This is a genomic window from Flavobacterium sp. W21_SRS_FM3 (genome assembly GCF_052113625.1).
In the GTDB taxonomy this organism is placed as follows: Bacteria; Bacteroidota; Bacteroidia; order Flavobacteriales; family Flavobacteriaceae; genus Flavobacterium.
The window spans coordinates 1-57,671 of the sequence record NZ_JBGQOD010000011.1 but is presented as its reverse complement, the minus strand read 5'-3'; the positions used below and the strand labels follow the sequence as shown (position 1 = coordinate 57,671).

Genomic DNA, 57,671 nt, shown 5'->3' with positions numbered 1-57,671 from the left:
TGAAAAAACTGCTAATTAGTCCGTTTACATGTTTAGAGAAATAGTCGGTTTTCTTAACTAGTGGATAATACTCTCTAGAATTACCAAATTCATTATAAGCCACAAAATCTTTATCAATCATACGTTTTAATAAAGTGGCTATAGTGGTCGTTTTGGGTTTTGGTTCAGGATAAGCTTCTAGTAAATCTTTCATAAATGCCTTTTCTAGTTGCCACAAATGTTCCATTAGTTGTTCTTCGGCGTTAGTGAGTTGTTGCATTATATTTTTATTTAAAGATTGTTTAGTGATTGGTTTCTGAGATTAAATCTCCGTTTTTATATGTTCGCGTTGCTGTTAAATTTCCTTTGTTATCATAATAGTTCCAGTTGCCACTGTAGAACCAGTGGGCATATTTTGTACTAGTGTCTAAAACCGTTTTTCCTCTGGACTGTATTTTTCCATTTTTGTGATAAAACTGGGTATAACAAGTATTGCCTTTGTGCTTTTCTCTTTTAATTATTTTACCGTCTAGATAATACCGCCACTTTTTTACAGGATCATCATTTTTATATTTCCCCATTGATTTATAATGTGCGCTGTCTAAGTAATAGTGTTCTATCCAAAGACCTTCTTTTTTTTTGTTTATTTTTTGGTTGATTTTACAGGAAAACAAACTCAAAATTAGACAACCTAAAATGACATTTAATTTTTTCATGTATATATGCTCTACAAAAAAGTATATTGTTCTACAAATGTAGAGTAATATTTTGTATAAACAAGTTTTTAGTGTAAAATATTTGGTTGTTAAGTAGTTGCGTTAAGGATTGTAGCGGAAATCCTTATTTGTTTTTTGCAAATAAGATTGAAGTGTAAAGCCTGACCCGCTTTTTCGGCGGGTAACGCCAAAAAAAAAATCCGCTCATTTCTGAACGGATTGTGTATGAAGTGGATTCTTATTTTTTGCTTAATTCAACAAAATATTTGTAGAACAACGGAATGGTTTCGATTCCTTTTAAATAATTAAAAATCCCAAAATGTTCGTTTGGCGAGTGAATAGCATCGCTGTCTAAGCCAAATCCCATCAAAATGGTTTTGCTTTTTAATTCTTTTTCGAACAAAGCAACTATTGGAATACTTCCACCAGAGCGCACTGGTATGGCAGGCACTCCAAAAGTTTCAGTATACGCCATGTTTGCCGCTTGATAACCAATGCTGTCAATAGGCGTCACATAACCCTGACCCCCATGGTGAGGTTTCACTTTTACTGTAACTCCTGCAGGAGCAAGGCTTAAGAAATGTTTTGTAAACAATTCAGTTATTTCTTCCCATTCTTGGTTAGGAACTAAACGCATGGAGATTTTAGCAAACGCCTGACTAGCAATAACCGTTTTAGCCCCTTCGCCTGTATAACCTCCCCAGATTCCATTTACATCAAGTGTAGGTCGGATGGAGTTTCTTTCATTAGTTACATACCCTTTCTCGCCATAAACATCGTTTAGTTTTAAGGCATTTTTATATTTTTCTAAGCTAAATGGCGCTTTGGCCATTTCGGCTCTTTCTTCAAGAGATAATTCTTCTACTTTATCATAGAATCCTGGGATAGTGATGTGATTGTTTTCGTCATGAAGCGATGCAATCATCTTTGCTAATATGTTGATAGGATTGGCAACAGCTCCTCCATAAAGTCCAGAATGTAAATCGCGATTAGGACCAGTGACCTCAACTTCAACATAGCTTAGACCACGTAATCCTGTAGTGATAGATGGTTGCTGGTTAGAAATCATTCCTGTATCAGAGATAAGGATAACATCGTTTTTAAGCTTTTCGGTGTTGTTCTCCACAAAAGTTTTTAGATTGACACTTCCCACTTCTTCTTCTCCCTCAATCATAAACTTGACATTACAAGGAAGGTTGTTGTTCTTGATCATGTACTCAAATGCTTTCACATGCATGTACATTTGGCCTTTGTCATCACAAGCACCACGTGCAAAAATGGCTCCTTCAGGATGAATATCTGTTTTTTTGATTACAGGTTCAAATGGAGGAGAAGTCCATAGTTCAATTGGATCAGCTGGTTGCACATCATAATGTCCGTAAACAAGTACAGTGGGCAATTCAGGATCAATTATTTTTTCACCATAAACGATTGGGTAACCATCTGTTTCACAAATTTCCACCAAATCGCAACCTGCGTTTTCTAGGCTCAGTTTTACTGCTTCTGAAGTATCTATAACATCTTGAGAGTAAGCAGTATCAGCACTTACCGAAGGAATTTTTAATAATTCAATTAATTCGTTGATGAAACGATCTTTGTTTTCTTGAACGTATGACTTGATATTTTCCATTTATTAACTAATTTTTTATAGTTTCAAAAGTACAAAAAATAGAATAAAAATTTTTTTAAAAAAATGCTTTGAAAGTTCAAACTTATGTCTATATTTGCACCCACAATTACGCGGATATGGTGAAATTGGTAGACATGCCAGACTTAGGATCTGGTGCCGCAAGGCGTGTAGGTTCGAGTCCTATTATCCGCACTTTAAAGCCCAAAATATTGAATAGCAATATTTTGGGTTTTTTGTTTCTGATTTTGTCGAAATATTGTCGATACTTTTTTAGATATTAATTTTTGGATATATCTTTTAGTTCACGATATTATTAGTTTGTTTTTTGATACTATTAAGGGCTTCTCCCTTTCTATAGTAATATCTTTTACCTAGGTACATAACTGGCAAGCCTTACTTTTTTAGTCCTTCTCAATATCGTAGGCCTATTAAATTAGAGTAATTCACATGTTTCATCTGTTGATAATATAGTATTACAATTATTTTGTGAAGAAACATTTAGCTTTTCTGCTGCTTTTTCAATACTATTCAGTTTCTCCAAGATAATTTCAAAAGCATTTTCTATTTTTTATATGTAAGTTAAAAACGATTAAGATCAATTGCTAGAATGTAACACTAAAAAAGTTATTAATAGATTTTCATAGTTTATATAATGCTTTTAAAAAAAAACTTAGAAGTACGCATATTTCATATGCATATAGTTTGTTGATGGTGAATGGCAATAAGCAATTATTTTTATTGTTTTTTCTCTATATAACGGAGATCTAATGCTTCTAGAATTTTAATCATCATAATTCCTGCCCCAAGGTCTTCTTGCCAAATAATTATTACAACTATGACATTCCCTGCCTATCTGCCAAGTCAGTGAAAATTCATGAACTCCCTGAGTATTCTCTATTTTTGAAGTACTTACGTCATACGAATAACCAAAAGTGAAGTTATATATTTTAATGGAACCAATCAGATTTACTGAAGTCAGAAGATGGCTGTCAGCACTTTTCATCATAGGATTTGTTGCAGCAATTACGCCTATAATAAATGGATTAAAATGGACTATACTACCAAAATCCAATCGATTGTATTGGCCTTGTTTCATGAAATTTGATGTGAGCACTAATTTGGAATTATCCGGTAAGAACGAAAAACCAGGGCCACTGTCCAGGTTGAATGAATAGCCACTTTGAAGAGTGAAATTCATATCTAATGGCAGTTTTCCTTGGGAGTCAAATGCAATATTGGGTGTGTTAAGATGCTTCATTGAGGCACCGAGCCAAAAATCATCGGTATAAAGTAAAAATCCCGAAGAAATATCAAAGAAATCTATTTTGTTCTGCAGGCGTAAAAGAGTTGGATCTAAACTACCACCGCCAATGCTGCCATCGTTAGTATTGATTTGGTCTTCAAACAAAAGGCTTTTGAAATTAAAATTTTTAGTTCCATAACCTCCTTCTAATCCTAAAATCATTCTTAAACCGGAATAAAAATTATCAAGGTCAAGATTTAGGGAAAATACACCATTGATTTGAGTGTAATTATAATCTGTAAAAACCTCATGCTGGTTTAGGACTGTCAGCCCTATTCCAATATTTTGAAGATTGGAATCATTTGGTCGAGAATCTTCTGATAAATTCCCAATTGAGCCGTTGATAAATGCATAATCAGTATCTAATCTTCTGGCACCATCAGGCCATTGCGTTCTATGCAGAATTCCTGTGTTTAAAGTATTTACGGTACCTGTAAACGCACCATTTTGTGTTTCAGGAACAAAGTAGTACTGCGTAAAAACAGGGTCTTGAGCCTTAACTTCAACAATGGATAGGGAAGCTAACAGTATGTATATAACAAATTTTAATTTCATTCTCTTTGGATGCTTATTTTAGTAAAACAAAAGGGTGATTTTCATTGACAATGGTTCCATAAAAGGTTTCTGCGATCACTTTACAATAATAATTACCATTTTCCGCATTTTGGCCTTTTATTTTACCATCCCAGCCCGTCAATGTATCACCAGTTTCTGAATAGATCATTGAACCCCATGTGTCATAAATATCTAGACGGACATTTTTTAAAGCCTTAGTCACAGGTCGGAATGTATCATTGAAAGTATCGTTATTGGGTGTAAAAGCAGTTGGAACAAATAATACATATCCTTTTTCAACAATAAAACTGATTTTTTGTACATAGATGCATCCAAATGGATAAGTAACTGTTTGTGTAACTGTATACTCTTTTGGATTTATAAAGGTATGTACTGGGTTAAGATCTGTTGAAAAGCTACCGTCACCAAAATCCCAAACGATACTCATATAATCTCCCGTAGCAGTATTCGTAAACTGTATTGGATCCATTATAGAATAATTGCCATATGATACATAAGAATATGATGTTGCATTAAATGATGGCGATCCAAGAGACTGTAATTTGACATTGAAGGAGTAATTAGCTGTACAGCCTATTGCATCAGTTACATATAATATTGCTGTTCCGTTTTGGCTAGTATTCATTATTTCATTATTTGGACCACTGACTGTTCCATTTGACCAAGACAATTGGTAGGGTGGAACCCCACCGGAAACTTTGGCTACAAAGTTTTGTTTAACATATTTGGTTTCACAATTAAATTCTGTTTTGGTTGCCACTCCTATAACGATAGGTGGCGGTCGGTTGATGCTGTATTGCGCCTGTTTTGAACAGCCTCTGCTATCAGTTACTGTAACCAGATAATTTCCTGCAGGAATATTGCTTAAATCTTCAGTTGTTGATCCATTTGACCAAGAATAGGTAAAAGGTGGTGTACCTCCGGCAACGAGAAGGTTTATGGCGCCACTATTAGCATTGTCACAATCAAAGGCGTTGGTAGTATTAGCAGTTAAAATTAAAGGTTGAGGTTCCAAAATAATAAAAGTTCTTTTGATTGTACAAGGCTTACTATCAACAATCGTTACCGTGTAAGACCCTGGTCCTAAATTATTCCTGACATTTCCAGCTACTGCATTATCATCCCAAACTAATTTTACAGGAGCAATTCCCCCAATAATATTTAGATTGATACTACCATCATGAGACCCAAAACAAGAAATATTTTTAACCACAGGATTGATTGTAAATATGGGTGCTTCAGGGATATTTACATTCAATGTTTTTACACAATTATTGGAATCTGTAACGGTAATTAGATAATCCCCAGCCGATAGATTATCCTGAAACGTGCCGCCACCTAGATTACTCCATGCAATATTATAAGGAGTAACACCACCACTTATAGCAAGAGTTATAGAAGCATCATTAGAGTCATAACAGATTATTGGGGTGGTTTTGGCTGCCAAAACAATGGCAGTTGGTTGGGTAAGTGTAACACTTAATGCTTTAGAACAACCCGAATTATCGGTAACCACTACATTATAAGTTCCAGCAGTAATAGCAGTGAGATTTTTATTGGAACTTGTAAATCCGTTTAGTCCAGTCCAAGCAAAGTTATATCCCGAAAGTGCAGGTGTTCCACCAACGACAGCAATGTCTATTGCTCCTGTAGCTTCTCCAAAGCAGAATATGTTAGTTTGACTGGTAAGGCTAACCGCTAACATAGGTGGTTCTGTTATGGTAAATGTCGCAGTTTTTGGGTTGCAATTATTAGTATCTGTTACGGTAAGCACGTATATCCCTGGACTTAAATCAGATAAGTCATCGGTTGTAGCATAAGGAATTCCGTCTTTCGTCCACGTATAATAGTAGTCTAATATTCCACCAGTGACTGTGATTTTAATTTCACCATTGCCATCATTAAAGCATGTAATGTCTTTCTTTAAATCAGTAGTTATAATAATATCGTCGGGTTGCGTAATATTTACTGTTTGAACTTTGCTACAATTATTAGCGTCGGTAACCGTCAAATGATAAGTTCCTGCATTTAATCCTGTTGCATTCAAAGAAGTTTGTACCGGAATTGTATCCCAAGAGTATGTTAACATCCCCGTTCCTCCACTTACTAAAACTGAAACTGCACCTGTATTATTTCCATAACAATTTACATTGGTTTGAGAGGCAATTGAAATTACAATACCATTTGGCTCTGTGATAGTGGCTTGAGTGCTTGTAGTACAACCCTTAGCATCTGTAATTGTGGCTGTATACGTGCCGATTGCCAGATTGACTGCAATAGCCGATGTTTGAACTGGTGTTGTATTCCAAGAATAGCTATAAGGTGCTGTCCCTCCAGTAGCAGTTACAGTAGCAGAACCGGTGCTGTTTCCTGAACAGAAGACATCTGTTTGAGCGGATATAGTTGCGGACATTCCTGCTGGTTCTGTTATTGTTACGGGGCTTGAATCTACACATCCATGAGCATCTGTAACCGTTACATTGTAAGTTCCTGCTGTTAATCCTGTAGCTGTTACCGAGGTTTGAACTGGAATTGTATTCCAAGAAAAAGTGTAAGGTGCAGTCCCTCCAGTAGCTGAAACGGTAGCATTTCCGTTACTTGCTCCAAAACAACTTACGTTAGTTGAATGGGATATTGTGGAAGCCAATTCGGTTAAAGGCTGAGTAATAAGTACTGACTTCACTTTTGAACAACCATTGGCATCTGTTACAGTTACATTATAAGTCCCGGCTATTAATCCCGTTGCTGTTGCATTTGTTTGCATTGGAATAGTGTCCCATGAATAGGTTAAAATCCCTGTGCCTCCCGTGGCGGATACCGTTGCAGAACCCGTATTATTACCAAAACAGAGCACATTGGTTTGTGATGAAATGGAAGCAGTAATCTCGTTGGGTTCCGTTATTATAGCTAGTTTTTGGATCGAGCAATTATTGGCATCTGTAATAGTAACTGTATAATTACCAGCTGTCAAACCTGTTGCTGTTGCTGTGGTTTGAATTGGATTTGTATTCCAGGAATAGGTGAGAGTCCCTATTCCTCCAGTAGCAGTTACTGTTGCTGTACCCGCTGCACTTCCAGCACAACTGATATTTGAAGGATATGATATGGAAGCTGTAATACCGCCGGGTTGTGTGATTTCTATTCCTAGAATTGACTTAGTACTTCCATTTGCATCGGTAACTTTAATGTCATAAATGCCTGCTGCCAAACTTGTGAAAGTATAATTTGTAGCCGTTGCGTTAGTAATGCTGCTGATTGTTCCACCTCCTTGCAAAGTCAATAAATAATCATATGGTCCAATAGATTGTTGCGTAATATCAACTTTAATGGCTCCAGTCAAATAACTAAAACATAATACATCGATTTGTGCAGCAGTATCTTCTTGAATAAGTAAAGGTAGTGGTGATGTCAAGTTAAAATTTAATACCACAGGATTACAAAGTCCGTCGTTAATAGTTAACGAATATGCGCCCGCTGGAACATTTGAAATGTCTTGGCTTGATGCCGAATAACTGCCTGGTCCTGTCCATAAATAAGTATATGAACCCGAGCCTCCAGTTACTGTTACATTAATCGCTCCATCATTGGCACCAACAGTGCTCACATTAAAACCATTAAAATTAGACAGAATACTGGATGTAATTATAGCAGGATTTACCGTTATTTTATACTCTAAAGTTGGTCCCGAACAAGAAACCCCGTTGTTTTCTAAAGTTGCTGTTGCAGTGTAAATTACAGTTAGTGGCGTTGTTGTTACATTTACCAAAGTCTGTGTTGGGATAGTTGCTATTCCCGAAGCTGTTGCTCCAGTAATTCCAGCAGGAATAGTTGCTGTCCAATTAAAAGATACATTTCCAGTAGTAAGACTTGATAAATTTATAGACGAACTATCACTTCCAGAGCAAAGTGTTTGATTTGGTCCAGAAATTTGAACTTTTGGAGAAGGATTAACTGTTACTACTGCCGTAAATGAGGGCCCTGTGCAGGTTCCAGATTTTGGAGTTACGTTGTATGTAGCCGTTTGAACATCATTTGTAGGATTAATTAACGTGCCTTTAATCGTTGTTTGATTTGCCAGTGCTACACCTCCCGTAATTCCTCCCGTAACAACAGGAGCCGACCATGAATAGGTGGTTCCAACTGGGACAGTATTTCCGCTGTCATCTAAAGGGACTATTGAAAAAGTAGAATTGGAACAGATGGTTTGCGCTTGTGTGGTTGTAATACTTGGATTAATACTCACAGTAAATGTTTCTGTTTTCTGACAACTATTAGAATTTGTATATGTAATTGTTGTAGTTCCACTGGTTAATCCAGTAACTAAACCTGTAGCGTTTATTGTAGCAATGGCAGGGTTAGAAGATAACCAAGGTAAAGTTAATGATGCTGTTCCGGAGCCATTTAACTGTGAGGTAAAACCAATACATGTTTTTAAATTTCCTCCTATTGTGGGTTGAGGGTTTATTGTTACTGTAATGGGTTTAATTATAGAACAGCCGTTTGAATTCGTTGCTTTAATATAGTAAGTCCCTGATGTTGTTATCGCAGTTGCTGTTGACATTGAAATTGTTGCTGATGCATTTGTCCAATAATTATAATTTAATCCACCATCGGAACCTGATGTGATGGCTGCTGCAGTAATGTCTACGGTAGCAGGAGAACAAATCGATAACGGATTTGTAACAATTAAAGTAGGGGATTCATTTACAGAAAAAAAGAAATCAACTGTACAACCATTACTGTTTTTATAGGTTATTGTAGTTGTTCCCACTGCTATACTTGACACTTGCCCTGCATTATTAACTGTAGCTATAGCAGGAGTTGACGATGCCCATGGGGAACTAGTGTTAGCAGTTCCTGATCCTGATAATTGTGTCATAGTGCCCAAACATCCTTTGGATGGTCCTGATATTGTAGGAAGGTTATTTACTGTAAATGTTATATTTACTGTACAACCATCCGAGTTTGTATAGCTAATTGTAGCTGTACCAGCCGTAAGTGCGTTTACCAATCCTGTACTATTAACAGATGCGATAGTTGGATTTGAGGACACCCATGGCGAACTTGAAGCCGAAGTTCCAGATCCTATTAATTGCGAAGTGGAATTGGTACAGACAGATATATTACCTGTAATCGTTGGCAAAGCATTAACATTAAAAGTGGAAGTGACCGAACAATTACTAGAGTTCTTATAAGTAATTGTTACTGTGCCTACAGCTTTTGCTGTCACCAGTCCTGTATTACTAACTGTTGCAATAGTTATATTTGACGAAGTCCATGGTAGACTAGATGCAGGTATTCCATTACCCGTTAATTGGGAAGTAGTATTGATACATGCTGACGTATTGCCTAAAATTGAAGGTAAAGCATTAACAGTAAAAGTTTCGGTTTTTGAGCAACCATTAGAATTTGTATAAGTTATAACAGTTGTACCTAATGCTATTGGAGAAATTAAACCTGTACTACTTATTGTTGCTACACTAGGATCAGATGAAATCCACGGATTACCTGAGGCTGGTGTTGTTGTACTTGATAATTGAGAGCTTACACCGATGCATGTAGACAATGTTCCTCCTATAACAGGTAAAGCATTTACAACTACTGTTACTGGTTTAATTATAATACAACCGTTCGAATTCGCTGCTTTTATGTAGTAAATACCTGAAACTGTAACTGCAGCTGGTGTTGACATCGGTGTAGTTGCTGATGCGTCTGTCCAATAACTATAAGTTAGCCCGCTGTCCGATCCTAATGTAATGGTTGGTGCTGTTATGTCTACGGTTACAGGAGTACAAACTGCTGAGGGATTTGCAACATTTAAATTTGGAGATTCATTGAATGCAAAAGTAAAAGTAGCTTGACCTAAGCTTGCGCAATTTCCATTAACAACTACTGTAATATCATATTTTTTAAATGCAGTAAAGTTTATTTTAGGGAACTGACTGTTAGCCGTTGTCCCGCCAGTATAACTGTAATCTCCCGCAGTGACTCCACTACCGGAAATGGACCATAAAAAACTTGTAGGGGCAAAAGGTGCGACACTATAATTTGGCTTTGTGCCAACTTGACTAAAATCAATTGTGTAATTTGGTGGTGCCTGACATATTGATAATGTGTTAGGAGTAAAACTTACCGTAGGACTTCCTGAAACTTCAATAATTTTAGAAATTGACTCAACAGTTCCGCAAGAATTTGTTACAAATAATTTTACAGTATAAGTGCCCGGGTTTGTAAATACTATTTTAGGGTCTTGTGAAGTAGCACTAGATGGATTTACAAATTGATATCCAGTTGAAGGCGAGACAGTCCATAAAAAGGTGGGATCCTGGCAAGGCTGTGTTAGTACATTTGACGTATTTGTAAATTGGATTTGTGTATTTGGACAAATCGGTGTTTCTGGTGTGTTTGTAAAAGTAGCTGTTGATGCAACTTCTATTTTTACGGTTTTAGTAACTTCAGAAATTGTTTTACATAAATCCTTGTTAACAGATGTTAATTTTATTTCCCAACATCCATTTTCTGTAATAAATGAAGCTGGTATTCTTAAACTCGGTAATTTTGGATTCGAATTATCAATCCAACTCAAATCAGTAACTTTTGAAGGAGCAGCCATACTAGGTTTTTTATAATACCATGTAAAAGTTGCTGCATCAAGACAATTTCCAGCAGTCCCATATGACCCCAAAACAGTTGTATTGACAGCATTAATATCTTGATTGAAACACTGCTTAGTAACTAATGTAAAATTAGCTTTAGGAGCTAAACTCACGTTTACTTTTTTTTCGACACCATTACCATTCTTAAAATATGTTGAACAATAATTTGGATTAGCACCACCATTGTAAACGCCTTTATTTAAAAGCGTTTCTTTTATTATAAAATTACTATCTGATTTAGCACAGGATACTGTCGTATATGTATGAGTTATAGTTGGATTTGCCATTAATTCTGCTTGCGTTAGTTCTAATACTGGTGAACTGTCGCCAAAATCAACTCTATATTTTGAACCATTGTAATTCCTACCAATACCCTGACTTGTTATATCAACTGTAAATGACACGCCCGTACCAACACAAACAACCTCACTTGTTGAGTTACCTAAACTAGTTCCATTTCCATGAAACAATAGTACTACACTATATACTGATTTAGTGTTTTTTTCAATTTCGAAAACATACGTCCCAATAGCTAAATTGTCAGGAATAGTTATAATTCCAGAATTATTGTCATAGGAAATCGATGTTTGTGCATTTGTTAATACATCTATTAAGGTTATTTTATAATTATCTGTTTTTAAATAATTACAGAGTTCAATATCATATAGGGTACTCATGTCTCTTGAAATAGCACCAACACTTTGAGTCAATGAACCAAAAAAAGTTTGTGAACTTCCACAGGAGGAGATGCAATTAAAAAAAGTACTATCATTATCTAAAGAAGTTTTAACGGAAGGAATTCCGATAGCACTACCTACACTTACTGTAAAAATTGCCGTTTCTTCTGTGGCATATGTTTCTGGTGTAGTCCCTAAACCAGTTGTAGCTCTTACCCTTAATTTGTATGTTCCTGCAGCAAGTCCAGTAGGCAGTGTACCGTTAATTACAGGAGCATAAAACTCATTTAAAGTGTTTAAAGTTATAGGCGTTGTAAATGCTCCTCCAACATTAGACAATTCCAGAATAAATTGATTATTCAACTGAAATATTCCTGTTGGGTTTATTATAACTGAAACTCCTGAACCAGCAGTGTAATTTGCTGAATTGTTAAATCGAATTAAGTTAATTGTTTGGGAATTTGCACTAAATATTGCAGTAAAAAGGAAGATAGATAAAAATAAAATCTTGTAAATATATTTCATATTTGTGCATTAATTCAACCAACGTCAAGTATGATTTTTATGAGGGAAGAAAGTAGTTTGGCCAAAGATACCGTAATGATTTTTCATTCGTTTACGGTTTACCGTAAAAGCAGTTGTATGCAGAATGAAATAATATGATTATTCTGAAAATGAAGGCTGTAGGAAGATAGCCATGTAAAGAGAAGTCTTGTCAAATTATATAAACCAGTTATAGAATGATGTATCTATTTAGGTCTATAGTATAATTGTAAGTTTTCCTCTATCGAAAATTGAGCAATAGGTAGCCTGCAACTGCTCCAAATAGCACTATGAAAGCGCTATTGATTTTTGGGATTCTAAAAGTTGCTATTGTGCTGCTAATTAGGATTAATGCCGTTCTCCAGTCAACGATCGAATCACTACCCATACGGTAACAAATTGCAACAATAATAGCTATAGAAGCGACATTAACGGCATCTAAGAAAATAGCAATTGCTGGAGAAGTTCGCATTTTTCTAACCAGCGGATTCAGTATAGCAACAAATAGAAATGAGGGGATGAAAATGGCAATTGTCGCTATGATTGCTCCAGATAAACCATTAATTTGATATCCTATAAAGGTAACGGATGAAAATACAGGGCCAGGAGTAAATTGCCCTATTGCTATAGCATCTACTAATGTTGCTCTCGACATAATGCCCGTAGAAACTAACTCTGTGTCTAGAAGGGCAAATAAGACATAACCACTTCCATACAATACAGCGCCTATTTTTAAGAATATTAGAAAGAGATTCCAGTTTGTTGCTGTAACGACTGTAGTTTTTGCTATTTGAAGGATCGACAATGGGACCAGGCTCAAACTTTGTTTTTTAGATATTTTGGAGGATAACAGCGCAATAAGCCCTGCTCCAAAAAGTATGTATATTTCATTGACTTGAAGAACGGTTAAAACCAATGCTAAAAAACCCAGTAATGCTAAATAGGTAGACTTTATCGATTTCTTAGCCAAAGGATATACAGCGGCCAGAATTATGGCAATAATGGCAGGTTTAATTCCGTATAGAAAGGCTTGTGCTTGTAGTTGCTGTCCGTACACCTTATAATAGTACGCCAAAACTCCAGTAATAAGTATTGAAGGCATAATGAAACAGAGTCCAGCAACTAGTAGTCCTTTTAGTCCGCCTTTTTCATGACCAATATGGATAGCTAACTCAGTGCTATTGGGACCAGGGATTAAACTAGTAGCTCCAATGAGGTCTAGGAAATGTTGTTCAGTCAACCAAGCTCTTTTAATCACTACTTCCTGCCGCATCATAGCGATGTGTGCCGCTGGTCCTCCAAAACCGATGATACCTAGTTTTAAAAATAATTTGGCAATTTCTTTTAAAGAGACTTTATTATTCATTGAACTATATTTCCATTTTAAATCAATGGCTAAAATAAATATAAAACAGGATTGTGTTGCTTTTTGTCTATTAAAATTGAACTCATTTAGCTCTTGTGCAAATGTTCGTTATAGATACGAATAAAAACAGCTTCTTACTGAGAAGCTGTTTTCAAATTTATAAATTTGAAATGAATTTTGCAATTTCAATAATACTTCGTTCTTCTTTGAGTGAGTAATCATTCTTCTTGACAAAAGCTGCAATTTCTTCTTTATTTGAAGGGAATAGTGCGAGCAACTCCTTCTTGTTCTTTGGCATTGCAATAGCGATTTCATTATTGACACTTATATAATATTCTGCATCCTTTTTAATATATCTTGAAGCTGTTGGTGAAGCATAAGAATTAACTGCAGCTTTACCTTTTTGTAAAATGGTTTTATCTCTTCTATATAAAGTGACATCATTATTGCTAAATAATTCCACTAAGTATCCATTAACAACAAGGTCACCTGAGCTTTTATAATCTAGTAGTTTTATTTTTTCATTATAATGAAGGATAGTTATGGTATTGTATGGTGTCTTTTTAACTAAAGAAAAAAGTTCCCCTTTTTCATTTTTGACCTCTATCATATCAGTAAAGGCATTGTAACGAATCAACAGTTGCTGTGGTACACCTGAAACTTCAGCTGCTCTAAATTCATTGACAAAATATACAGAGCCTTCTGTTTTTAATAACTCATTATTACTTAAAACATTATTTCTATATAATGCGCCAGTATTGTTTGGATTTAGTTTATCTAAAACTTGTTGAGCATTTGCATTGTATGTCATTGAAGTCAATAACAAAGTATAAATTAGTAATTTTTTCATAATTTTAATTATTTAGGTTCATTAATCCACGTATCGATTTTCTTTTCTAGTAAAGCTAACGGCATTACTCCAGATTCCAAGATTTTTTCATGAAATTTTTTGATGTCAAAGTTACTTCCCATTTTGGATTGTGCTCTTTTGCGAAGTTCCATGATTTTAAGTTGGCCAATTTTATAGGACAAAGCTTGGCCTGGAATAGCCATATAGCGTTCTATTTCAGTAGTGATGCTTGCTTCACTTTCGGCCTCATTTTCTAAAGAATATTTGATGGCCTGTTCTCTAGTCCATCCTTTACTATGTAATCCTGTATCTACCACTAATCTAACCGCTCTATGCATTTCGTTTCCTAACATTCCAAAATACTGATAAGGATCTTGATACAGCCCTAATTCTTTTCCTAGACTCTCCGTGTACAAAGCCCAACCCTCACCATAAGCACCAAACCAATTGAATTTTCTAAAATCTGGCAGACTTTCATTTTCTTGTTGTAGTGAAATTTGGAAGTGGTGTCCGGGAATAGCTTCGTGTAAAAACAAATCTTCATCACCGTACATGTTGTATTCTTTTACATCTGGAATAGGAACATAAAAAATACCGGGACGAGTTCCATCAGCTGTTCCCTGGCTGTATTCCGCGCTGGCGGTTTTTTCTCTAAACGCTTCTGTTCTTCTAATTTCAAATTTTGTTTTAGGTTGTAAGGAGAATAACTTATCTACATTTGGTTTTATAACACTGTAAATTCTATTGAAATTAGCGATCACTTCTTCTGGCTTTTTGAATGGCTTCAGCTCAGGTTTGTTTCTCACATAACCAAAAAATTCTATAAGAGTTCCTTTAAAACCCACTTGATTTTTTACTTTTTCCATTTCGGCATTGATGCGCGCTACTTCTTTAAGTCCTAGTTCGTGAATTTCTTCTGGAGTCATTTCAGTAGTTGTCCATTGCCGTACATAAGCTGCATATAATTCTTTTCCAAATGACAAACTCCCTATTCCACTTGTTGCTCTAGAAGCAGGTAAATATTCGTTTTTTAGGAAATCAGCCATTTTTCTATATTGTGGTATCAGCTTGTCATTGATTGTAGCAGTATATTTTGCTTTTAAATCACTTTTAATAGCATCCGAAAAATCTGCTGGCATTATTTTGATTGCCGAATAAAATAGATTGTCTTCAATATTTGGCGTTGCCATTTCTGCAAACTGCGGAATCACTTTTTCTGTTAAAGATTTTGGTAAAACAGCTCCTTTGCTTATACCTTTTCTCATATAAACCATAGCCGAATCAATCCAAACACTGTATAAGTCTAATCTTTTTAAGAAATTGGTATAATCCTTTTCTGTCTTAAACGGTTGACCACTTGTTCCTCCAGCGTACTGCCCCATGGTTAAGTGTGTTCCCCAAAATTGGTGAATAGGCATCAGGTTAGTTGGTTGATCTAATAGTTTTTTCCCAACACTAACTTCCCATTTTATAATCTCATAACTGTTCTTTTCTTCTGCTGATAAATCTTGCTCATCAACGGAGTCTAATGTTGATTCGTACTTATTAAAAAAAGCCAATTGCGATTTTCTAAAACCATCGGTCATCTCAAACTGCAGTTGGTCATTGTACTGATTTTGTCCACTTTGTGTAGCGCTTAATGGATCGAGGGCATTTTTATCATCAAAATAATTTTTAGTAATCTGAGAGAAATCTATTTTCTTGTCAGCTGATTTGCAGTTCATCAGGAGAACGGCTACTATTATTGTACTAAAAACTACAGTCGATTTTTTCATTTTGCTTTACTTAAGATTACGTAAAGCTAAAATAAAATTTGATACAGAAGTACTATTTTAACCATGATAAACTCTAGAGGCAACAATCTTTTCTTCTCTAATATCTAAAACCTCAGCCACTAGTATATCACTTTGGTTGTCCACAGTTCGTAAGTATTCCATGAATACTCGGTCGCTATTAGCGGTTAGGGATGTCAGTTTGTATTGTAAACTAGGAATTGTTTCAAAAGCAGTTTCCCACCATTGGCGCAAAGCCTCTTTTCCTGTTACATAACCATCAGTATCTGGTTTTGCGGTTTTTAATTTGGGGCTGTAATGTACGGCATCATTATCGTACAGCGCTAGTAATTTTTCTAGTTCTTTGTTGTTAAAGCTTTCGATCCATTTAAAAGCGATTGATTGTAATTTTTCTGGTGTCATGGTTTTGAATTAGGGGTAAAAAAAAATCCTATTCACGAATGAAAAGGATTTTTTACTCTCTTTTATTTTTAAAGTCGTTTTATACGTTCTTTAAATTGATAATTTCCTGCTCTGTAAGTAATCTCCAGTTTCCTCTTGGTAAGTTTTTCTTAGTCAAACCTGCAAAAGATACACGGTCAATTCTCAATACATCATAGCTAAAATGCTCAAATATAGAACGAACAACCTTCACATTAGCTGATCTTAATTTCAACCCTATTTCGCTCTTAGCTTCTCCTTCAATATAACTAATGTCTTCAACATAAACGCGGTGTCCGTCAAGAACAAGTCCTTTGTTGATTTTTTCTAAATCTTCAAATTTCAAGTTTTTATCTAGTGAAACGTGGTATATCTTTGATGATTTGTTTGTAGGTAAAGTAAATTTACGAATCATGTCAGTATCATTAGTAAACAACAATAATCCAGTCGTATTTTTATCCATTCTTCCTACAGCACCAATTTTGGCTGTAGTCGAACCTTTTACTAATTCTAAAACATTACGAAATTCCTGACCTTCGTCAAATGCAGTCGTAAAGTTCTTCGGCTTGTTTAATAAAATGTAGACTTTTTTTTCTGGTGTCAAAGTTGCACCGTCAAAGTTTACAACATCTCCTGGTTTTACCATATAACCCATTTCGGTTACTGGAATACCGTTTACTTTTACGGTCCCTGATTGAATATAGATATCTGCATCACGACGCGAGCAAGCACCAGAATTTGCAATATATTTATTCAAACGAATTTCGTCTTTAACCTTAGGTCTCTTTGGCGCTTGATTAGGTTTCTTCTCTACTTTATCAGTAGCAACATCGGCAACTTTAGTATTTACCTTCACTTTTTTTGGCCCTTGAGCGCGCTTCTGCATGGCAGGTTTTGGCTTATTTGAATGTGGTCGTGAGCTATTTGCTCTCCCGCCACCACTCTTATTATTGCCTTCCTTGTTATTCATAATAATCAATAATTTGCGCAAAGATACTATTTATATAATTGGCAATCAATAACTACTAATTAAAATGCTAAAACGTTAACCTATAGTGATATTATGTATGTGAAGTTGGTTTTTTTAAGGAGCTATTTCCTGCTTTCCACTTTATCTTTTACTTTTTAAAGAAAAAAGTAAAAGGATACCGTTACAATCAGGGCTATCCATGCGATAAAAATAGTAATTTTAAAGAGTGATATTTTAAATCAGTAGCAGTAGTTTTTTACCGTTCCACAATACTGTTGGGTTAATTAAAACAATACAAAAAACACCCGCAACAATCAGGAATTTTAAAACATTGTGCAGTAGTAGATACTGTTCCTTTTTATTTGATTTCCATAAATACAGTAAAAAGAAAATTAGAATAATAAAGCAGCAATAAAAGTAGATGTCCATATAACCTACATCATAGATGTCTACTAAGACATACACTGGAAAAAGGGTAAAAAGGGTTAGTGCTGTTATAATCTTTTTAGAGACATTTTCGCCAAAACGAATTGGGATTGTTTGATAACCATTAGCCAAATCCCCTTTGAGATTTTCTAAATCCTTAATCATTTCCCTGATCAGTAACAATAAGAATAAGAAACAAGCATGTGCAAAAATCACCGCAAAATGCCCTTTATAATTTTCAATTTCTTCAAAACTAATGTTATTGTAGTAATGTAGGAGTATTGCAAAAAACGGCACTACCGCCATGATAGCTGCGGTCAAATTACCTACAACGGGATATTTCTTAATTTTATGAGAGTAGAACCAGATTAAAAATATATAGGCTGAAAAAAACAGAAAAGCTTGCCAAGAAGCAAAAAGTGCTAATAAGGCTGCTAAAAAATTTAAAGTAAAATATACTTTAAGCTTTGTTGATTGACTTACTAATCGATCTAACATGGATTTATTAGGTCGGTTTATTAAATCCTTTTGGCTATCATAAAAATTATTAATGATATAACCAGAGGCAATGGTAATGGCAGAAGCAAAGACAAGCAAGAACAGATTTAAATCGAGTAAAATAGTAATTGCTCTTTTCTCAGGTGCAAGAATAAATATTGCCGAAAGGTATTGTGCTAGTATTATGATAGGAATATTATACCCTCGTACTACTGAGAATAAACTAACTACTTTCATGAATAAAAGCTTATGCTTTCTGCTTAATGCCATACTTTTCTAAAATAAGAAAGCTTAAAATCACAAAGAATCTTAAGCTTTAAATATATGTTTTATGTTCTTTTAAAATTGGTAAACAACTTCTAACTTATAATCTTTTAACGATGCTTTAGCGCGTTCTAAATCTTCAGTAAAACCTAAGATGTAACCACCGCCTCCCGATCCGCATAATTTTAAATAGTAGTCGTTAGTGTCAATTCCTTTTTGCCAAATAGCATGAAATTGTTCTGGAATCATGGGTTTAAAATGACTTAAAACCACTGTGGATAATTTTTTAGTATTGGTAAACAATGATTTCATATCGCCACCTAGGAAATTTTCAACACAAGCATCTGTATATTTTACAAATTGATTTTTTAACATGGTACGGAATCCTTTGTCTTTCAAGTTTTCCATGAATATATTTACCATTGGTGCTGTTTCACCTACAATTCCTGAATCCAATAAGAAAACAGCTCCTTTGCCATCAAAACTTTGATTTGGGATTCCCGTTGCTTCAATATTGTCTTTTGAATTAATAAGAATCGGTATACTCAAATAACTATTTAAAGGATCTAATCCAGAACTTTTTCCGTGGAAAAAACTTTCCATTTGTGAAAAAATAGTCTTTAATTCTAATAACTTCTCTCTCGTTAAATTTTCAAGAACAGTAATTTTGTTCTGAGCGTATTTATCATAAATAGCAGCAACTAATGCGCCACTACTTCCTACTCCATATCCCTGAGGAATACTTGAGTCAAAATACATACCTGTTTCAATATCTTGTTTTAATGTAGCTAAGTCAAATGAAACTAGATCGGGTTGATCTGTTTGTAAAGTATCAAGGTAGCTCGCAAAACGATTCAAACTAGCATTAGAAGCAATGGCTTCTGCTGAAGGGTTCTCGTCTCTTTTTAAAGCGCCGTTATAAAAATTATAAGGGATTGATAAACCTTTAGAGTCACGTATAATTCCGTATTCTCCAAAGAGTAATATTTTTGAGTAAAATAAAGGTCCTTTCATAATCAATTGAGAATTATCAATTTGGGGTTGGTAATTATATCGTGTTCTTTTTATAAATCTACTTGATCTCCGCGATTCTCTTCGAGAATTTTAAGGTCAATTTTTTCCTGCTGCTCTGTTGATAATTTGTTCCAAACAGCATTTTCTTTTATTTCGAAAATGTTTTTTATTGATTCAATTATCGTTTCGTCATTAGTGGCTAACAACAATTTTATAATTTCTAGTTTTTCTGATTGAATATCCATTATTTCAACACTTTAAAAAAATAAAGATAAACAAAAAAACGGACTAATTCAATAAAGCCCCATTTCCAATTTGGTCACAAATGTACTGCCCATTTTGACAATAGCCAACTAATTCGTCCTTAATAAATTGCAAAACTTTTTCGCTAACGTTTTCGGGATATAGAACATGCACATTTGCACCTGCATCAAGGGTGAAGCAAACGGGAATTTTAGTTTCATTTCTAAATTTCCAAATGGCATTAATAATCTGTAATGTGTTCGGTTTCATTAGTATAAAATACGGCATCGAAGTCATCATCATCGCGTGTAAAGTTAAGGCTTCACTTTCTACAACCTTTATAAATTCATTTACATCACCATTTTCAAAAATGGATATTAATTGATCTAAGTTTTCATGAGCTTGTTCAAAACGCCTTTGAGCATACGGATGGTTATGCATCAGGTCATGACCTACCGTGCTGGAGACTTGTTTTTCGCCTTTATCTACTAATAAAATAGTGTCTTGATAATTCTTGAAATTAGCGTGAATAGCATTTGGAAATTCTATTCCAAATAAGTCAGAACTACCTTTTATATTTTTTTGTTTTCCCCAAACAACTACTTGTCCTTTTACACTACGACAAGCACTTCCTGAACCTAATCTTGCCAAGAAAGACGCTTTTTGATAAAAATAGTCGTCTGTCATTGTTGGGTTTAATGCTTTTTCTAAACTCATGAAGTTCATCGCAAGCGCTGCCATTCCAGATGCTGATGAAGCAATTCCTGAACTATGCGGAAAAGTATTTTGTGTATCTATCGTAAAGTGATATCTTTTTAAAAACGGAAGATAGGCTTCAATTCTTTCCAAGAATTTTTGAATTTTCGGTTTGAAGTCTTCTTTTGGTTGGCCTTCAAAAAGCAAATCAAAAGAAAAATCATCTGAATCAGTGTTGAGCGAAGTCGAAAGATTTTTTTTGGCGAAAACCAATTTTGTAATTGTTTTACAATTATTCAACGTAAAACTCACCGATGGATTGGCAGGGATTTGATTCTCTTTTTTTCCCCAGTATTTTACTAGGGCTATATTACTAGGTGCGCTCCACTGGTATTCACCACTTTCTATATCTTGAGAATAAGTTGTAGGGATAAAATCGTTTGCTGTTAACATGAATTGTAAAATTTTGGCAAAGATACTTTTTTTGGCGCACACATCAATTGGTTTATTTATTGAAATACTCTCCGTTTTTGATTAATTTTGAGTCCTCAAACAAAATAAAATATGAATAAGATTACTAAAATATTAGCAGTTGTTGTTACATGTCTTGCTATAGGTTATTTCTCTGGTATCGTAACAAAAGCAGCGATTACCACATGGTATCCTACACTAGAAAAACCTAGTTTTAATCCACCGAATTGGATTTTTGCTCCAGTTTGGAGTATGCTGTATATCATGATGGGGATTGCTGCAGGACTGGTATGGGATCGTATTGAGTTTGAAAAAGAATTAGTAAAGAAGGCATTGATCGTTTTTGCGATTCAGTTAGGATTAAACGCCCTTTGGTCCTACTTATTTTTTGGTTTACATAATCCTATGTTAGCGGGGATCGAGATTGTACTTTTATGGTTGATGATATTTGAAACTTATACCCAGTTTTCTAAAATTAATAAAATCGCAAGTTATTTATTGTTGCCTTATTTGGCTTGGGTGAGTTTTGCGATGGTTTTGAATGGTAGTATTTGGTGGTTGAATAGATAAGCGAGGCTAAAGATAAAATCAATATTTTCAAAAAGCTTTGTATTGAGTATTATAGCTGAGGATTAAAGGATTCCGTTACTATTAAACTTTATTTATAGGGTGTAGAGAAATGTTTTTGTTTTTCTACACCCTATAGTTTTTTAAAGGCATTATTTTTTTCGAATAAAAAATCCATTACACTTAAAATATTTTGTGTTTCAGCAATTTTTTTTGAACGAGGATCAGCATCACAAAATTCCAGAAACAAATCTATTTCGTCTACTTTTAAGTTTAGTGTTTTTAGAAAATACCTTTCATCACAACTTGATTTTACAAAGTCTATAAATGGCATTGTTGATTCTGCTTTTTTTGAAGGTTTCTTATCTTTTATAAATAAACTTCCAATCATTTTTCCGATTCTCATAAAATCCATTCCGTTCTCAATTCCGCCCATATAAACACCACCTACTTTAAGAGCATTGGCCGCATTTTCTATGGCATATGTATCCAGTTTACTTTGCTCGTATTTCGCATCTGAACTTAATTTGATAGAAGGCATATTTGTTATAACCACTTCGCTTAACTCTTCGGCTTTTAATATTAGCTCAACTATTAATTCGTTATTTGTAAATAATTTTGAATTGAGTATCAGTTTTTTTACTTGGTGCTCTTTTGATATAAATACAAGAATATCATTGTTTTTTGCAACAATTTCAAAGTCGCCATTTTCTTTAGAAACTGTAATCATTTTTGTTGTCGCGTTGATGATCTCTACATTTTGGACAGCGTAATTATTGTAGATTGTTTTACCTTTTACGGTTTGGGAGAAACTAAATTGGTAAGCGAAAAAGAGAAATGCACTGAGTAGTTTTACTTTCATACTGGTCTAATTAGTTGAAAGTAAAGTTATTATAATAGTCTTAAGGAAAACTTACAAAAGCGGTAAATTCTTGTTAATTATATCTCTAATGGTGATTATGAAATAGCATTGGCTACTATAAACCCACTTGTCCAAGCGTTCTGAAAATTAAATCCACCAGTGATTGCGTCAATATTTACAATTTCTCCTGCAAAGTATAGATTTTCATGCAGTTTACTTTCCATGGTTTTAAAATTAATTTCTTTCAAATCTATTCCTCCTGCCGTTACAAACTCTTCTTTAAAAGTGCTTTTTCCATTGACTTGGAACGTGCCATTTGTCAATTGATTGGATAAGTTTTGCAACTGTAATTTAGATAAATCAGCCCATTTGGTTTCCGTTTCAATTCCTGAAGCTAGTACTAAACTTTCCCATAAACGGTTAGGAAAATCAAAAGGCGATTTTTTAGAAACTGCTTTTTTAGCATGTTCTTGCTTCAAATCTTTTAGTTTTTTCTCCGCGTCAGTTGTGTCAACATCATTTAGCCAATTCACAAAAATGGTAAATTGATAGTTTTTATCATGTAGTATTCGCGCACCCCAAGCCGATAGTTTTAAAACTGCAGGACCACTCATGCCCCAGTGTGTAATCAATAAAGGTCCTGTAGACTCTAGTTTAGTATCTTTTACTTTTACAGTGGCTAATGTTGCCACACCCGGTAATTCTTTAATTCTTGTGTCTTTGATATTAAAGGTGAATAGGGAAGGGACCGGATTTACAATGGCGTGACCATAGGTTTGTAACATTTCCCAAATCTTGGGATTGCTACCAGTTGCTAATATTAATTTTTCGGCTATGTAGTTCTCGTTTTGTGTTTCTATTTTCCAAGCATTTTCTTTTTTAAAAATAGATTGTACACTTTGTCCTGTCAAGATTTTTATTCCTAATTTTTGTGTTGCTTGCAGGAAACAGTCAATTATAGATTGTGAGGAGTTAGATACTGGAAACATTCTTCCATCGTCTTCAATTTTTAATTCTACTCCGTGTTTTTCAAACCATTCAATAGTATCTCCAGAACAAAATTGATGGAAAGGGCCGCGCAATTCTTTCTCTCCACGAGGATAAAACTTGACTAATTCGTTAGGTTCAAAACACGCATGCGTAACGTTGCATCTTCCGCCACCAGAAATCCGTACTTTTTGAAGTACATCGGCACCACGTTCTAAAATGGCAACTTTTAGTTTTGGGTTTTTTTCTACAACATTAATGGCTGTAAAAAATCCAGCTGCTCCACCGCCTACTATTATAATATCAAAATCTTGATTCATTGCTTGTATTGTTTTGCTTATGCAAAATTATATTCTATCGGGAAAATCAGAGATAATTCCGTTTACGTTATAGGTTTTTATTTTTTTAATGTCTTCAATTTCATTCACCGTCCAAGGAAATACTTGAAATCCTTCTTGCTGCATTTTGCTAACATTTCCTTTGCTAACTAAATGATAATAAGGATGAATAGATTTTGCCTGAATAAATTTGGCGAAAGCCAAAGCCAAGTCAACATCTGTTTCAGTCAGAACACCAATGGGAATTTTTGAATTTGATAAAGCCACTTGTTGCAAAGCATTCCAATCGAAACTTGAAACTACAAACTGATTGTAATTCCATTTTTTTTCTGAAACAAATTTTTCAATTAAATCCACTACTTTATCAGCCGTTTCAAAGCTTTTTAACTCTATATTGATATCACATTTATGATCAATTAAGTTTAAAACTTCGGTCAAAGTTGGTATATGATGTTCTTTGTTAATGAGAAATCGTTTTAGTTCTGGAAGCGAAAATTCACTAACCAATCCCTTGGCGTTGGTAGTTCTATCTACCGTTTCATCATGAATAACCATTATTTCTCCATCAGCACTTAAGTGAACGTCCAACTCAATTCGGTCAACATGTAGATCGATGGCTTTCTTGAATCCTATGAGGGTATTCTCTGGTTCATGACCTCTCGCTCCTCGATGACCAATTTTTAACATGGAATTGATTTTTTACAAAGGTAGTTAAAATAAAAAAGCACAAACCGAATGTGGTTTGTGCTTTTCGTACTTTATTTACAACCTTATTTTTCTAATAATACGATATCAAATGCAGTATCAAGGCTTACTTTGCCATTTACCACTGTAGTTTCTTTTCCAGAATACGCATCTTTTAATTTTGTGCCGTCAGCAAAAATAGGTGCCACTGAAAGTTCTTTTTTCCCTATTGGCAAATCCAGTGCCACAACCACTTGGTCTGTATAATCTCCTTTAGAAAAAATTCGAGAAAAAGTATACGGTTGTGCTGTTATTTCTTGATGGATTCCTGCGCCAATTGACGGGTGGTTTTTTCTAAATTGCCCTAGTTTTTGCCAGTGCAAAAGCGCTTTTTGAGTGTCAGGATTGGATTCAATGTCTTCCCAGTTCATCAGTGAACGTAAAGTTGCGTCCCCTTCAGTTCCTTCTACTACAAGAGAGCGTGCTGATTCATCACCATAATAAACTTGTGCAAGACCAGGTGAAAGTAATAGCTTTGTAGCAGTCTCTTTATTTTTGGTTCTGGCAGCATCAAAAGGGCCACCATCATCATGAGAAGATAAATAGTTTAAAACGCTATGACCTTTTAATTCATTATTTAAAATTTTAGAATACTTAGAGAAGATAAATTCATAGTCCTTTTGAGCATCCCATTTGAATTCAAAATTGATCATATTGCTAAAGCCATTATCGTAATAATTGACTTTTTTATCTCCAAAATCAAAATACTTACCAGCACTAATGTTATAATTGTACACTTCGGCTATGGTATAAAAAGGGTTGTTGTCTAATACCTTTGTTGGATTGTTTTTCTTCCATGTGGCAAAAGCGTAGTCGCATTGTGTTTTAAAATCCGCCCAAACACTTTCATTTGTGTGTTTAACCGTATCTGCTCTATAGCCGTCGATTCCGTAATCTATAATATAGTCGGTCAACCATTTAATGATATAGTTTTTTGGCGTTCTAGCATAACCCGTTCTTTTAAAAAAGGCATCAAGAGAAGCCACTTCTTTTTCGTAGCGCCCTTCAGCTTTCCATTTTTCGATTAAAAAAGCAGGAAGAGTAACTTCTTGATTACTTTCTGTTTTTACGTCTGGAAGGTTTTTTACTAATGTACAAGCCGTTGTTGTCTCATACGTTTGGTAGTCACATTGTGGTTCTGTTCTAACCCAGTCAGAAGGCCAAACAGAGTCTTCAGCAGTAACTGGTCCTGTGTGGTTAATCACACCGTCAAGGATGATTCTTATTCCGTGAGCATGTGCTTTTTGAACTAATTTAGCCAAATCTTCTTTTGTTCCAAAGTTAGGATCTAAAGCCGTCCAATCTCTGGCCCAATACCCGTGAAAACCATAGCTGTAACCAGTTCCTTCATCAACACCATCGTGAATTTGCTCTACAATAGGCGTGAACCATATGGCATTAATTCCTAATTTATCAAAGTATCCTTCATCTATTTTTTTTGAAATTCCTTTGATATCTCCACCTTTAAAACCACGCAGTTTTCCGGTAGTTTTATTTCTATTATAGTTGAAATCATTAGACGTATCACCGTTGTTGAAGCGGTCAGTCATTAAAAAATAAACACTAGCTGCTTCCCATACAAAGGGTGTGTTAGTTGTTTTATTAGTTGCAGTGTTTGATTTGGTACTGGAGCAACTAACAAAAATGCTTAGTGTAGCAAGTAGCAAAAGGAGGGTGTATTTTTTCATATTATTAGAATTGAATTTTTATTTTTTTAGAAGTGCTCTTTTCCCATGTTACAGGCAGCGTAAGCTGATTTTCTTTTTCGTTCCAAGTAAAAGGAACTGATTTTCCGTTGACTTTTATTTTCTTTGGTTGCTTACTGCTGTTGTGAATGTGCAACTGAATCGTTCTATCTATTGCAGTATATTCTGTTCCAATTGTAGCACTAAACCTGATAATTAAACAGTTTTTTTTATTTTTTCCGTCGAAATTTAGGATTTCATATTGGCCTTTCTCAAAAGCATTAGGATTCACACCATCGTCTTGATACATTTTACCGTTGCTATATTTCACAGCGTTATCTAAGTAATAATGCAAGTTTATTTTCTCGCTGCTATAATCTCTTGTAGTTTGTACTAATTCGGCCATAGGGATAAAGACCCCTCCTCGTACAAAAAACGGAATATGATTCTCAACTAATGCAATACTTGCTGTACTACCCGCTTTGTATTCTTTATTGTTGTAAAAGTCAAACCAGTTATTGCTCTTTGGGAAATAGATTGTTTTTTCAGCAAGACCAGCTTTTGTAATTGGTGTAACTAGGAAATCATTTCCCCACAAATAAGTTTCATTTACCTTTTGAATAGCGGTGTCTTGTGGTTCTTCAAAAAGTAATGGACGCATCAAGGGTGTTCCTTTTTGGTTGTTTTCAAAAGCGAGAGTGTAATTGTACGGAAGCATTTGATAACGTAGTTCAATTGCTTTTTTAGCAAGCTCTTTGGTTTTTTCATCTCTAAAGATGGGTTCTGAAGGAACATCTTCTTGAGCATGAGGACGAAATATGGGTTGGAATACCCCGTATTGCAACCAGCGGCTGTATAACTCATTATCTAAGTTGGCTCCGGCAAAACCTCCTAAGTCAGAGTGCATATAAGCCATTCCTTGCATCCCCATTTGCAATGCAATTTCAGTTTGCGCTTGTAAACCGCCCCAAGATCTGCTCACATCTCCTGACCACGGAATCATACCAAAACGTTGCGAGCCAGAGTAACCAGCGCGCATAAGTATGAATGGTCTTTGACTAGGAAAATCTTTTTTGTAACCTTCTTGAACTAATTTAGCCCAATTGTGACCATAAATATTATGAACTTCATCTGCCTTACCTGCAGCGGTAATTGCTTGCGAAGGGAAAACTTCAGGCTCGCCTAGATCTCCCCACAAACCGCCAACACCTTTGTTGATTAAGTCTTTATAAATGTTCCAGAACCACTGTTTGCCTTCTGGTTTAAAGATGTCGATGATTCCCGTATTTCCAAAATAAAAGTCATAAGTAAATGGTTTTCCAGAGGCATCAGTTGCTAAGATTTTTTTAGCAACAGCTTCTTGCGATTTGCTGGAAGTAGTAAGAATAAAAGGTTCTGTAATTAAAATGGTTTTAACTCCTTCTTTATCCAGATTTGAAATCATAGTACCTGGATCTGGAAAATTGTCTTTATCCCACTCAAGGTTACCCATGGTGCCTTGAACGGTTTTCCCAAACCAGTATAAATCTAAAATAATAGCGTCTACAGGAATTTTTTCGGCTCTAAATTTTTGGATTGTAGCCTCGGTTTCTGCCTGCGAATGATAACCAAAACGACTAGCAAAATTTCCAAATGCCCAACGTGGCGGCAAAGGCTGCTTACCAGTAAGATTAGTATAACTATTAATTAAGTCAATCCAAGAATCTGCTGCAATCACTTGATATGTTTTGCGCCCAGAAATGGTTTCATAGGCTAAAGTATTGTCTTTTTTACTGTCTAAGTCTAAATATCCGATAGCTGCATTGTCAAAGTGTACGGCATAAATCTTTGACGACATTACTAGTGGCATGGTGAAATTCATCAATTCAGCATGAGTTTCATAACCATATTGTGCTCTATTGTACAACTGCAAGCGATTCCCGCGACGGTTCATTCCTAAAACGCGTTCGCCCGCGCCATATAATGTTTCTGTTTTATCTAGATTAAAATCTAAAACCTCAGTACTGTCTTTTTTAACATAGCCATTTTTCTCCGATAACAGTTCTTTTGTTTTATAGAAATAACTGATTTTAAAAGGCGATTTATTCACGCTAACCGCAATTCCCTTTGTTGAGAATAGCAGTTGGGTTGAGGTTTCTTTTAATTTCGAAATGCTTTGTTCAGGTGCAAGTACAACCGCATGCGACTTTGCACGAGGTTTGTTGGTTTCTGAATTTGGAATAAAAGTGGTTTCTATGATTTTATCAGAATAGGGTACAATAAAGTATTTTCCGTCTGAAGTCGTAATTTCTAACGAATTAGTATTCACAGCATAGTTCTCAAATTTTCTAGTGGCATTTTGCGCAAAAGAAACATTCGTTATTACTAATAGAAACAGAAATCTAAAAATGGATTTATTCATGGTATTTTTTTTAGCCCCGATAGAACCGATATCCTCGCAACGCAGTGAAGAGATAAAGGTGATAGCGGGAAAAAGCTTCTAATTATTTGGCTAATTCTAAAATCATTACTGATTTTCCTGCAATTGAAATGTCATTAACTAGATCTAAAGTAGTGTTTGATAATACCTCTTTTCCAGTTTTGAAGTCTTTAATGTTCTCTTGAAAACGATTGGTTTTTACAACTTGACTTTTACTATTATCGTTGATGATGACCATCACCGTTTTATTTTCAGTGTATCGAAAATAAACGTATACATTGTTTTCTGGGATGTAATGTGTCATTTTCCCAAAGTGAACGGCTTCATTTGTTTTTCTCCAATTGAATAATTTTGAGGTGAAATTATAGTATTGGTTTTGAGTTTCGGTCCTTCCAGCAGCGGTGAATGCATTTTTCACATCTCCTTTCCAGCCCCCCGGGAAATCTTGACGTATATCGGCATCACCTTTGTCTTTGTCTCCAGCCATTCCTATTTCGCTTCCATAATACAATTGAGGAATTCCTCTAACTGTGGCAATCAGAGCCATAGTCATCTGGTATTTTTTGAAATCGTTTTTATAGACTTGGTTGATGCGATTAGTATCATGATTTTCAGCAAATATCAAAATATTATCTGTGTTTGGATACAAGAAATCATTTGAAAAGTTGTCATAAACCTGAACCATTCCCTTATCCCAGGTACCCTCATTTTCATTAAAGATAGTTCCAATGGCATCATGTAATGTGAAATCCATAACACTAGGTAGCTGCGAGTTAAAGTTTTGAATCGCACCTACTTTACTGTCTTTTTGCCAGTAAGCCATTTGAGCTTGATCGTGCATCCAGATCTCTCCTACAATATTGAAATTAGGATATTCATCAGTAACTGCTTTTGTCCAAGCGGTTACCCCTTTAGGATCAGCATAATTGTAGGTATCAACTCTGAAACCATCTAAATCAGCATATTCGATCCACCAAATTGCATTTTGTTTCAAATAGTTTAAAACTAAAGCATTAGATTGGTTTAAATCAGGCATCGAGGATACAAACCAGCCATCAAGACATATTTCAGTATCCATTTTAGATGCATTCGTATCGCTAATAGTTGATCTCTTATGATTTGTTTGTGTAAAATTTCGAAATTGATGTACCCAATCTTTTGTAGGTAAATCTTTCATCATCCAGTGCTCAATTCCCCAGTGATTTGTGACATAATCCATCACTAGCTTCATGTCTTTTTTATGGAGTTCAGTTGCTAATTTTTTATAATCTTCATTTGTTCCATAGCGAGGATCAATTTTATAAACATCAGATTGTGCGTAGGTATGGTAAGAATAGGCTTTGTCATTATCTTCACATAAAGGCGTGCTCCATACAGTTGTCGCTCCTAATGAGGAGATATAATCTAGATTATTGATAATTCCTTGAATATCGCCTCCATGTCTACCTCCAGGCAAAGTTCTATTGGCTTTTTCCTGTGTATCGTTAGTGCTGTCATTTTTTGGATTACCATTAGCAAAACGATCTGGCATAATAAGGTACATCACATCCGAAGCATCAAAACCTTTGCGTTGTGCTGATTTTTCCCTTCTTTGATTTAGTACATATTTTTGGGTAAAAGCTGTTTTTTTATTTTTCTTAAATGAAAAAGTAAGTTCAGTAGCAGGGCTGTTAATAGTATTAATGGTGACAAAAAGATAATTAGGATTTTCTGTTTTTTGAATATCCTTGATAGCAACACTATTGCTAACTTCTACTTGATACTGTGCTATGTTCTTACCATAAAACATGATTTGTACCTCCGGGTTATGCATTCCCGCATACCAGAAAGGGGGCTCTACTTTATCAATTTGGGCAAATAGGGTGGAGGTGATAAGAAGCAATAAGAATTTTATGTTTTTCATATACGTGTATTAATTAGTTCCTACTATTTTAAACAAATAAGACATTAAGATAATTAAGGAGTTTTTATTTCTTAATGTAACTTAATGCCTTATTATTAATTTATTATTTAAACTGTACTAGCTTGTTGTCAAGTTTGTGGCTTCAACGACAACTGCTTTTCCGTTTAGATAAACAGTCAGATCATTAGAGCCTTCTAGTGTGAATTGAGTTTCGTTTTGACTGACAATTACTCTCAAGATTTGATTTCTAAAGTTAATTTTGAAAGAATATCCGCTCCATTCTTTAGGAATTTTGGGAGAGAAATGCAATGCGTCGTCTTTAACGCGCATGCCTCCAAAACCTTCTACGATACTCATCCAAGTTCCAGCCATAGACGTGATGTGACATCCTTCTTCTACCTCTTTATTATAATCATCAAGGTCTAAACGAGATGTTCTTAAATAAAAAGTATAAGCCATGTCCATTTTATCTAACAATGCTGCCTGGATAGAATGTACACATGGTGAAAGCGAACTTTCATGAACTGTAAATGATTCGTAAAATTCAAAATTGCGTTTTAATTCCTCTTTTGTAAAATGATCTTCGAAGAAATAGAAACACTGCAATACATCGGCTTGTTTGATATAGGGTGAACGCAATACTCTGTCCCAAGACCATTTTTGGTTAATAGGACGTTGTGATTTATCTAAGTCTTTAACAGGAACTAAGTCTTTGTCTAAGAAACTGTCTTGTTGCAGATAGATTCCTAATTCTTCTGATTTAGGGAAATACATATTATCTGCTACTTTTTTCCACTCAAGAAGTTCTGCTTCTCCAAGTGTTACTTTTTCGATAATGCGTTTGTGATCAGATGGGTATTCTAAAGATACTTTTTGAATTTGTTCGTAAGCATAATCGATACACCATTTAGCAATGTAATTCGTGTAAAAATTATTGTTTACGTTGTTTTCATATTCATTAGGTCCTGTAACTCCCAATATTACGTACTGTTTCTTGTTGTTTGAAAAAGAAGCTCTTTGATGCCAGAAACGAGCAATTGCAATCAAAACCTCTAATCCTTTTTCTGGGATATAAGAATAATCTCCTGTAAAACGATAGTAGTTAAAGATGGCAAAAGCAATAGCTCCATTTCTATGAATTTCTTCATGAGTGATTTCCCATTCATTATGGCATTCTTCGCCATTCATGGTCACCATTGGGTACAAAGCAGCGCCATTAGTAAAACCAAGGTTTTTCTCAGCATTTTCAATCGCTTTGTCTAATTGATTGTAACGGTACGTTAATAGATTTCTAGCGACTTGTTGGTCTTTAGTAGCCATGTAAAATGGAATACAGTATGCTTCAGTATCCCAGTAAGTAGATCCACCGTATTTCTCACCTGTAAATCCTTTTGGTCCAATGTTTAATCTACTGTCTTTACCTAAATAAGTTTGATTTAATTGAAAAATATTAAATCGGATTCCTTGCTGTGCTTTAACATCACCATCGATTGTAATGTCTGACATTTCCCAGATTTTTGCCCAAGCCGCAATTTGGTCTTCCAATAATTGGTCGTATCCTTTTGCTAAGGCAGCCTGAATTGCTTTTTCAGCGGCAGCTAGTGTATTGTCATGATTTAAAGAAACTGTATATCCACCAATTTTCTGAATAGATGATTTTTGTCCTTGTGCCACAATCACTGCATAACTACTTTGAATTCTATCAGTAGTAGTGTCGAAATTTGTAGGTGATAGGTTTAAGTTTCTTCCATTTTCTAAAATGCTACTTTGCATGAAAGTAGTCACTTTAAAATGTGTTTTAAAAGTTTGTGCCGTTACAAATGCTTCATTTGTGGTGTGCTTTACCTCAAGTGGTTCCCAGAATTTTTCGTCCCAGTTTGCATCTTCGTTAGTTACCCCAGCGTCAATATATGGCTTGTAAACTATTTTAGCATCTTTATTTAAAGGAGTAATTTCATAATTAATAACTCCTACTTCATCTAAGTCTAAGGCAAGAAAACGAACAACATTAACAGCTATATCTGTCCCGTTTTTTAATTTTGCTTCAAAAGAGCGGCTGTACCAACCTTCTTTCATATTCAATTCACGACGGAAGTCTTTTACCTCTGCACAGTTATTTAAATCAAAACGTTCATCGTTGATCTCGATGTCAATTCCAATCCAGTTAGGTGCATTCAATACTTTTGCAAAATACTCAGGATAGCCGTTTTTCCACCAGCCCACTTTAGTTTTGTCAGGATAGTAGATTCCAGCAATATAACTTCCTTGAAACGTTTCTCCAGTATATGTTTCTTCAAAATTAGCACGTTGTCCCATTGCTCCGTTACCAATACTGAAAAGACTTTCAGATGACTTTACTCTCTCTACATCAAATCCTTCTTCTATGATGGACCAATTGTCTGGCTTTATATAATCTTGGTTCATTTTTTTATTTTTATTTAAAAGTTTAAGTTTAAATACTGTTTAATCAAACAGCACTTCTCTTTACTCTTTTTCTTTATTATCTATTTATCAAATCTGCGATAAAACTTGTTTCTATGTGTGTAAAGTCGTCAAAAATATAGTTAGCTTCGTGTAGTGTTTTTTCTTCACCAATTCCGATACTTAGCATTTTGCCAATATTTGCTGCTTGCACACCTGCTACTGAATCTTCAAATACAATAGCATTTTCTGGGGCTACTTGTAATAATTTAGCAGCAATTAAGAAAACTTCTGGATCTGGTTTTGCGTTACTAACATCATTTCCATCTACAATAGCATCAAAATAATGAATGATTCCTGTTTTTTCTAAAATAGGACGTGCATTTTTACTTGCTGACCCTAAAGCAATAGGTTGCTTATTTTCTTTTAGAAATTCTAGCACAGGCATGACACCAGGCAGAATTTCGCTTTGATCCATATCTACCAAATAGGATAAGTATTCTTCATTTTTTTGAATTAACCATTTGTCTTTGTCTTCTTGGGAAGCTTCAACCTTGCCTAATTCTAAAATGATATCTAGAGAACGCACTCGGCTTACTCCTTTTAGTAATTCATTGTGTTCTAATGTGAAATCAATGTTTAGTGCTTGAGCGATTTTTTGCCAAGCTAAATAATGGTATTTAGCAGTGTCTACTATAACTCCGTCAAGGTCGAATATAAATGCTTTTTTACGCATATTGGGTATTAATTTTATTGGAATATGTAAATTAGAGCGCCTCTATATTTACTTAAAAATCAGTTTAAGTTTGTATTAATTATCGTTTTACGACATCATCAACGTCTTTTACTTTAACAACAAGTACAGCTGCGATAAGAAAACTTACCCCGCTAGTTACTAAAGCAAATATGGCATCATCTTGATACAGGTATTTTACTAATGGACCCCCAATCAAAGCATTGATAATTTGTGGAATAACAATGAAGAAATTAAAAATCCCCATGTATACTCCCATTTTTAATGGCGATATTGATCCTGCTAGAATGGCGTAAGGCATTGATAAGATACTTGCCCATGCAATACCAACACCTACCATAGATAAGATTAACCAATCTTCGTTAGGCATGAAGTACATTGATATCAATCCTAGTCCTCCAATAGTTAAAGAGATAGAGTGTGTTAGTTTTCTTCCTATTTTCTTAGCGATGTAAGGTAATGCAAAGGCATAAAAAGCAGATACAAGATTGTAAATTCCAAATAGTACACCTACCCAGTCTCCTGCATTTTGATACGCCTCACTTTTACTGTCATTTATCGGTAAGCCGTAAATATGATGAGCTATGGCTGGAGTGGTAAAAACCCACATTCCAAAAAGTCCAAACCAAGAGAAAAATTGAACCCAACTCAACTGTCTCATTGTTGTGGGCATTTTTCTAAAGTCCTCAAAAATATCGAATAAGCTTGATTCTTTTTCAACAGCTACAGTCTCGTGATGTGCTTGCTCATCTTCAAACTGTGCTAATTCTTCTGGAGAATATTCTTTGGTAGTAAAAATGGTAACGAGAATAGATCCAATTAAAATAACTGCACCAATTACAAATGATAAGATCAAATGTAAAGGGATTCCGCCATTTTCATCTCTATTGGAAACACCAAACCAATTGGTTAATACATAAGGAAGCCAAGATCCGATAACTGCACCAAAGCCAATTAAGGCAGTTTGTACACTAAAACCAAGTGTTCTTTGATCAGTTCTAAGATTATCACCTACTAATGCACGGAAAGGTTCCATGGCAATATTGAATGAAGCATCCATGATCATTAACATTCCGGCACCAACCCAAAGAGCGGGTAAAAGTGCAATAAAAATTTCGGCTTGTGGCATTAATATTAAACCTATCGAGGCTAATAATGCTCCTACTAAAAAGAAAGGTTTTCTTCGTCCAAATTTCCCCCAAGTCTTGTCACTGTAATGACCGATTATCGGTTGTACTATAAGACCCATTAACGGAGCAATGATCCAAAACCAAGAAAGTTCATGGACATCAGCACCAAAAATTTGAAGAATTCTACTGGCATTCGCATTTTGAAGGGCAAAACCCATCTGTATTCCTAGGAATCCAAAACTCATGTTCCAGATTTCCCAAAAACTTAATTTACGCTTTTCCATTATCGTAATTTATATATTAATACGATAAGCGCTATGCTTATCAAAACTTAACTTATTTTTCGAAGTAAAAGTAAAAGCTTTGAGTGGGGTAAAAGTAAAAATTTATTTTAAACTTTTGTTTTTTATAGTCAAATAAAAGCGAACATTTTTTACTACAAGGTTGTAGTAATGAATATTATAGCGAATTATCTTAATTAGTAGACTCTCTTTGAATCAAGTGGGTTTCAATAACTTCTGTTTTATAGTTTTCTTCCTCCTCATCTTCAAGTTCTAAACGGTCAATTAACATTTTGGCTGCTTTATTTCCCATTTTGATTCCACTTTGACTTACCGTAGTAATCGTTGGAGTAGAAAATTTTGAAATAATTCCATCGGTAAAAGCAATAACGGCCAAATCTTCAGGTACATTTAGCCCAATCCTATTTGCAGCTTTAATACTAGTTACAGCAAAGAGTTCGTTAACTGCAAATACAGCATCAATAGCTTTGTCTTCTAGTAGTTTGCCAATAATTATTTCACAAGTGTCTACATCTTCAATTTTGATAATTAGGTTTTCATTAAAGGGTAGGCCATTGTCAAGAAGAGCTTTAGTATAACCGTCTGTCCTAAGTTTTCCTACGCTTACATAATCCACTGTAGTTACTAAGGCTATTTTTTTCTTGCCTTTGTCAATCAAACTTTGCACCGCTTCATAAGCCGCTGATTTATCATCAATAATAACTTTATCGCATAGAATGTCATTAGTTACTCGATCAAACATAACTACTGGCATTCCTTGATTGATAACCTCAGTGATGTGATGGAAATCCCCTTTTAGCTGCGTTTCTTTAGATAGAGACATAATAAAGCCGTCGATACTACCATTGGCTAACATTTCCATATTTCTAACTTCTTTGTCAAAAGAATCATCTGATAGGCAAATGATAACGCTATAACCGTTTTCGTTAGCTACTTGTTCAATTCCATTTATGACAGTAGAGAAAAAATGGTGAACAATTTCAGGAATTATTATTCCTATAGTTTTGGTTTTACGGTTCTTAAGACTAAGAGCAATATTGTTGGGTTTATAATTATAAAATTTCGCAAAAGCTTGAACTTTTAAACGAGTTTCTTCACCAATTTCTAAACTATTTCTAAGTGATTTTGAAACCGTAGAGATAGAAACATCCAATTCTTTGGCAATTTGTTTAAGCGTCACTTTCCTTTTCATAATTATAAATCTGATAAAAATTATTTTCGTAATAAAGATAGAATTTGTTTTCGTTAATGGCAATTTTCCCATTAAATATTTGGCTATTTGAGAAAGTTTTCAACACTATTACGTTTTCGTAAACTAATATAGAAGTGTCTTTGTCGAGCACGTTAAAATTTACATAAATTTAACATTCGAAGTAAGAGTAAAATTCAAAAAAAACAAATTAATTTAAACAAAAAGTATGAAAACAATTTATAAAAAGTTGTTATTTTTATTACTACTACTGCCTTTAAGTATTCTGGCTCAGAATACTCTTAATGGAACGGTACTTGATAAAACATCAGGACAGCCAATACCAGGAGTAAATGTAAATGTGCAAGGTGCCATAAATGGCGTTTCAACAGATTTTGATGGTAAGTTTCAGCTGTCTAATGTAAAAAAAGGAGACCAAGTTGTCTTTTCTTTTATTGGATACAAAAATACAGTTGTAAGTTATGTTGCTCAAAAATCTTTAACGGTTTCTTTAGAAGAAGATCAAAATCAACTTAAAGAGGTTGTAATCCAAGTGGGTTACGGTACTGTTAAGAAAAAAGATGCAACAGGAGCTGTAACTGTATTAGGGACTAAAGACTTTAACAAAGGACCAGTAACATCTGCAGATCAAATGATTCAAGGTAAAGTAGCTGGTTTACAAATTATTAATGGTGGTGGTTCGCCAGGTGTGGATCCAGTTATTAGAATTAGAAGTGGATCTTCGTTATCAGCAAGTAATGATCCTTTATATGTAATAGATGGTGTACCTGTTGCAAATGGTGGTGTAGAAGGTGGAAGAAATCCATTGGTTACTATTAATCAAAATAATATTGAATCTATTTCGATTTTAAAAGATGCTTCTGCAACGGCTATTTATGGATCACGTGCTTCTAATGGGGTAATCATTATTACTACTAAGAAAGGTAAATCAGGAGACTTACAAGTAACTTATAATGGGAATCTTCAAGTATCTGAAATTACTAAAAAAGTAGATGCGTTATCAAGTGCTCAATTTAAAGAATTTGTTGCCGCAAACGGAAACGCAGCTCAGCAAGCGTTAGTAGGTACTGCAGATACAGATTGGCAAGATGAAATCTATAGAACAGCTATTGGTACAGATCACAATATTTCATTAAGTGGTGGAACTGATAATGTGGTTTATAGAGCCTCAGTTGGATATGCTAATTTAAATGGTGTTTTAAAAAGAGATAATTTACAAAGAACTTCTCTTGGAGCTAACGTAACAGGAAACTTCTTAGATAAACATTTGAAAGTTGAATTAAATAGTAATACATCAGTTATCAAAAGTAACTATAGTAATAATGGAGCAATTGGTGGAGCGGTTAGTTTTGACCCTTCTCAGTCAGTAAGAAATGCTGACGGTACTTATTTTCAATGGAAAACAACTCCAACAGAAAATAACCAATTAGCAGGTGTGAATCCGCTATCATTAATAGAGCAACAAAACAATTACGGTAGCTTTTACAGAAGTATTGGAAACGTTCAAGTAGACTATAAAATGCACTTCTTGCCAGAGCTGAAAGCAGTAGCAAATTTAGGTTACGATCAAATGACTGGAACAGGTTATGGAAATACTGAAGCTGACTTCCGTGACGGTTTAGCGGGTTCTGGATATAACAATACCTATAGAAATTTAGAGTCACGTGACAATAAATTGATGGATTTGTATTTAAACTATAATAAATTAGTTGATGCGATAGATACACAAATTGATGTAACGGGTGGTTATACTTACCAAGATTTTAAAGAGTCTAAAAACAAATCTGCTTACAATTTTCAAAATGATAAAACTACAGAGGAGTTATTTACACCAACACGTATTAATCTACAATCTTTCTTTGCAAGAACTAACTTAACTGTTGCAGATAAGTATTTACTGACGCTTTCTTATAGAAGAGATGGTACGTCTAGATTTACTGAAGACTACCGTTGGTCAAACTTCCCAGCTGTAGCTTTAGGTTGGAAATTAAATGAGGAAAACTTCTTAAAAAATGTAAATAGCATTTCTACATTAAAATTAAGAGGAGGATGGGGTATTACGGGTCAACAAAACATAGGTAATTCTTATCCGTCTATTCCTTTATATTTAGCATCTAATAATGCTGCTCAATATCAAATAGGGGATACTTTTTACACTACTTATAGACCAGAGCCTTATAACAGCAATTTGAAATGGGAGCAAACGACGACTTCAAATGTCGGAATTGATTTCGGATTATTTAACAACAGAATTTCTGGTAGCGTAGATGCTTATCAAAGAATTACTAAGGATTTGTTATTATTCACCTACAACCCTTCTTTCTTTGGTTTCTCTAATCAAGACAATTACAACATTGGTACGATTGATAATAAAGGACTTGAGATTGCTGCTGAGGTTATACCTGTACGAAATGATAATTTCCAATGGGTAATTGGTGGGAATGTTACATTTCAAGATTCAAAAATCACAAAGTTAACAACAACTCAAGACAATACACCAGGTATAGATACTGGAAGTATATCTGGAGGTACAGGAAATACTATTCAAAATCATCAAGTAGGTTATTCTCCTAGTTCATTTTTTGTTTACGAGCAAGCGTATGGTGCAGATGGCAAACCATTAGAAGGTGTTTTTATCGATAGAAATAAAGACGGTTTAGTGAATCAAGATGATAAATACCGTTTCCACAAGCCTGCTTCAGATGTGTTTTATGCTTTCAATACAAGTGTAACGTACAAAAATTGGGATATGGGAATGAACTGGAGAGGTTCATGGGGTAATTATAATTACAACAACGTAGATTCTAATAAAGGAGTTGCTAATAATGTGTTAACAAGAAATACTGATTTAAATAATGGTGTAGCTAATCTACTAGAAACTGGTTTTAAACAATCTAATGATTTTCAATTACACTCAGATTATTATGTTCAAGATGCTTCTTTTATCCGTTTGGATAACGTAAGTGTTGGTTATACATTTGATCAAAAAGAAAATAGTACTTCTTTAGTGAAGTTAACCTTAGCCGCTCAAAACGTTCTGGTTATAACTAAGTATGACGGATTAGATCCAGAAATCTCTGGAGGAATTGATAATAATCTATACCCAAGACCAATTACATTTACGTTAGGGTTAAACGTTAATTTTTAAAAAAAAAATAACTTGAAAATGAAAAATATATATAAACAACTATTGGGAGTTTCTATGTTTATGTTGGTGCTTACATTTCCATCATGTACAAATGAATTGAACCAATCACCAGATAATGGAGATTCTGTTGCTGGCGAAGAATTTTTTAGTACTCCAGCTTCCTATAAACAAAACTTGGCTAAATTATATGCGGGCTTTGCAACCTCGGGACAGCAAGGTCCTGCAGGAAAACCAGATATTTCGGGTATTGATGAGGGGACAAGCCAGTATATAAGAGGGTATTGGATGATGCAAGAACTGACTACTGATGAAGCGGTAATAGGATGGAATGATGGAACTATTAAAGATTTCCATACTCAGTCATGGTCTACATCAGATAGCTTTATCAATGCTACTTTTGCTCGTTTCTCTTTCCAAATTGTAAATTGTAATGAGTTCTTACGTCAGACTACTGATGAAAAATTGACGGCTAGGGGAGTAGATGCAGCTTTAAAAGCAGAAATTGCAGTTTACAGAGCTGAAGCTCGTTTCTTAAGAGCAATTACCTACTGGCATTTAGTAGATACTTTTGGAGGTGGTTCATTAGTAACAGAAGATTCACCTACTACGTTTTATTATCCAGATTATGCCTCAAGAGCTGATTTGTATAAATTCATAGATGAAGAATTAACAGCAGTTGCTCCGCTTTTAAAAGCGCCAAAATCAAATGAAGCATACCGTGTGGATCAAGTGGCTGCTTGGATGTTACAAGCTAAATTGTATATGAATGCTAAAGTATACATTGGAACTGATCATTATGCTGAAGCAGTACCTTTAATTAATAAAGTTATCGCCTCTCCTTACAAATTGCATACGAACTACAATCAATTGTTTTTAGCTGACAATGACAAAAATGGTGCTCAAAACGAATTTATTTTTACAATAGGATTTGATGGTCTTCGTACACAGACTTATGGTGGTACTACATTCTTAACCCATGCACCTGTTGGAGGAAGTATGAAAGTTGCGGAATTTGGAATCAACGGAGGTTGGGGAGGAATTCGTACAACTTCTGCTTTTGTCGATAAATTTTCTGCTAATACTACGGATACCCGTGGTCAATTTTACACAGATGGTCAGACGAAAGAGATTAAAGATATTAGCAATTTTACTGACGGATATGCTATTCAAAAATTTAGAAATGTCACAGTAAATGGAGTGCAAGGTTCTGACAAATCAGGAGATTTTTCTGATTCAGACTTCCCTATTTTCCGTTTAGCAGATGCCTATTTAATGTATGCTGAATGTGCTGTTAGAGGTGCTGCTGGTGCTACTATTGCTAATGCTGCAACTTATGTGAATGCGTTGAGAACAAGAGCTAAAGCGACAACAGTAAACCAAGGAGACATTAATTTAGACTTTGTTTTAGACGAAAGAGCTAGAGAGTTGCACTGGGAAGGACATAGAAGAACTGATTTAGTTCGTTTTGGCAAATTTACAGGCGGTGCTTACTTATGGCCATTTAAAGGTGGTGCTGCTGGTGGATCACCAACTCAAACTTTTAGAAATATATTTCCTATTCCTGCAAATGCATTGGCATCAAATCAAAAATTACAACAAAATCCTGGATACTAATAATTTAATAAATTTATAAAAATGAAAAATATAACTAAATCAATACTTGCTTTATTTGCAGTAGTTGCTTTGTCATGCAGCGTTGAAGATGTTCAAGACAGACCCGTAGTAGAAGGTGTAGATGCACCAGTTTTAACGGCTCCAACGTCAGGTGCAGCTTATGTTTTAACACCAGAAAAAGCGACTTCTCAAGCAGATCGTTTTACTTGGACTTCTGCTAATTTTGGTGGTGATGTACAAGTAAACTATGTTGTACAGATGGATAAAAAAGGGAATGAGTTTAAAACGGCTCAAGTTATAGGAAGTGCTTTGCCATCTTCTAACCAAGTTGCAGTGACTGTAGAGGCTATGAATGGTGCTGCGCTTACTTTAAAAGCAGTTCCTTTCGCTCCTGCTGAAATGGAAGTTAGGATTAAAGCAACTGTGGGTGCTACTGAAATGTTTTCAAATGTTATTGGAATCGTTGTAACTCCTTACACTACTGAAAGTCCAAAATTATGGGTTCCTGGTGGTTATGCAGTCGCGTCTGGTTATCCTAAAGATTGGGATCCAGCTTCTTCTCCAACACTTGCTGCGTCAGGATATGGAAAAGTAGATTTTGAAGGATATATATATTTCAATGATGCAGCTGCGGCGTTTAAATTCACTAGTTTTCCTGAATGGAAAGGTGAATTTGGTGCTGGAGCAACAGCTGGTACTTTAGATCCAAAAGGTGGGGATATAAAAATTCCAACAGCAGGGTATTACAAAATGGAAGTAGATACTGAGAAATTAACCTACAAAGCTACTAAACAAGTTTGGGGAGTAGTTGGTAATGGAACTCCTGGAGGATGGGATACTGATACTCCAATGACTTATGATAAAGTGACTAAAAAATGGAGTGCTATAGTTAAATTGACTACGCAAGCAGCTCCTGATAATGGAATGAAATTTAGAGCTAATAATAATTGGGATTACAACTTTGGAGATACAGGTGCTGATGGAACACTAGAAGCTGGTGGTACAAATATTGGTACAACTGCAGGAACTTACTTAATCACATTAGACTTGAGTAATCCAAGAAAATACACTTATACTATGGTGAAACAATAATATGTTTTTAATCTTTAGAAAAGGCTATCTTTATGGTAGCCTTTTTTATTAAAACCAAAAAACCATGAAGAAATTTTTACTTTTAGTATCACTTTTTTTAATCTCCTCTTTAACTTTTGCTCAATTTACTAGTACTCCTTCACCAGCAATTGCAAATGGAGTTGTAACTCTTAATTTCAATAAAACTGGGACTCCACTAGCTACGTATACGGGTACGATATATGCACATATTGGATTGACAGTAAACGGGACAAGATGGCAAAATGTTAAAGGGACTTGGGGAAACAATACTACACAGCCTGCATTAACGTTCGTTTCTGGAACTTCCTATAAATTAGATTTAACGCCTGATTTATACACTTATTTTGGAGTTCCAACTACAAGCTCTATTACTGAGATATGTGTTGTTTTAAGGAATGATGCTGGAAATATGCAAACTGCTGATACTTTTTTTAATGTGGGAGCTTTTCAAGTAAGCTTAACTTCACCAGTAGAAAATAGTGCTACGATAGTTGCTTCTGGAGCTAATTTTACAATTGCAGCAAACAATACGGGTGGGAATGCAAGTTACAACCTAAAGTCGAATGGGGTAAGTATAAATACTAATTCTGCTACTGCAAATTATAGTTTTAATCATTTAAATTTATCTTCTAATCAAAATTATGAATTAGAGGTAACACAAGCTGCCACTACTATCGTTAAAAAATTCACAGTTATTGTAAATCCTGGTGCAGGTAGTGCTGCGATGCCAGCAGGTTTACTGGACGGTATCAATTATAATAATTCAGATGTTACTAAAGCGACTTTGGTACTCGATGCACCTTTAAAAGATTTTATCTATGTTGCAGGAAGTTTCAATAATTGGCAACCTACCACAGCATATGCAATGAAGAAAGACCCAGCTACGGGAAAATTTTGGCTAGAACTTTCGGGCTTAGTTTCTGGTGTAAATTATAGTTACCAGTATTGGGTGGGGGCAACTTCGCCTATCGCTAATTCCCCAGCTTTAGTAAAGACAGCCGATCCATATTCTACATTAGTGCTATCTCCTTTTGATGATGCTGGAATTCCTAGTACTACATATCCTAATATGCCTGTATATCCTGTAGGACAAGATAGGGAAGTGACTGTATTGCAAACAGGACAAACTCCATATGCTTGGAGTAGTGCAACGACTAATTTTGTGAAACCTGAAAAAGAGAAGTTAGTGGTTTATGAAGTTCTCGTGAGAGATTTTGATTCTCACCGCAATTTTCAAGATTTGATTGATAAAATTGACTATTTCAAAAATTTAAAAATTAACGCTATTGAGTTGTTACCTGTTATGGAGTTTGAAGGAAATGAAAGTTGGGGGTACAATACTTCATTTCATATGGCTTTAGATAAATTCTATGGGCCTTCTAATAAATTGAAGCAATTTATCGACTTGTGTCATCAAAACGGAATCGCAGTAATTCTAGATGTTGCTTTAAATCATGCTTTTGGTCGAAATCCTATGGTACGCATGTGGATGAACGATCCGGATAATGATGGATGGGGTTCTCCTACTACTGAAAACCCTTATTTTAATACTGAGGCAAAACACAGTTACAACGTAGGAGAAGATTTCAATCATCAATTGCCTAGAACTCAGAATTATGTGAAAAGAGTGATTAAGCAATGGGTCGAAGAATTTAAAATAGACGGTTTTCGCTGGGATTTAACCAAAGGATTTACGCAAAATTGTCCTGCAGCTATTTCGGGCGGACAAGACAATTGTACTAATCAATTTCAGGCAGATAGAGTTGCTATTTTAAAAACCTATGCCGATTATTCATGGAGTTTAGACCCAACGCACTATACTATTTTTGAGCATTTAGGTACTAATCAGGAAGAGCAACAGTGGGCAAACTATCGTGTCTCTGGGGATGCAGATGGAATTAGTAAAGGAATTATGATGTGGGGTAAAATGACTGATCCATATAATGAACTGTCTATGGGATATACGTCTAATATTTCAGGTATGACAAGTACTAGTCGTGGTTTTACTGCAAATAGATTGGTGGGCTATGCCGAAAGTCATGATGAAGAGCGCCTAATGTATAAAAACGTGCAATATGGAAATAGCGCTAATTCGACTCATAATGTAAAAAACTTAGATGTTGCCTTATCGCGAATGTCGGCTATAGGTGCTGTCTCTTTACTAGTCCCTGGACCAAAAATGATTTGGCATTTTGGTGAACTAGGATGGGAAACGTCTATATTTAGCTGTAATAATGGAACTGTAAACACATCAGATGATGCGATGTCTGGTGATTGTAAACTAGATACTAAGCCACAGCCTCAATGGGTAAATAACTGGTTAGGAATGACTAACAGGGAGAAGATTTATAAGGACTGGGCAAAAATGATTAGTTTAAAAACTAGCGAAGCCGTGTTTTCAGGTAACGTCACCATGACAAGTTCAAGTTCGTTACAACAAAACATAAAAATCAGCAATCCTAATTTAGCAGCAACACAATTAAAAGATGTTGTGATCTTGGCTAATTTTGATGTAACTGCTCAGAATGTTCCTACTGGTTTTCCTTATACTGGAACTTGGTATAACCTAATGGACAATACGAGTATCAATGTGGTTAATGCCAGTACTCCAATTAATTTACCTCCTGGTGAGTTCAGAATTTATGGTAATAAAGTTGCGAATTTAGCGATTGCGAATTTTGAAAATAACGAGACTATTTTTTTGTATCCAAATCCCGCTTCTAACTATTTTACTTTAAATAGTGAGGCAGTAAAGGTGGATATATATTCTTTTGTTGGACAAGTAGTAAAAAGTTTTACTACTGATTTAACTAAAGACAAACAGTATAATATAAGTGATTTACCACAAGGAATTTATTTGGTGAAAGCCTATGATGCTGAAAATCAAGTTCAATTCATGAAGTTTGTAAAGAACTAATAAGGTCCAATTTATAAAAAAGGCTGTCTGAAAAGACAGCTTTTTTTTGTAAAAAAACTGCTTCAGAATTTGAAGCAGTTTAATTATGGTATAGGATTTAGATTCGTCCTGCTTTAATTTCATCTACAATCTCAGGATTTAATAATGTAGAGGTATCTCCAAAGTTAGAATAATCACCTTCAGCTATTTTACGAAGAATTCTACGCATAATTTTTCCAGAACGAGTTTTGGGTAAACCGGTAACAAATTGTATTTTATCTAATTTGGCTATGGGTCCTATTTGGTTGGAAATCTGTTGATTGATTTCTTTGCTAAGATTATCGCGATCACGATATTCACCTGACTCTTTCAAAATTACAAAGCCATATAAAGCATTTCCCTTAATGTCATGAGGAAAACCTACTATGGCGCTTTCTGCCACAGCGGGATGCTCATTAATCGCATCCTCAATAGGTGCCGTTCCCAAATTATGCCCCGATACAATGACAACATCATCCACACGTCCTGTGATTCTATAATACCCTACTTCATCACGTAAAGCTCCATCCCCAGTGAAATATTTACCTGGAAAGGCGGTAAAATATGTTTCTTTGTATCGTTTGTGATTTCCCCAGATGGTTCTAGCAATTCCCGGCCATGGATATTTGATACACAAACTGCCTACTACTTGGTTTTCTTCAATTTCATTTCGTTTTTCATCCATCAATACAGCTTGTATTCCCGGTAAAGGTAAAGTTGCATAAGTTGGCTTTGTAGGGGTTACAAAAGGAATAGGCGAAATCATAATTCCACCTGTTTCAGTTTGCCACCAGGTATCTACAACAGGACATCTTTTATCACCTACATGGTCATTGTACCAGTGCCATGCCTCTTCATTAATAGGTTCTCCTACAGACCCAATAACTTTTAGCGTTTTTAACGGGAATTTTTGGACGTAATCTAAACTTTCTTTCGCTAAAGCACGAATTGCAGTTGGAGCAGTATAAAATTGTGTGATCTTGTGTTTTTCGATAATTTCCCAAAAACGGCTGTAATCTGGGTAAGAAGGGACTCCTTCGAAGATCACGGTTGTAGCCCCATTTAGCAGCGGACCGTATAGAATATAGGAGTGACCTGTAATCCAACCGATATCAGCAGTACACCAGTAAATATCATTTTCTTCATAATTAAAGACATTTTTAAAAGTATAGGCTGTGTAAACCATATATCCAGCTGTAGTGTGTACCATACCTTTTGGTTTTCCGGTAGAACCAGAAGTGTATAGTATAAATAAAGGGTCTTCGGCATCCATGATTTCAGCAACATTATTATCTAATGCTTCATCTAGGAGCGGTTGCAACCAATGGTCACGTCCGTCTTTCATATTAATGGCAGTATTTGTTCTTTTGGCAACCAAAACTTTTTCGACACAAGGACAGTCGGTTAAAGCTTCATCGATTATTCCTTTCAAATCAATGGTTTTATTGCCACGGTATCCACCGTCAGAAGTGATGACTAGTTTGCAATCGCTATCATTTATTCTAGTAGCTACTGCTGCTGATGAAAACCCAGCAAAGACAACCGAATGAATAGCACCAATTCGTGCACAAGCTAAAACGGCAACCGCTAATTCAGGAATCATTGGCAAGTAAATACATACACGATCTCCTTTCTTTATACCCTGTTCACGCAAAACATTGGCCATTTTACCTACCCGTTGATGTAGTTCATTATAAGAAATATGTAAGGCTTCTTCCTCTGGATTATTTGGTTCAAAAATAATGGCAGTTTTATCTCCTTTTTTGGCTAAGTGCCTGTCAATACAATTTTTTGTAATGTTTACTTTGGCATCAACAAACCATTTTATATCGGCTTCGGCCATATTAAAATCGACTACTTTTTCCCACTGTTGGTACCAAGTAAAGTTTTCTGCGGCAATTTTATCCCAGAATTTTTTAGGCTCTCGAACTGATTTTTTATATTCTTTAAAGTACTCTTCTAAATTGTTAATTTTATAACGGCTCATAATTTTTTAATTTTTATTTAATTTTATAACAACCAATTTTATGTTTCTTTAAGACAATATTAATTTCGTCAATAATTGTTTCATCGTCAATAGTAGATGGGATTTGATAGTCGTCGCCATCTGCTAAACTCCGCAATAATTTCCGGAGCGTTTTGCCAGACCTAGTTTTGGGCAATCGTTTTACAATGACTATATTTTTTAAGGAGGCAACAGCCCCTATTTGCTGCCGTACTAAATTTTCAATTTCTTGTTGTAATTGAAAATGTTCCATTGTCGTATTTAATTTTGTTACCACCAGAGCTAAAGGGATTTGCCCTTTTAAGTCGTCATTTATACCGATCACTGCACATTCGGCAATTAGTTCATGTGAGGCTACAATCTCTTCCATTTCGGCAGTAGAAAAACGATGTCCAGCAACATTGATCACATCATCCACTCGCCCGGTAATAAATATATAATCATCAGCATCCTTATAGCCGCCGTCACCCGATAAGTAATAACCATCAAATTTCCTGAAATAACTTGCTTGAAAACGTTCCTCATTTTCCCAGATTCCTAACATATTCCCTGGTGGAAGCGGTAATTTGATAACCACTAAGCCTTCTTCATTAGCACCCACTTCCTGCCCGTTTTCATTGAAAATTTTAATAGCATATCCACAAACAGCTTTTGTTGCTGATCCTGATTTTACAGGCATTTTCTCTATTCCTAGAGAATTAGCAACCATAGGCCACCCGGATTCTGTTTGCCACCAATGGTCAATTACGGGAATAGGTATGTGTTTTTGAAACCATGCTAAAGTAGCATTGTCACAACGTTCACCCGCAAGAAACTGATTTCTTAAGTGGCTTAAATCATATTTTTTTATAAATTCTCCATCAGGATCTTCTTTCTTGATAGCTCTAATTGCCGTGGGAGCGGTAAACATCGTCGCTACTTGGTGTTCTGAAATAACCCTCCAAAACGTACTTGCATCTGGAGTTTTAATTGGTTTTCCTTCAAAAATAACGGTGGTATTTCTATTTAATAGAGGGCCATAAAGAATGTAACTATGTCCTACAGCCCATCCCATGTCTGATGCTGCCCAGAAAGTTTCTCCCGCTTTTACGTTATAAATGTATGTCATCGAAAACAGCAAAGCCACAGCATAACCTCCAGTATCTCTAACGATTCCCTTTGGTTTTCCAGTTGTTCCTGATGTATATAAAATATATAATGGATGTGTAGCATTCACTGGAACACATGGCGTTTCCTCAGAGCCATATACTAAAGTGTCATAGTCAACATCATATTTTTTAAATGGAACTCTAGCGCCGAGTTTTCTATTGTACACAATCACTTTTTTTGGTTTGTGTTCGGCTAAGTTAATCGCTTCATCAACCAGCGGCTTGTAGGCAATTAAACGATCAACTTCTATTCCTGAAGAGGCCGTAATAATTGCTCTAGGTTTACAGTCATCGATCCTGATTGCTAATTCATGCGGTGCGAATCCTCCAAAAACTACCGAATGGGTAACCCCGATTCTAGCGCAAGCTAACATTGCAAATGCCGTTTGTGGAATCATGGGCATATAGATAATAGCTGTATTGCCCTTTTTGAGACCTAATGCTAACATTCCTCCTGCAAGTTTTGCCACCTCTGTCTTAACTTCAGAGAAAGTGTATTTTTTAATGGTTTGTGTTACTGGGGAATCATAGATTAAAGCCACTTGATCACCAAAACCATCTTGAACGTGTTTGTCTATGGTTAGATAACAAAGGTTGAGCTCGCCATCTTCAAACCATAATGGATATCCGTTTTTATCTTTAGACAAAATAATGGCTGGTTTTTTATACCAGTCAATTTTGTCTGCTTGTGCTGCCCAAAATTTCTCGGGTTCACAAATACTTTCTGTATATAAATCATTGTAATTCATGATGCAGGTGTGCTAAATTATTGAATTAACTCTTGTACTTGTTCTACTAATTTTTTTATCGAAAAAGGCTTGACCACATATAAATTTGCTCCTAATGAAAGTCCTTTTTCAACATCCTTTTCTTTATTTTTTGCCGAAAGGAAAATGACTTTGCAATTTTGTAGTCTTTCATCTTTTTTTATCTGCTGTAATGTGGCAAAACCATCAACCATTGGCATCATTACATCTAAAATAATCACATCTGGAAGTTGATTTTCTAAAATGTCTAATGCTTCTTGACCATCACGCGCGATAAAAACTTCGAAATTATTTTTCTTAAAAGTATATTCCAGCGACATCACAATATTAGGCTCATCATCTACGATTAAAATCTTCTTCATCTCTATTGGTTTTCTGTAGTATTATAATTCGGTAAAGTAAAAATAAATGTTGCTCCATTCCCTTCGGTGCTTTCGGCCCAGATTTTTCCTTTATGATGTTCGATTATCTGCTTGCATATCGCTAGACCTAAGCCGCTGCCAATGGGTTTTTTTACATTTTGATCCCTCGACTGATAAAACTTTTCAAATATGGGTTCAAATTCTTCTACTTTAATTCCTCTACCATTGTTGTGTATGCTTACCTCAATATCTTGATGGTTTTCTTTTATCTTGATTGTGATCTTACCCTCTTTTGGCGAACAAAATTTTATGGCGTTTGAAACTAAATTATGGATCACTTGAATAATCCTTTCTTCATCATAAAAAGCTTTTATTTCTTTTGAAGCCTGTTCAAACTGTACTTCGATATTCTTGTTTGTTAATAATTGTTTTACTGATTGTAAGGTGTTATTTATTGTTTTTGAAATGTTGTTTTTTGACAAGTACAGTTTTTGTTTGCCGGTTTCAAATTTTTCTAAGTCCAAAATTTTATCAATCAAACGGTTGAGACGATCAGATTCTGTAATGATACTTTTTAGAAATTGTTTTCTTAATTCTTGTGGAATATCATCATCATCGTGGAGAATTTCACTTGCTGCCCGAATTGCCGTAATTGGTGTTCGTAATTCATGCGTTACGGTATCAAGAAACTCATCTTTTTGAATGTCTTTATTGATCAATTCCTGATTAGCATTTTTTAATTTTTCAGAAATTGTTTTTAACTCATTGGAAGTGTCAATCAATTTTTTATTAATTATAATATTTTCTTTTGATTCCTCTAAAATTCGTAACACTTCGGGTAAGCTAATTTTATCTTCTTTTATAACACTCGAAATTAAAATTTTGGCGGAAGCCGTACCAATATGGCCAGTCAATAAATTCTCTGCAAATTTTATAAAACGCGCATCAGCCGTATTATTGTTTCTGTCAATATTGTATTTTAAATTAAAGATGTTTAGCGCTCTTTTAGTTCTTGTTTCTCCTAGAAAACGCTGTAGTACTTTTTGAATGTCAGAAACGTAAGCAACTCCCTTCCATACAAAGGCATTTTCATGATTAGTGATGTATTTATCAATATCCACAAACATTTCAGCATAATTGCGCTCTCTATAATTTCCTTTAAAACTAACCGAAACGGCTAAGTAACTCATGGTGTTTACTAGTAAACTCCAAAAAAAAGCATGTTGAATAGGCTCTAAGTAATCCAACCCTAAAATTTCAAATGGTTTTAGCATCTGGATTCCCCATGGGCCTTCTTGAATAAAGGTACTTGAAGATTTTGTCACCCCTACCGCATAAGGAATGAGTATGGTATATAAGCAAACTAAAAATCCAAGGATGATTCCTGTTACAGCACCTTTTTTTGATCCTCTTTTCCAGAACAAGGCACCAAAAAACGATGGAGCTAATTGCGCTATAACAACAAATGACACCAAGCCAACAGATACTAAAGAGTAGTCTAAAATGAAACCCCTATAGATGGCATAGGCCAAAATTATTAGCATAAAAATCCCTATTTTTCGGCTGTTGACAATACGTTTACTGTTTTTTTGTTGTGAAGTATCCGCCAGCGAACCTACAAATCCATACGGGATAAGTAAATTATTACTAAGCATCGTTGCTAAAGAGATAGAAGAAACTATGATCATAGAAATTGCTGCCGAAAATCCACCTAGGAAAACAATAACAGTTAAGAAACTATTATTGAAAAATTGCGGAATTAGTAAGGAGTAGGTATCAGCGTTAAAACCCTTCCCTTCAAAAAGGATGTTTCCTCCCCAAGCAATTGGATAGACAAAAATATTGAAAAGCAGTAAGTACAATGGAAAAAGCCAAATAGCAGTTCGTATGTGGGACTCTTTATTATTTTCAACTATGGCGGTATGAAACTGTCTTGGTAACAGAAAAATAGCAAACATGGATAAAACGCAAAGAAAAAACCAATTGATCCCTTCGCTTAATCCACCTATTGTGTTTTTTTTGTCAAAACTATCTAATAGTGAAGCCTTGCTGTAAATATCATCAAAGCCATCAAAAACAAAGTAAGTTACATAAATACCAATAATCAAAAAGAAGACTAGTTTTAATATAGATTCCATGGCTACTGCAGTAACAATTCCACGCCTTTTTTCGGAGGCGTCTACGTATCTTGTTCCATAATAAGAGGCAAATAAAGCCAGTGCTACGCATACATAAGTTGTAGTATCACTAAAAATATTAGCACTAGATTGTGTTTTTGTTACAATATTGAAAGTGTCTGAAATAGATTTCAATTGTAAGGCTATGTAGGGCAAAACCCCAAAAACACATATTAATGTTACTAATGCTCCTAGGAATCGGCTATTACCATAGCGTAACGAAATAAAATCAGCAATACTTGAGATTTTATTCACTCTGGAAATTCGAATAATTCTTTTAAGAATTATCATCCAAGTAGGAATAATAATAATCGGACCTAAATAGATGGTCAAATAACTTAAGCCTGAATCTGCAGCTACACCAATGCTTCCATAGTATGTCCAAGCCGTGCAATAAACTGCTAAGGATAAAGAATAGATGTAAGGATTGTTTGTCCATTTAGTGTGACTCCTTTTTTCCGCCCAATGTGCTATGTAAAATAAGATTGATACATAGATTGTTAAAATTAGTAAAAGCACAATACTACTCATAATATCTTTTTATGATTAAGTAAGAGATCGCTAAAGAAAATAACCAAGCCGAGAAAATATAGAAGTATACAATGGGAAAGCCCAAAAGAGATTCTGAACTGTCAAACAATAATAACAATGGAATATTCAATACTAATAACATTAGTAGTGATAGGATAACTAATTTTTGTTCGTGTCGTTTTTTCATGGTATTAAATAATACAATCTCTACAGAAAAAATGTAGAGATTGTATAGTTTAAAATAATTTATTAAAGTTATTGGTTTCTAATGTGTTGCTTCACCCGCGCCCGAAGGGATTCTAATGTGTTCTACAATATCTTGAACATCTTGTGGAGGTGCTGGAGTAAAACGTTTCACTGTTAAAGCAACTGTAAAGTTGACAATCATCGCAATCGTTCCAAAACCTTCTGGAGAGATTCCGAACCACCAGCTTTCTTTTAAACCGGCAACAGCCTCTTTACCACCATCAAAAAGTCCGAATTTGAATTTCAGCATATAAAAAAGCATCAAAACTAAACCAGTAACCATTCCGGCGATAGCGCCTTCTTTATTCATTTTTTTGTCGAAAATTCCAAGAATAATCGCAGGAAATAATGAAGCAGCCGCTAAACCAAATGCAAGCGCGACGACGGCGGCGACAAAGCCTGGAGGATTAATCCCAAAATAACCTGCTATCACCACAGCAACAGCAGCAGCTCCACGAGCAGCCCATAGTTCTCCTTTTTCTGAGATGTTTGGGTTGATCATTTTTTTAATAATATCATGAGAAACAGATGCTGAAATTACTAATAACAAACCAGCAGCAGTAGATAGGGCAGCAGCTAATGCTCCAGCAGCAACTAATGCAATAACCCAGTTTGGTAAGTTGGCAATTTCAGGATTAGCTAATACCATGATGTCTTTATCAATAGTCAGCTCACTTCCTTTATTTCCTTTAGCTTCTTCGGCTGCTAAAAATGCAGCGTCTTTAGACTTGTCATTATAATACTGAATTTTACCATCTCCGTTTTTATCTTCAAATGTTAATAAACCTGTAGTTTCCCATTTGGTAAACCAAGCTGGCATTGATGAATATTCTTTTCCATTAACGGTTTCAATTAAATTTGTTTTAGCAAAAACGGCAATTGCGGGAGCAGTTGTATAAAGAATAGCAATTAAAATCAAAGCATATCCAGCTGATTTCCTAGCATCTTTTACTCTTTTAACAGTAAAGAAACGAACAATAACGTGTGGTAATCCTGCCGTACCCACCATTAAAGCAAGGGTTATAGCAAAAACATCGATCATTGATTTTGTTCCATCGGTATAGACGGCAAAACCCAGTTCTGTTGAAAGACCGTTTAATTTATCTATTAAATAAGTATCTGTTCCTGTAACTGTCCCCCCCATTCCTAATTGTGGAATTGGGTTTCCTGTCATTTGTATAGAAATAAAAATGGCTGGTACCATGAAAGCAAATATTAACACACAATATTGTGCTACTTGGGTATAGGTAATCCCTTTCATTCCTCCTAGAGTAGCATAAAATAAAACGATTATCATTCCTATAATAACACCAGTATTAATATCTACTTCAAGAAATTTAGAAAACACTAATCCTACACCACGCATTTGTCCTGCTACGTAGGTAAATGAAACTACGAGTGCACAAATAATAGCAACTGTTCTAGCGCTATTAGAATAGTAACGCTCTCCAATAAAATCTGGAACCGTAAATTTTCCAAATTTCCTAAGATAAGGGGCTAATAAAAGTGCCAGTAGCACATATCCTCCAGTCCAGCCCATTAAGTACACAGCACCGTCATAGCCATCAAAGGAGATGATCCCTGCCATTGATATAAATGATGCGGCACTCATCCAGTCAGCTGCAGTAGCCATACCATTAGCTAACGGAGAAATTTCTCCACCAGCAACATAAAATTCTTTAGTAGATCCGGCACGAGACCAGATGGCAATTCCAATATAAAGGGCAAATGTTACCCCAACAATTATATAGGTCCAAGTTTGTAAATCCATAATATTTTATTTTTTTATTTTTAAAATTATTCGTCGAAGCCGTATTTCTTATCTAATTTGTTCATCAATCGAACATAAACAAATATCAGTATGACAAATACATATATTGAACCTTGTTGTGCAAACCAAAAACCAAGTGGAAATCCACCTAATTTAATAGAATCTAGTGCCTGTTTGAAAAGGATTCCTGCTCCATAGGAAACAGCAAACCAAATGCTTAATAAAATTAAAAGGTATCTTAAGTTTTCCTTCCAATAAGCTGTTGCTTTATCTTGTTTATCGCTCATAATAGTATAGTAAAATGGTTAATGGTTATAGATAGATCATTGCTTGCAGCGTCACGGTATTAACCGCCTTGTTTGCAGCATATTTTAAGGTTTGGTATTCTAAAGTTAGTTTTGAATTATGTCCGCTGAAAAACGCATTTGCACCGATACCCAACTGCGACGCATTATCGTTTAAAGCATCTATCTTTCTGTCGTCATAAGAAATATAAGGCTGGAAACGAGTTTTTGACTTTCCGGGGATAACATAACCTAAGTGACCATGAATCATAGATCCAGTTTCGTAAGTTGTTCGCAGCGTATAATCTTTCCCATAATCAGAATTTTGATATAATGCATAGGCTGTAAATGCTGCACCTTGCGTTCCTAATGGAACATCATAAAACGCATCAAGTCCTAAGATGGTCACGTCTTCTCCGCTTAAATTTCCTGTAGCATTTGCAATTACAGATCCATTGGGATGAGAAAAGAAACCCGCTCCAATATTAAATACTTTTTTAGTTCCTAAGTAAGTACCCACTTTATAAGGCAAGAAATTACTTTCAGAATCTAAAAAGCCATATTCAAAGTAACCAGCATATGTTCTTCCGGCTTCTTTTGAGCCTAACAATCTTTTACCCGTATATGTCGCTGCGCCTCCATTTGTAGGTACTGTAGTTGCTTGCAAATTGTTAGTTGAAGCGCCGTTCATAGCAACACGGTACTGAAATTTTCCCAAAGTTCCTTTCGCATAGACTCCGATATGTCTGGCAAATTGGTCAGATAAGCCTAATGTTGCCCACGCCTGTCTTTGGTTGTCTAAAGTCATGATGTTTAAAGTACTTTGATTGTTTAAACGAGAGATACCATTCCAGTAATGCAGTCCACCACCTACGGCATTGTTTTTCCCAAGGCTGTATTGTGCCCAGACATCATGCATAAATAATTGAGATCCGTCCCCTTTTCCTGTAGGGCTCATTGTATCAGTATTCAGACTATTAAGTCCAAAGTGAGTGACAATCAAAAAGTCTTTATTAATTTGCGCATACATTAATACACGAGCTCTTCTTACGCTGAAATCTAAATCAGCTTGTTCATTTCCATTTCCGTCCAAAGGGCGATCAGAATTGTATTGTCCCCAGATTTGCGCCCATGATAGGACTCTTAAATACTTTGAACCATCTTCATTAAAATTGAATTTCATTCCGGCACCATAGTCAGGAGAGCCTTGTGAAAAACTTTTAAAAGAAAGAAGTAGGACTACCGCAATCAAATACATTTTTTTCATAATAAATTAAAAGTTTGGTTAATAAAACGGTTAGTTTTAATAGTACCAAATTCTAATTTTTTGTTAATAAAAAAAATTAAGATATATATAGTTGTAAAGTAATATAGTTAATCTTTGAAACGCTCCCATTTTATAAGCATAAATTTATCTCCCAGTTCGGTTATAATCATACCCGCTCCAGATAGTAAATCTTTATTTTTGATATACTCTACAAGTTCTAAGTGATTAAAAATCTTGTATGTAGGATGATAGTTAGCATGCGAAGGTTTCTTGATGTTAAATGATTTCACCCAATTGCTTACAGTAACGTGTGAAACCCCGATAATGCGTTCAATTTCACGATAACTGAGTCCTTCTAAGTACAACTGTAGCGCCTTAGTTACGTAGTAATCATCTATCTTTTTTCCTATTTTATTAACTGTGAAAAAATAATTACATTTTTTACATAAAAACCTTTGTTTGTTGCTAATAATGCCACTTTTAATGATGTTGGTTCCTTGGCACTTTGGGCAGGCTAAAATCTCCATATATATAAAATTTGCATAAATATAGTAAATTAGCAATTATACTAATGAGAATAATGTATATAAAACTATTAAATTTTGATAAAGCTCTATTTTAATTAGTGTATAAGTGTGGTATTGTTAGTTATTTTAAAAATATAATTATTTGGTTTAACTCTCTAAAACTAAATGCTTGGTAATAATACGTAACTTTAGCTATTAATAAATTGTCTATGAAAAATTCAATAGCTGAACGAATTGCTGATTTTTTAAAATCGCATCCACCATTTATGAGTCTTACAATCCCTGAACTGATTAGTATTTCTGAAGAATCTCAGGTGGTGTATCTTGAGAAAAGTCAAGTGCTTTTTAATGCTAATGATCAGCCGCACTCTTTTTTTTATATAGTTAAAGACGGAGCAGTGGGTTTAACTATTTCACATGAAAATAAAGATATTCTAATCGATAAGTGTGATGAAGGAGATATCTTAGGATTACGACCATTTTTTGCTAAGGATCATTACTTAATGGATGCAGTGGCTCAAGAAGAAAGTTTGCTGTATGCAATCCCTATTGAAATTTTTAAACTATACGTATTTCAAAATCCAGATGTCTCTACTTTTTTATTACAAAGCTTTGCATCTAATACGCGTAATCCTTACGACAAAGACAATAAAGGAAAATTAATTTCAGAAAATGTAGTTTATAACGAAGAGGATGATGTTATTCAATATTTTAAACCAATTTCACATACGCCCGAACCAATTGTGGCAACCCAGCAGGACACAGTGAAAACTATCGCTAACATGATGGTTAAGAATAAAATAGGTAGTGTTATCATTCAAGAAAATGATTTGCCAATTGGAATTATTACTGATAAAGATTTGCGTTCTAAAATTGCTACTGGACTTTTTTCTACATCAGACACTGCTAAGCAAATAATGTCAGCACCAGTAATTACTGTTCCTGCAAATAGATCCGTCACCGAAATACAATTGCTGATGATTCAGCATAATATAGGTCATTTATGTGTTACTTCTGATGGTACACCAAATTCAAAAATCATTGGCATTATTTCAGAACATGATGTAGTTACTGCTCAAGCTAATAATCCAGGGGTGCTAGTAAAACAAACGAAACGCGCTAATAATCCAGAAGAACTTAGAGTGATTAGAGAAAATCTAAATAAATTAATTAAGAATGCATTGCATGAAAACATTCCTATAGCTCACATTTGTCAGATTACTGGCGAGATCAATACGGCTATCACAAAAAGAGCGATAGAATTATCTATTTTAAAAATGAAGGAACAACCGCCAGCTAAATTTGCATGGCTAAATATAGGAAGTCAGGGACGTAAAGAACAGCTGCTTTTGACAGATCAAGA

At 35.0% G+C, this 57,671-nt stretch carries 39 protein-coding genes and 1 tRNA gene (1 of these 40 running past the window's edge); 8 read left to right on the top strand and 32 right to left on the bottom strand.

Annotated elements, in window-relative coordinates; all coding sequences use genetic code 11:
• From ACEN2K_RS13935 to ACEN2K_RS13925, 3 genes are all read right to left on the bottom strand, one after another.
• Positions 1-259: the 5' portion of a BlaI/MecI/CopY family transcriptional regulator gene (locus ACEN2K_RS13935; protein WP_441759943.1), read on the bottom strand. 116 nt of this gene lie to the left of the window's left edge; only the first 259 of its 375 coding nucleotides appear in the window; its start codon is at positions 257-259; its stop codon lies beyond the left edge, outside the window.
• A gap of 22 nt (positions 260-281) precedes the next feature.
• Positions 282-695: a hypothetical protein gene (locus ACEN2K_RS13930; protein ID WP_441759942.1), complete on the bottom strand. Its 414-nt coding sequence runs from the start codon at positions 693-695 to the stop codon at positions 282-284.
• Positions 696-933: 238 nt separating this feature from the next.
• Positions 934-2,325: a dipeptidase gene (locus ACEN2K_RS13925; protein ID WP_441759941.1), complete on the bottom strand. Its 1,392-nt coding sequence runs from the start codon at positions 2,323-2,325 to the stop codon at positions 934-936.
• 110 nt (positions 2,326-2,435) lie between these two features.
• On the opposite strand from ACEN2K_RS13925, the gene ACEN2K_RS13920 reads away from it, so the two are divergent.
• Positions 2,436-2,517, top strand: a tRNA-Leu gene (locus tag ACEN2K_RS13920).
• 589 nt (positions 2,518-3,106) lie between these two features.
• On the opposite strand, the gene ACEN2K_RS13915 is transcribed toward ACEN2K_RS13920, so the two are convergent.
• The 11 genes from ACEN2K_RS13915 to ACEN2K_RS13865 all read right to left on the bottom strand — a co-directional run bounded on the left by ACEN2K_RS13915 (position 3,107) and on the right by ACEN2K_RS13865 (position 21,073).
• Positions 3,107-4,183 carry a PorP/SprF family type IX secretion system membrane protein gene (locus tag ACEN2K_RS13915; protein WP_441759940.1) on the bottom strand — a complete coding sequence of 359 codons (1,077 nt, stop codon included), beginning with the start codon at positions 4,181-4,183 and terminating at the stop codon, positions 3,107-3,109.
• A gap of 13 nt (positions 4,184-4,196) precedes the next feature.
• Positions 4,197-12,062, bottom strand: a complete 7,866-nt coding sequence (locus tag ACEN2K_RS13910; protein ID WP_441759939.1) for an Ig-like domain-containing protein — start codon at positions 12,060-12,062, stop codon at positions 4,197-4,199.
• A gap of 259 nt (positions 12,063-12,321) precedes the next feature.
• Positions 12,322-13,446, bottom strand: coding sequence for a chromate efflux transporter (gene chrA / locus ACEN2K_RS13905; RefSeq protein ID WP_441759938.1), 1,125 nt, complete (start codon positions 13,444-13,446; stop codon positions 12,322-12,324).
• A gap of 157 nt (positions 13,447-13,603) precedes the next feature.
• Positions 13,604-14,296, bottom strand: coding sequence for a hypothetical protein (locus tag ACEN2K_RS13900; RefSeq protein WP_441759937.1), 693 nt, complete (start codon positions 14,294-14,296; stop codon positions 13,604-13,606).
• An 8-nt stretch (positions 14,297-14,304) separates the two neighbouring features.
• Positions 14,305-16,071, bottom strand: a complete 1,767-nt coding sequence (locus ACEN2K_RS13895) for a DUF885 domain-containing protein (RefSeq protein ID WP_441759936.1) — start codon at positions 16,069-16,071, stop codon at positions 14,305-14,307.
• Positions 16,072-16,128: 57 nt separating this feature from the next.
• Positions 16,129-16,491 (bottom strand): nuclear transport factor 2 family protein, encoded by a 363-nt coding sequence (locus ACEN2K_RS13890; RefSeq protein ID WP_441759935.1) that lies wholly within the window; start codon positions 16,489-16,491, stop codon positions 16,129-16,131.
• Between the two features lie 79 nt (positions 16,492-16,570).
• Positions 16,571-17,479: a pseudouridine synthase gene (locus tag ACEN2K_RS13885; protein WP_441759934.1), complete on the bottom strand. Its 909-nt coding sequence runs from the start codon at positions 17,477-17,479 to the stop codon at positions 16,571-16,573.
• Positions 17,480-17,713: 234 nt separating this feature from the next.
• Positions 17,714-18,673, bottom strand: coding sequence for a geranylgeranylglycerol-phosphate geranylgeranyltransferase (locus tag ACEN2K_RS13880; protein ID WP_441759933.1), 960 nt, complete (start codon positions 18,671-18,673; stop codon positions 17,714-17,716).
• Between the two features lie 69 nt (positions 18,674-18,742).
• Positions 18,743-19,681: a mevalonate kinase family protein gene (locus ACEN2K_RS13875; RefSeq protein ID WP_441759932.1), complete on the bottom strand. Its 939-nt coding sequence runs from the start codon at positions 19,679-19,681 to the stop codon at positions 18,743-18,745.
• Between the two features lie 50 nt (positions 19,682-19,731).
• The gene (locus ACEN2K_RS13870) at positions 19,732-19,926 is read right to left on the bottom strand and encodes a hypothetical protein (protein WP_441759931.1); all 195 of its coding nucleotides are present in this window, start codon (positions 19,924-19,926) and stop codon (positions 19,732-19,734) included.
• A gap of 43 nt (positions 19,927-19,969) precedes the next feature.
• The gene (locus ACEN2K_RS13865; protein WP_441759930.1) at positions 19,970-21,073 is read right to left on the bottom strand and encodes a diphosphomevalonate/mevalonate 3,5-bisphosphate decarboxylase family protein; all 1,104 of its coding nucleotides are present in this window, start codon (positions 21,071-21,073) and stop codon (positions 19,970-19,972) included.
• Between the two features lie 111 nt (positions 21,074-21,184).
• Here ACEN2K_RS13865 and ACEN2K_RS13860 point away from each other — a divergent pair, with 111 nt between their 5' ends.
• On the top strand, positions 21,185-21,661 hold the full coding sequence (locus ACEN2K_RS13860) for a TspO/MBR family protein (protein WP_441759929.1): 477 nt from the start codon (positions 21,185-21,187) through the stop codon (positions 21,659-21,661).
• 130 nt (positions 21,662-21,791) lie between these two features.
• Here ACEN2K_RS13860 and ACEN2K_RS13855 read toward each other — a convergent pair whose 3' ends face one another.
• On the bottom strand, positions 21,792-22,520 hold the full coding sequence (locus tag ACEN2K_RS13855; RefSeq protein ID WP_441759928.1) for a hypothetical protein: 729 nt from the start codon (positions 22,518-22,520) through the stop codon (positions 21,792-21,794).
• 28 nt (positions 22,521-22,548) lie between these two features.
• Here ACEN2K_RS13855 and ACEN2K_RS13850 point away from each other — a divergent pair, with 28 nt between their 5' ends.
• Entirely contained in the window at positions 22,549-22,626 is a 78-nt protein-coding gene (locus ACEN2K_RS13850; protein WP_441759984.1) for a KxYKxGKxW signal peptide domain-containing protein, read from the top strand.
• On the opposite strand, the gene ACEN2K_RS13845 is transcribed toward ACEN2K_RS13850, so the two are convergent.
• The 9 genes from ACEN2K_RS13845 to ACEN2K_RS13805 all read right to left on the bottom strand — a co-directional run bounded on the left by ACEN2K_RS13845 (position 22,616) and on the right by ACEN2K_RS13805 (position 36,395).
• Positions 22,616-23,827, bottom strand: a complete 1,212-nt coding sequence (locus tag ACEN2K_RS13845; RefSeq protein WP_441759927.1) for an NAD(P)/FAD-dependent oxidoreductase — start codon at positions 23,825-23,827, stop codon at positions 22,616-22,618. The genes ACEN2K_RS13850 and ACEN2K_RS13845 overlap by 11 nt on opposite strands.
• Positions 23,828-23,854: 27 nt before the next feature.
• A complete protein-coding gene (locus ACEN2K_RS13840) occupies positions 23,855-24,532 on the bottom strand; it encodes a glycerophosphodiester phosphodiesterase (RefSeq protein ID WP_441759926.1) in 678 nt (225 codons plus the stop codon).
• Between the two features lie 83 nt (positions 24,533-24,615).
• Entirely contained in the window at positions 24,616-26,277 is a 1,662-nt protein-coding gene (locus tag ACEN2K_RS13835) for an alpha-amylase family glycosyl hydrolase (RefSeq protein WP_441759925.1), read from the bottom strand.
• A 4-nt stretch (positions 26,278-26,281) separates the two neighbouring features.
• Positions 26,282-28,675, bottom strand: coding sequence for a TIM-barrel domain-containing protein (locus tag ACEN2K_RS13830; RefSeq protein WP_441759924.1), 2,394 nt, complete (start codon positions 28,673-28,675; stop codon positions 26,282-26,284).
• A gap of 82 nt (positions 28,676-28,757) precedes the next feature.
• A complete protein-coding gene (locus ACEN2K_RS13825) occupies positions 28,758-30,596 on the bottom strand; it encodes a glycoside hydrolase family 13 protein (protein WP_441759923.1) in 1,839 nt (612 codons plus the stop codon).
• Positions 30,597-30,713: 117 nt separating this feature from the next.
• Positions 30,714-33,020 carry a glycoside hydrolase family 65 protein gene (locus tag ACEN2K_RS13820; protein WP_441759922.1) on the bottom strand — a complete coding sequence of 769 codons (2,307 nt, stop codon included), beginning with the start codon at positions 33,018-33,020 and terminating at the stop codon, positions 30,714-30,716.
• A 76-nt stretch (positions 33,021-33,096) separates the two neighbouring features.
• Positions 33,097-33,753: a beta-phosphoglucomutase gene (gene pgmB / locus ACEN2K_RS13815; protein WP_441759921.1), complete on the bottom strand. Its 657-nt coding sequence runs from the start codon at positions 33,751-33,753 to the stop codon at positions 33,097-33,099.
• A gap of 79 nt (positions 33,754-33,832) precedes the next feature.
• Positions 33,833-35,185: an MFS transporter gene (locus ACEN2K_RS13810; RefSeq protein WP_441759920.1), complete on the bottom strand. Its 1,353-nt coding sequence runs from the start codon at positions 35,183-35,185 to the stop codon at positions 33,833-33,835.
• Positions 35,186-35,375: 190 nt separating this feature from the next.
• Positions 35,376-36,395: a LacI family DNA-binding transcriptional regulator gene (locus ACEN2K_RS13805; protein ID WP_441759919.1), complete on the bottom strand. Its 1,020-nt coding sequence runs from the start codon at positions 36,393-36,395 to the stop codon at positions 35,376-35,378.
• 226 nt (positions 36,396-36,621) lie between these two features.
• Between ACEN2K_RS13805 and ACEN2K_RS13800 the strand changes: the two genes are divergently transcribed.
• The 4 genes from ACEN2K_RS13800 (at position 36,622) to ACEN2K_RS13785 (ending at position 45,205) form a co-directional block, all read left to right on the top strand.
• The gene (locus tag ACEN2K_RS13800) at positions 36,622-39,561 is read left to right on the top strand and encodes a SusC/RagA family TonB-linked outer membrane protein (RefSeq protein WP_441759918.1); all 2,940 of its coding nucleotides are present in this window, start codon (positions 36,622-36,624) and stop codon (positions 39,559-39,561) included.
• A gap of 18 nt (positions 39,562-39,579) precedes the next feature.
• A complete protein-coding gene (locus ACEN2K_RS13795) occupies positions 39,580-41,175 on the top strand; it encodes a RagB/SusD family nutrient uptake outer membrane protein (protein WP_441759917.1) in 1,596 nt (531 codons plus the stop codon).
• 21 nt (positions 41,176-41,196) lie between these two features.
• Positions 41,197-42,267 (top strand): SusE domain-containing protein, encoded by a 1,071-nt coding sequence (locus tag ACEN2K_RS13790; RefSeq protein ID WP_441759916.1) that lies wholly within the window; start codon positions 41,197-41,199, stop codon positions 42,265-42,267.
• Between the two features lie 64 nt (positions 42,268-42,331).
• Positions 42,332-45,205, top strand: a complete 2,874-nt coding sequence (locus ACEN2K_RS13785) for an alpha-amylase family glycosyl hydrolase (RefSeq protein ID WP_441759915.1) — start codon at positions 42,332-42,334, stop codon at positions 45,203-45,205.
• 97 nt (positions 45,206-45,302) lie between these two features.
• Here ACEN2K_RS13785 and acs read toward each other — a convergent pair whose 3' ends face one another.
• From acs to ACEN2K_RS13745, 8 genes are all read right to left on the bottom strand, one after another.
• The gene (gene acs / locus ACEN2K_RS13780; protein ID WP_441759914.1) at positions 45,303-47,210 is read right to left on the bottom strand and encodes an acetate--CoA ligase; all 1,908 of its coding nucleotides are present in this window, start codon (positions 47,208-47,210) and stop codon (positions 45,303-45,305) included.
• 13 nt (positions 47,211-47,223) lie between these two features.
• Entirely contained in the window at positions 47,224-49,125 is a 1,902-nt protein-coding gene (locus tag ACEN2K_RS13775; protein ID WP_441759913.1) for an AMP-binding protein, read from the bottom strand.
• Between the two features lie 17 nt (positions 49,126-49,142).
• Positions 49,143-49,505, bottom strand: a complete 363-nt coding sequence (locus ACEN2K_RS13770; protein ID WP_441759912.1) for a response regulator transcription factor — start codon at positions 49,503-49,505, stop codon at positions 49,143-49,145.
• Positions 49,506-49,507: 2 nt separating this feature from the next.
• Positions 49,508-52,213, bottom strand: a complete 2,706-nt coding sequence (locus tag ACEN2K_RS13765; protein WP_441759911.1) for an ATP-binding protein — start codon at positions 52,211-52,213, stop codon at positions 49,508-49,510.
• Between the two features lie 265 nt (positions 52,214-52,478).
• Positions 52,479-54,230: a sodium:solute symporter family protein gene (locus tag ACEN2K_RS13760; RefSeq protein WP_441759910.1), complete on the bottom strand. Its 1,752-nt coding sequence runs from the start codon at positions 54,228-54,230 to the stop codon at positions 52,479-52,481.
• A 26-nt stretch (positions 54,231-54,256) separates the two neighbouring features.
• Positions 54,257-54,517, bottom strand: coding sequence for a DUF4212 domain-containing protein (locus ACEN2K_RS13755; protein WP_441759909.1), 261 nt, complete (start codon positions 54,515-54,517; stop codon positions 54,257-54,259).
• A 25-nt stretch (positions 54,518-54,542) separates the two neighbouring features.
• A complete protein-coding gene (locus ACEN2K_RS13750) occupies positions 54,543-55,781 on the bottom strand; it encodes a hypothetical protein (protein WP_441759908.1) in 1,239 nt (412 codons plus the stop codon).
• Between the two features lie 107 nt (positions 55,782-55,888).
• A complete protein-coding gene (locus tag ACEN2K_RS13745; RefSeq protein WP_441759907.1) occupies positions 55,889-56,308 on the bottom strand; it encodes a transposase in 420 nt (139 codons plus the stop codon).
• Between the two features lie 209 nt (positions 56,309-56,517).
• On the opposite strand from ACEN2K_RS13745, the gene ACEN2K_RS13740 reads away from it, so the two are divergent.
• Positions 56,518-57,671: CBS domain-containing protein (locus ACEN2K_RS13740; RefSeq protein ID WP_441759906.1), on the top strand; the 1,154-nt coding region annotated here is incomplete at its 3' end.

Coding starts and splice junctions, on each gene's coding strand:
- chrA (WP_441759938.1), bottom strand. CDS start 13,446: ATGAATAATAAAGTCTCTTTAAAAGAAATTGCCAAATTATTTTTAAAA.
- ACEN2K_RS13745 (WP_441759907.1), bottom strand. CDS start 56,308: ATGGAGATTTTAGCCTGCCCAAAGTGCCAAGGAACCAACATCATTAAA.
- ACEN2K_RS13880 (WP_441759933.1), bottom strand. CDS start 18,673: ATGGCATTAAGCAGAAAGCATAAGCTTTTATTCATGAAAGTAGTTAGT.
- ACEN2K_RS13930 (WP_441759942.1), bottom strand. CDS start 695: ATGAAAAAATTAAATGTCATTTTAGGTTGTCTAATTTTGAGTTTGTTT.
- acs (WP_441759914.1), bottom strand. CDS start 47,210: ATGAGCCGTTATAAAATTAACAATTTAGAAGAGTACTTTAAAGAATAT.
- ACEN2K_RS13865 (WP_441759930.1), bottom strand. CDS start 21,073: ATGTTAACAGCAAACGATTTTATCCCTACAACTTATTCTCAAGATATA.
- ACEN2K_RS13825 (WP_441759923.1), bottom strand. CDS start 30,596: ATGAAAAACATAAAATTCTTATTGCTTCTTATCACCTCCACCCTATTT.
- ACEN2K_RS13895 (WP_441759936.1), bottom strand. CDS start 16,071: ATGAAAAAATCGACTGTAGTTTTTAGTACAATAATAGTAGCCGTTCTC.
- ACEN2K_RS13910 (WP_441759939.1), bottom strand. CDS start 12,062: ATGAAATATATTTACAAGATTTTATTTTTATCTATCTTCCTTTTTACT.
- ACEN2K_RS13835 (WP_441759925.1), bottom strand. CDS start 26,277: ATGAAAAAATACACCCTCCTTTTGCTACTTGCTACACTAAGCATTTTT.
- ACEN2K_RS13830 (WP_441759924.1), bottom strand. CDS start 28,675: ATGAATAAATCCATTTTTAGATTTCTGTTTCTATTAGTAATAACGAAT.
- ACEN2K_RS13855 (WP_441759928.1), bottom strand. CDS start 22,520: ATGAAAGTAAAACTACTCAGTGCATTTCTCTTTTTCGCTTACCAATTT.
- ACEN2K_RS13890 (WP_441759935.1), bottom strand. CDS start 16,491: ATGACACCAGAAAAATTACAATCAATCGCTTTTAAATGGATCGAAAGC.
- ACEN2K_RS13775 (WP_441759913.1), bottom strand. CDS start 49,125: ATGAATTACAATGATTTATATACAGAAAGTATTTGTGAACCCGAGAAA.
- ACEN2K_RS13875 (WP_441759932.1), bottom strand. CDS start 19,681: ATGAAAGGACCTTTATTTTACTCAAAAATATTACTCTTTGGAGAATAC.
- ACEN2K_RS13885 (WP_441759934.1), bottom strand. CDS start 17,479: ATGAATAACAAGGAAGGCAATAATAAGAGTGGTGGCGGGAGAGCAAAT.
- ACEN2K_RS13870 (WP_441759931.1), bottom strand. CDS start 19,926: ATGGATATTCAATCAGAAAAACTAGAAATTATAAAATTGTTGTTAGCC.
- ACEN2K_RS13840 (WP_441759926.1), bottom strand. CDS start 24,532: ATGTTAAAAATTGGTCATCGAGGAGCGAGAGGTCATGAACCAGAGAAT.
- ACEN2K_RS13790 (WP_441759916.1), top strand. CDS start 41,197: ATGAAAAATATAACTAAATCAATACTTGCTTTATTTGCAGTAGTTGCT.
- ACEN2K_RS13845 (WP_441759927.1), bottom strand. CDS start 23,827: ATGAATCAAGATTTTGATATTATAATAGTAGGCGGTGGAGCAGCTGGA.
- ACEN2K_RS13900 (WP_441759937.1), bottom strand. CDS start 14,296: ATGAAAAAATTACTAATTTATACTTTGTTATTGACTTCAATGACATAC.
- ACEN2K_RS13805 (WP_441759919.1), bottom strand. CDS start 36,395: ATGAAAAGGAAAGTGACGCTTAAACAAATTGCCAAAGAATTGGATGTT.
- ACEN2K_RS13820 (WP_441759922.1), bottom strand. CDS start 33,020: ATGAACCAAGATTATATAAAGCCAGACAATTGGTCCATCATAGAAGAA.
- ACEN2K_RS13760 (WP_441759910.1), bottom strand. CDS start 54,230: ATGGATTTACAAACTTGGACCTATATAATTGTTGGGGTAACATTTGCC.
- ACEN2K_RS13755 (WP_441759909.1), bottom strand. CDS start 54,517: ATGAGCGATAAACAAGATAAAGCAACAGCTTATTGGAAGGAAAACTTA.
- pgmB (WP_441759921.1), bottom strand. CDS start 33,753: ATGCGTAAAAAAGCATTTATATTCGACCTTGACGGAGTTATAGTAGAC.
- ACEN2K_RS13925 (WP_441759941.1), bottom strand. CDS start 2,325: ATGGAAAATATCAAGTCATACGTTCAAGAAAACAAAGATCGTTTCATC.
- ACEN2K_RS13915 (WP_441759940.1), bottom strand. CDS start 4,183: ATGAAATTAAAATTTGTTATATACATACTGTTAGCTTCCCTATCCATT.
- ACEN2K_RS13785 (WP_441759915.1), top strand. CDS start 42,332: ATGAAGAAATTTTTACTTTTAGTATCACTTTTTTTAATCTCCTCTTTA.
- ACEN2K_RS13860 (WP_441759929.1), top strand. CDS start 21,185: ATGAATAAGATTACTAAAATATTAGCAGTTGTTGTTACATGTCTTGCT.
- ACEN2K_RS13810 (WP_441759920.1), bottom strand. CDS start 35,185: ATGGAAAAGCGTAAATTAAGTTTTTGGGAAATCTGGAACATGAGTTTT.
- ACEN2K_RS13765 (WP_441759911.1), bottom strand. CDS start 52,213: ATGAGTAGTATTGTGCTTTTACTAATTTTAACAATCTATGTATCAATC.
- ACEN2K_RS13800 (WP_441759918.1), top strand. CDS start 36,622: ATGAAAACAATTTATAAAAAGTTGTTATTTTTATTACTACTACTGCCT.
- ACEN2K_RS13750 (WP_441759908.1), bottom strand. CDS start 55,781: ATGAAAAAAATGTATTTGATTGCGGTAGTCCTACTTCTTTCTTTTAAA.
- ACEN2K_RS13795 (WP_441759917.1), top strand. CDS start 39,580: ATGAAAAATATATATAAACAACTATTGGGAGTTTCTATGTTTATGTTG.
- ACEN2K_RS13770 (WP_441759912.1), bottom strand. CDS start 49,505: ATGAAGAAGATTTTAATCGTAGATGATGAGCCTAATATTGTGATGTCG.